This window comes from Candidatus Halocynthiibacter alkanivorans, assembly GCF_003333265.1.
GTDB lineage: Bacteria > Pseudomonadota > Alphaproteobacteria > Rhodobacterales > Rhodobacteraceae > Halocyntiibacter_A > Halocyntiibacter_A alkanivorans.
On record NZ_QOLB01000074.1, the window covers coordinates 1 to 57,671 of the forward strand.

The 57,671-nt window shown below is 58.5% G+C and carries 49 protein-coding genes, 1 tRNA gene, 1 pseudogene and 1 riboswitch (1 of these 52 running past the window's edge); of the genes and pseudogenes, 28 read left to right on the top strand and 23 right to left on the bottom strand.

Going from position 1 to position 57,671, the window contains the following annotated elements:
- Window positions 1–1,001 (bottom strand): alkane 1-monooxygenase (locus DWA01_RS07405; protein WP_136057683.1); only part of this gene is annotated, 1,001 nt, incomplete at its 3' end.
- A gap of 301 nt (window positions 1,002–1,302) precedes the next feature.
- Between DWA01_RS07405 and DWA01_RS07410 the strand changes: the two genes are divergently transcribed.
- The 5 genes from DWA01_RS07410 to DWA01_RS07430 all read left to right on the top strand — a co-directional run bounded on the left by DWA01_RS07410 (window position 1,303) and on the right by DWA01_RS07430 (window position 5,229).
- On the top strand, window positions 1,303–1,938 hold the full coding sequence (locus DWA01_RS07410; protein WP_114285209.1) for a lysoplasmalogenase family protein: 636 nt from the start codon (window positions 1,303–1,305) through the stop codon (window positions 1,936–1,938).
- 72 nt (window positions 1,939–2,010) lie between these two features.
- A complete protein-coding gene (gene ftsY, locus DWA01_RS07415) occupies window positions 2,011–3,285 on the top strand; it encodes a signal recognition particle-docking protein FtsY (protein WP_114285210.1) in 1,275 nt (424 codons plus the stop codon).
- Window positions 3,278–3,685: a hypothetical protein gene (locus DWA01_RS07420; RefSeq protein ID WP_114285211.1), complete on the top strand. Its 408-nt coding sequence runs from the start codon at window positions 3,278–3,280 to the stop codon at window positions 3,683–3,685. Before ftsY ends, DWA01_RS07420 begins: the two co-directional genes overlap by 8 nt.
- Entirely contained in the window at window positions 3,682–4,584 is a 903-nt protein-coding gene (locus DWA01_RS07425) for an EamA family transporter (RefSeq protein ID WP_114285250.1), read from the top strand. The genes DWA01_RS07420 and DWA01_RS07425 overlap by 4 nt, the downstream gene beginning before the upstream one ends.
- Before the next feature lie 30 nt (window positions 4,585–4,614).
- Window positions 4,615–5,229 carry an inner membrane-spanning protein YciB gene (locus DWA01_RS07430; RefSeq protein ID WP_114285212.1) on the top strand — a complete coding sequence of 205 codons (615 nt, stop codon included), beginning with the start codon at window positions 4,615–4,617 and terminating at the stop codon, window positions 5,227–5,229.
- A gap of 312 nt (window positions 5,230–5,541) precedes the next feature.
- On the opposite strand, the gene DWA01_RS07435 is transcribed toward DWA01_RS07430, so the two are convergent.
- Together DWA01_RS07435 and DWA01_RS07440 are read right to left on the bottom strand one after the other, a co-directional pair.
- On the bottom strand, window positions 5,542–6,243 hold the full coding sequence (locus DWA01_RS07435; protein WP_114285213.1) for a glutathione S-transferase N-terminal domain-containing protein: 702 nt from the start codon (window positions 6,241–6,243) through the stop codon (window positions 5,542–5,544).
- Between the two features lie 77 nt (window positions 6,244–6,320).
- On the bottom strand, window positions 6,321–6,536 hold the full coding sequence (locus tag DWA01_RS07440) for a hypothetical protein (protein WP_114285214.1): 216 nt from the start codon (window positions 6,534–6,536) through the stop codon (window positions 6,321–6,323).
- A 193-nt stretch (window positions 6,537–6,729) separates the two neighbouring features.
- A riboswitch (SAM riboswitch) is annotated at window positions 6,730–6,808 on the top strand.
- 56 nt (window positions 6,809–6,864) lie between these two features.
- Here DWA01_RS07440 and metZ point away from each other — a divergent pair.
- Together metZ and folE2 are read left to right on the top strand one after the other, a co-directional pair.
- On the top strand, window positions 6,865–8,046 hold the full coding sequence (metZ, locus tag DWA01_RS07445) for an O-succinylhomoserine sulfhydrylase (RefSeq protein WP_114285215.1): 1,182 nt from the start codon (window positions 6,865–6,867) through the stop codon (window positions 8,044–8,046).
- Window positions 8,047–8,137: 91 nt separating this feature from the next.
- Window positions 8,138–9,304, top strand: coding sequence for a GTP cyclohydrolase FolE2 (gene folE2 / locus DWA01_RS07450; RefSeq protein WP_235008460.1), 1,167 nt, complete (start codon window positions 8,138–8,140; stop codon window positions 9,302–9,304).
- 466 nt (window positions 9,305–9,770) lie between these two features.
- Here the strand turns inward: folE2 and DWA01_RS07455 are convergent, their stop codons facing one another.
- On the bottom strand, window positions 9,771–10,277 hold the full coding sequence (locus tag DWA01_RS07455) for a MarR family winged helix-turn-helix transcriptional regulator (RefSeq protein WP_114285216.1): 507 nt from the start codon (window positions 10,275–10,277) through the stop codon (window positions 9,771–9,773).
- Between the two features lie 81 nt (window positions 10,278–10,358).
- Between DWA01_RS07455 and DWA01_RS07460 the strand changes: the two genes are divergently transcribed.
- The gene (locus DWA01_RS07460; protein WP_136057684.1) at window positions 10,359–11,297 is read left to right on the top strand and encodes a DMT family transporter; all 939 of its coding nucleotides are present in this window, start codon (window positions 10,359–10,361) and stop codon (window positions 11,295–11,297) included.
- 31 nt (window positions 11,298–11,328) lie between these two features.
- Complete coding sequence (locus DWA01_RS07465) at window positions 11,329–12,777, top strand: TrkH family potassium uptake protein (RefSeq protein WP_114285218.1); 1,449 nt, start codon at window positions 11,329–11,331, stop codon at window positions 12,775–12,777.
- 313 nt (window positions 12,778–13,090) lie between these two features.
- On the opposite strand, the gene DWA01_RS07470 is transcribed toward DWA01_RS07465, so the two are convergent.
- Window positions 13,091–14,866, bottom strand: coding sequence for a trypsin-like peptidase domain-containing protein (locus DWA01_RS07470; RefSeq protein ID WP_114285219.1), 1,776 nt, complete (start codon window positions 14,864–14,866; stop codon window positions 13,091–13,093).
- 177 nt (window positions 14,867–15,043) lie between these two features.
- Here DWA01_RS07470 and DWA01_RS07475 point away from each other — a divergent pair, with 177 nt between their 5' ends.
- The 8 genes from DWA01_RS07475 (at window position 15,044) to glmM (ending at window position 25,564) form a co-directional block, all read left to right on the top strand.
- Entirely contained in the window at window positions 15,044–15,976 is a 933-nt protein-coding gene (locus DWA01_RS07475; protein WP_114285252.1) for a glycine--tRNA ligase subunit alpha, read from the top strand.
- Complete coding sequence (locus DWA01_RS07480) at window positions 15,973–16,509, top strand: DUF6446 family protein (RefSeq protein ID WP_200832518.1); 537 nt, start codon at window positions 15,973–15,975, stop codon at window positions 16,507–16,509. Before DWA01_RS07475 ends, DWA01_RS07480 begins: the two co-directional genes overlap by 4 nt.
- Window positions 16,502–18,589, top strand: coding sequence for a glycine--tRNA ligase subunit beta (glyS, locus tag DWA01_RS07485; RefSeq protein ID WP_114285220.1), 2,088 nt, complete (start codon window positions 16,502–16,504; stop codon window positions 18,587–18,589). The genes DWA01_RS07480 and glyS overlap by 8 nt, the downstream gene beginning before the upstream one ends.
- A 61-nt stretch (window positions 18,590–18,650) precedes the next feature.
- Window positions 18,651–21,197, top strand: a complete 2,547-nt coding sequence (locus tag DWA01_RS07490) for a putative PEP-binding protein (protein WP_114285221.1) — start codon at window positions 18,651–18,653, stop codon at window positions 21,195–21,197.
- A 213-nt stretch (window positions 21,198–21,410) separates the two neighbouring features.
- Window positions 21,411–22,085 carry a cell wall hydrolase gene (locus DWA01_RS07495; protein WP_114285222.1) on the top strand — a complete coding sequence of 225 codons (675 nt, stop codon included), beginning with the start codon at window positions 21,411–21,413 and terminating at the stop codon, window positions 22,083–22,085.
- A gap of 130 nt (window positions 22,086–22,215) precedes the next feature.
- Window positions 22,216–23,148 carry a dihydroneopterin aldolase gene (locus DWA01_RS07500; RefSeq protein WP_114285223.1) on the top strand — a complete coding sequence of 311 codons (933 nt, stop codon included), beginning with the start codon at window positions 22,216–22,218 and terminating at the stop codon, window positions 23,146–23,148.
- Window positions 23,149–23,203: 55 nt separating this feature from the next.
- Window positions 23,204–24,214, top strand: a complete 1,011-nt coding sequence (gene folP / locus DWA01_RS07505) for a dihydropteroate synthase (protein WP_114285224.1) — start codon at window positions 23,204–23,206, stop codon at window positions 24,212–24,214.
- A gap of 9 nt (window positions 24,215–24,223) precedes the next feature.
- A complete protein-coding gene (gene glmM, locus DWA01_RS07510) occupies window positions 24,224–25,564 on the top strand; it encodes a phosphoglucosamine mutase (protein WP_114285225.1) in 1,341 nt (446 codons plus the stop codon).
- Between the two features lie 143 nt (window positions 25,565–25,707).
- Here glmM and DWA01_RS07515 read toward each other — a convergent pair whose 3' ends face one another.
- Together DWA01_RS07515 and ilvC are read right to left on the bottom strand one after the other, a co-directional pair.
- Window positions 25,708–26,643, bottom strand: coding sequence for a DMT family transporter (locus DWA01_RS07515; protein ID WP_114285226.1), 936 nt, complete (start codon window positions 26,641–26,643; stop codon window positions 25,708–25,710).
- An 85-nt stretch (window positions 26,644–26,728) separates the two neighbouring features.
- Window positions 26,729–27,751: a ketol-acid reductoisomerase gene (ilvC, locus tag DWA01_RS07520; RefSeq protein WP_114285254.1), complete on the bottom strand. Its 1,023-nt coding sequence runs from the start codon at window positions 27,749–27,751 to the stop codon at window positions 26,729–26,731.
- Window positions 27,752–27,881: 130 nt separating this feature from the next.
- On the opposite strand from ilvC, the gene DWA01_RS07525 reads away from it, so the two are divergent.
- From DWA01_RS07525 to DWA01_RS07535, 3 genes are all read left to right on the top strand, one after another.
- Entirely contained in the window at window positions 27,882–28,337 is a 456-nt protein-coding gene (locus DWA01_RS07525; protein ID WP_114285255.1) for an Lrp/AsnC family transcriptional regulator, read from the top strand.
- On the top strand, window positions 28,334–28,798 hold the full coding sequence (locus tag DWA01_RS07530) for an Lrp/AsnC family transcriptional regulator (protein ID WP_114285227.1): 465 nt from the start codon (window positions 28,334–28,336) through the stop codon (window positions 28,796–28,798). The genes DWA01_RS07525 and DWA01_RS07530 overlap by 4 nt, the downstream gene beginning before the upstream one ends.
- 257 nt (window positions 28,799–29,055) lie before the next feature.
- The gene (locus DWA01_RS07535; RefSeq protein WP_114285256.1) at window positions 29,056–30,180 is read left to right on the top strand and encodes an aminotransferase class V-fold PLP-dependent enzyme; all 1,125 of its coding nucleotides are present in this window, start codon (window positions 29,056–29,058) and stop codon (window positions 30,178–30,180) included.
- Between the two features lie 298 nt (window positions 30,181–30,478).
- Here DWA01_RS07535 and DWA01_RS07540 read toward each other — a convergent pair whose 3' ends face one another.
- The 3 genes from DWA01_RS07540 to DWA01_RS07550 form a co-directional block, all read right to left on the bottom strand.
- Window positions 30,479–30,919 (bottom strand): hypothetical protein, encoded by a 441-nt coding sequence (locus DWA01_RS07540; protein WP_114285228.1) that lies wholly within the window; start codon window positions 30,917–30,919, stop codon window positions 30,479–30,481.
- Between the two features lie 89 nt (window positions 30,920–31,008).
- Window positions 31,009–32,208: an FAD-dependent monooxygenase gene (locus DWA01_RS07545; protein ID WP_114285229.1), complete on the bottom strand. Its 1,200-nt coding sequence runs from the start codon at window positions 32,206–32,208 to the stop codon at window positions 31,009–31,011.
- 92 nt (window positions 32,209–32,300) lie between these two features.
- A complete protein-coding gene (locus DWA01_RS07550) occupies window positions 32,301–32,948 on the bottom strand; it encodes a pyrimidine 5'-nucleotidase (protein ID WP_114285230.1) in 648 nt (215 codons plus the stop codon).
- 115 nt (window positions 32,949–33,063) lie between these two features.
- On the opposite strand from DWA01_RS07550, the gene DWA01_RS07555 reads away from it, so the two are divergent.
- Window positions 33,064–33,711, top strand: a complete 648-nt coding sequence (locus DWA01_RS07555) for a GntR family transcriptional regulator (protein WP_114285231.1) — start codon at window positions 33,064–33,066, stop codon at window positions 33,709–33,711.
- An 11-nt stretch (window positions 33,712–33,722) separates the two neighbouring features.
- Here DWA01_RS07555 and DWA01_RS07560 read toward each other — a convergent pair whose 3' ends face one another.
- Entirely contained in the window at window positions 33,723–35,660 is a 1,938-nt protein-coding gene (locus tag DWA01_RS07560) for a glycosyltransferase (protein ID WP_114285232.1), read from the bottom strand.
- Window positions 35,661–35,745: 85 nt separating this feature from the next.
- Window positions 35,746–36,906, bottom strand: a complete 1,161-nt coding sequence (carA, locus tag DWA01_RS07565; protein ID WP_114285233.1) for a glutamine-hydrolyzing carbamoyl-phosphate synthase small subunit — start codon at window positions 36,904–36,906, stop codon at window positions 35,746–35,748.
- Window positions 36,907–37,088: 182 nt separating this feature from the next.
- Between carA and DWA01_RS07570 the strand changes: the two genes are divergently transcribed.
- The gene (locus DWA01_RS07570; protein ID WP_114285234.1) at window positions 37,089–37,547 is read left to right on the top strand and encodes a GatB/YqeY domain-containing protein; all 459 of its coding nucleotides are present in this window, start codon (window positions 37,089–37,091) and stop codon (window positions 37,545–37,547) included.
- Window positions 37,548–37,611: 64 nt separating this feature from the next.
- Here the strand turns inward: DWA01_RS07570 and DWA01_RS07575 are convergent, their stop codons facing one another.
- The 4 genes from DWA01_RS07575 to lipB all read right to left on the bottom strand — a co-directional run bounded on the left by DWA01_RS07575 (window position 37,612) and on the right by lipB (window position 41,324).
- On the bottom strand, window positions 37,612–38,109 hold the full coding sequence (locus DWA01_RS07575; RefSeq protein ID WP_114285235.1) for a DUF2244 domain-containing protein: 498 nt from the start codon (window positions 38,107–38,109) through the stop codon (window positions 37,612–37,614).
- 79 nt (window positions 38,110–38,188) lie between these two features.
- Window positions 38,189–39,862, bottom strand: coding sequence for a cytochrome c oxidase subunit I (locus tag DWA01_RS07580; protein ID WP_114285236.1), 1,674 nt, complete (start codon window positions 39,860–39,862; stop codon window positions 38,189–38,191).
- A gap of 222 nt (window positions 39,863–40,084) precedes the next feature.
- Window positions 40,085–40,543 (bottom strand): c-type cytochrome, encoded by a 459-nt coding sequence (locus DWA01_RS07585; RefSeq protein ID WP_114285237.1) that lies wholly within the window; start codon window positions 40,541–40,543, stop codon window positions 40,085–40,087.
- A 118-nt stretch (window positions 40,544–40,661) separates the two neighbouring features.
- The gene (lipB, locus tag DWA01_RS07590) at window positions 40,662–41,324 is read right to left on the bottom strand and encodes a lipoyl(octanoyl) transferase LipB (protein WP_114285238.1); all 663 of its coding nucleotides are present in this window, start codon (window positions 41,322–41,324) and stop codon (window positions 40,662–40,664) included.
- Between the two features lie 118 nt (window positions 41,325–41,442).
- On the opposite strand from lipB, the gene DWA01_RS07595 reads away from it, so the two are divergent.
- Together DWA01_RS07595 and DWA01_RS07600 are read left to right on the top strand one after the other, a co-directional pair.
- A complete protein-coding gene (locus DWA01_RS07595; protein ID WP_114285239.1) occupies window positions 41,443–42,711 on the top strand; it encodes a peptidoglycan-binding domain-containing protein in 1,269 nt (422 codons plus the stop codon).
- Between the two features lie 124 nt (window positions 42,712–42,835).
- Window positions 42,836–42,922: transfer RNA gene (locus DWA01_RS07600), tRNA-Leu, on the top strand.
- Between the two features lie 48 nt (window positions 42,923–42,970).
- Here DWA01_RS07600 and DWA01_RS07605 read toward each other — a convergent pair.
- The 7 genes and pseudogenes from DWA01_RS07605 to DWA01_RS23815 all read right to left on the bottom strand — a co-directional run bounded on the left by DWA01_RS07605 (window position 42,971) and on the right by DWA01_RS23815 (window position 51,418).
- Window positions 42,971–43,513, bottom strand: a complete 543-nt coding sequence (locus tag DWA01_RS07605) for an ImmA/IrrE family metallo-endopeptidase (RefSeq protein ID WP_114285240.1) — start codon at window positions 43,511–43,513, stop codon at window positions 42,971–42,973.
- 103 nt (window positions 43,514–43,616) lie between these two features.
- Window positions 43,617–44,060, bottom strand: a pseudogene (locus DWA01_RS07610) (ATP-binding protein); the annotation flags it as partial.
- Between the two features lie 169 nt (window positions 44,061–44,229).
- Complete coding sequence (locus DWA01_RS07615) at window positions 44,230–48,177, bottom strand: hypothetical protein (protein ID WP_114285241.1); 3,948 nt, start codon at window positions 48,175–48,177, stop codon at window positions 44,230–44,232.
- A gap of 13 nt (window positions 48,178–48,190) precedes the next feature.
- Window positions 48,191–48,673 (bottom strand): hypothetical protein, encoded by a 483-nt coding sequence (locus DWA01_RS07620; protein ID WP_114285242.1) that lies wholly within the window; start codon window positions 48,671–48,673, stop codon window positions 48,191–48,193.
- A gap of 275 nt (window positions 48,674–48,948) precedes the next feature.
- Complete coding sequence (locus DWA01_RS07630; protein ID WP_114285244.1) at window positions 48,949–49,560, bottom strand: autoinducer binding domain-containing protein; 612 nt, start codon at window positions 49,558–49,560, stop codon at window positions 48,949–48,951.
- A gap of 1,264 nt (window positions 49,561–50,824) precedes the next feature.
- Window positions 50,825–51,193 (bottom strand): IS3 family transposase, encoded by a 369-nt coding sequence (locus DWA01_RS07635; RefSeq protein WP_136057685.1) that lies wholly within the window; start codon window positions 51,191–51,193, stop codon window positions 50,825–50,827.
- A gap of 99 nt (window positions 51,194–51,292) precedes the next feature.
- Entirely contained in the window at window positions 51,293–51,418 is a 126-nt protein-coding gene (locus DWA01_RS23815) for a hypothetical protein (RefSeq protein WP_268807707.1), read from the bottom strand.
- 2 nt (window positions 51,419–51,420) lie between these two features.
- Between DWA01_RS23815 and DWA01_RS07640 the strand changes: the two genes are divergently transcribed.
- From DWA01_RS07640 to DWA01_RS07655, 4 genes are all read left to right on the top strand, one after another.
- Complete coding sequence (locus DWA01_RS07640; protein ID WP_160115973.1) at window positions 51,421–53,418, top strand: AfsR/SARP family transcriptional regulator; 1,998 nt, start codon at window positions 51,421–51,423, stop codon at window positions 53,416–53,418.
- Between the two features lie 44 nt (window positions 53,419–53,462).
- The gene (locus DWA01_RS07645) at window positions 53,463–54,404 is read left to right on the top strand and encodes a phosphatase PAP2 family protein (protein WP_200832519.1); all 942 of its coding nucleotides are present in this window, start codon (window positions 53,463–53,465) and stop codon (window positions 54,402–54,404) included.
- Window positions 54,405–54,429: 25 nt separating this feature from the next.
- Window positions 54,430–55,989: a S8 family serine peptidase gene (locus tag DWA01_RS07650; RefSeq protein WP_160115974.1), complete on the top strand. Its 1,560-nt coding sequence runs from the start codon at window positions 54,430–54,432 to the stop codon at window positions 55,987–55,989.
- A 301-nt stretch (window positions 55,990–56,290) separates the two neighbouring features.
- A protein-coding gene (locus DWA01_RS07655) for a S8 family peptidase (protein WP_114285248.1) crosses the window boundary here: on the top strand, window positions 56,291–57,671 show its 5' portion. It continues 149 nt past the right edge of the window; only the first 1,381 of its 1,530 coding nucleotides appear in the window; its start codon is at window positions 56,291–56,293; its stop codon lies beyond the right edge, outside the window.

A 57,671-nucleotide genomic window follows, 5' to 3' on the forward strand; every position in this document is an offset into this window, starting at 1 on the left:
AGGCGCCCGTCCATCACCTTGCGCCAGCGGCGGGGAAACAGCGCCAGCGTCGCCATCACCGGCAGCGAACGCGGCAGCAGCGGCGCATCCGCAGGCAGTTGCAACTGCGGGTAGGGGCGTGCCGGGTGGGCGTGGTGATCGGAATGACGTGGCGCGTTCAGCATCATATGGCTGGTAAAGTAATGCGGCGTGTTCCAGCTGTGGGCGCTGCTGACCGGCTCCAGCCGGCCGTTTTCCAGCCGCCGCCTTTGCAGACCGTAATGCTGCACATAATCCGACAGCAGCAGTTGCACGGTGGCATGGGCTGACAGCGCCAGCCAGGCCAGCGTGGTGCCGGTGAGCTGCGCCAGAACCAAAAACGCGAGGCTGCCGGCCAGATAGACCAGATAGGGGTGGCGCATCCAGCCGCGCCCGCCGCGTTTCAGATCAAGGGTTTCCTGCCGCAGCCCGGCGCGAAAAGAGCCCCACCAGGCCCGGGGCAGAAAGTGGTAGAAACTTTCGCCTTTGCGCGCGGAATTGGGATCCAGCTCAGAGGCGACATAACGGTGGTGCACTTTGGGATGGGCGGAGGCGTGGTGGCCGAACAGCAGCGAGATATAGACCCAGGTGCCGAGCCGGCGCAGCCAGGGGTTGGCGCGGTGGATCAGCTCATGGGCATTGGCATTGCTGACCTGACCAAAAAACAATCCGTGGGCCAGGAAGATCAACAGCCGTTCCCAGCCGGACAGCCCGGTGTGGCCGGCAATTGCCGCCAGCGCCAGCGCCATCAGCGCAAAATGCGACAGCGCCAGCAGCACCGACAAGGGGTCGGCGGCGGGGAATTCGGTATCCGGGTGGCCGTTGCGCGTCGCGTGTGCAATCAGCCGGTCGAGCAGGGCAGTGACCCCTGCGATATAAGCAAACGCCGCCACGGCCCAGACACCGCCAGACCAGGAGGCCAGCGCCAGCAGGGGCACCGGGCTCAGAGAACAGAGGGCAAAAAGGCGGACAGATCCGGTCATGGCGCCAGGATAACAGCGCTGCGGGTCTGAACAAGGGGGATGATCCAGCGGCACCAGGGCTTTTCATGTGTTCTGCCACGCGTTTAGGCTGGCCTCAGACGGGCTGGCGTGTTTCGGGGCTGGTTGGGACTGGGCTGGTTGGGACTGGGCTGGTTGGGATAGGGCTGGTTGGGACTGGCATGTCGCACTGAATGCAATATGCGGCAGCTGCAGGCGCTCAGCCCTCAGCGCGCTGCCATCGGTGCAGCGACGACGGCATGGCAGGCAACAGGGCTGCCACTGCCAATGAGGCGGAGGTGATATGGACGCAGCACTCTGGTCACTCGCGGCGGGTTTTGCGCTGTGGTATTTTTTCCAGAGCAACGGGGCTGCGAGCCTGTTGCGCAGCTTGGTGAAAACCGTGCCGCTGCTTGTGCTGGCGCTGATTGCCGCGCAGGGCGGGGCGCCCGCAGGGCTGACACTGGCGTTTTGCGCTTCGGCTGCAGGTGACCTCTGCCTGTCGCGCCCGGGGCAAAGGTTCTTCCTCGCCGGTATGGGTTCTTTCGCCGCGGCCCATGTCGCCTTCATAAGTGTGTTTCTCGCCACGTCTGGGCTGACGCTGTGGGGCAGTGCCGCAGATCAGCCGGTGCTCACAGTGGCGCTGATCGTGCTGCTGCTGTCCACCGAGTTCTGGCTGGCGCCTTTTGCCGGCGATTTAAAGCTGCCGCTGCGGGCCTATGCGCTGGTGATCGGGGCGATGGCGCTGGCAGCAGGCGGGCTGCCTCAGGGGGCTGATCCGGCTCGAATCGGTGTCGCAATGTTCGTGCTGTCAGACCTGCTGATCGCCGTCCAGATGTTTCGTCTGAATCCACCGGGCTGGAGATTCCGCGCCACAGGCTATGCGCTCTGGAGTCTTTATTTTATGGGCCAGGCGCTGATTCTGACGGCGTTTGTGTAAAATCCCTGAGTCCGGAAGGTCTTTTACCGCAGAGCGAATCCCCTTAAACGAGATCGGTCTCCGGAGAGTGAAATGTCCCTGTTCAGCAAGTTGAAATCGAAATTGTTTAAGTCCTCTTCCAGGCTGGAAGCGGGACTGGAAGCCATTGTCGATGACGGTGGTGTGGTGGAGAGCCGTGCGGCTGCAGTCAGCCCGGAAACCGGTGCTGAGACCGCCGGTGTCGCGCCGGCAGCGGAGGCGGCGCCAGACGTCACGACCACAGAGACCACGCAGGACGTGGCGCCTGCAGAGGCGAATACCGCAGCCCCGGCTGTTGCGAGTGAAGCGCCAGAAGCCAAAGACCCGGTGGCCGAAAAACCAGGGACCACGCCGGACCAACCGGTTGCAGAGGCCAGCCCGGCGCCAAAAGCTGCCGCAGATCCGGCTGCAACGACTGAAACGGCAGAGACTAAAGTCTCCCGACCTGGATTTCTGGGCCGTATTCTGGGCCGCAGCACTGGCGCGCCGGAAACCCGCCGGGTGCTTGACGACGCGATGCTGGAAAGCCTCGAAGAATTGCTGATCGCAGCCGATATGGGCGTGGACACCGCGTTGCGCGTGACCGCCAATATGGCCGAGGGCCGGATGGGCAAAAAGCTCTCGGTGACCGAAATCAAACAATTGCTGGCCGCGGAAATCGCCCGCATTATGGAGCCGGTGGCCAAACCACTGCCGCTCTACGGCAAAAAACCGCAGGTGGTGCTGGTGGTCGGCGTCAACGGCTCCGGCAAAACCACCACCATTGGCAAACTGGCCAGCCAGTTCCGTGCCGCCGGCAAAAACGTGGTGATCGCAGCGGGGGATACCTTCCGCGCGGCGGCGGTGGAACAGCTCCAGGTCTGGGGCGAACGCGCCGGGGTGCCGGTGCTGACAGCGCCCGAAGGCTCGGATCCGGCCTCGCTGGCTTTTGATGCCATGACCCAGGCCGAAGCCGATGGGGCTGATCTGCTGCTGATCGACACTGCCGGCCGGTTGCAGAACCGCGCTGATCTGATGGAAGAACTGTCCAAGATCGTGCGGGTGATCCGCAAAAAAGACCCGTCCGCGCCCCATAACACCCTTCTGGTGCTGGACGCGACGACGGGGCAGAACGCCATCAACCAGGCCGATGTGTTTTCCAAACTGGCCGATGTATCCGGCCTGATCATGACCAAACTCGACGGCACCGCCAAAGGTGGGGTGCTTGTTGCACTTGCCGACCGGTTCGGCCTGCCAATCCATGCCATTGGGGTGGGGGAACAGATCGATGATCTGTCGCCATTTGACCCCGAAGAATTTGCCGCTGCGCTGACGGGACTCGATGCTTGAACTTTTGAAAACTACCGACCGTTGGCCCGACTATTACGCGGTGACTGAATTGCTGTCTGAAGCGGCAATGTCACCGGTGTCAGAATCCACCGACTGGCCGGATGACCGGGCGCTCTATGCGGAATACGGGCTGTGGCTTGGCGAAGAGCTTGTCGGTTTTGGTCGTCTGATCTGGGACGGGGCCGGGTTGCCCTGTATCATCGATTTTGCCGTGGCCGCGCCCCATGACACCGGGTTTTGCTGTGACGCGCTGCTCGAAGTGATGCTGAACGATTATGCCGAATGCCCCACCGGCGGCGATGTGGTGCTGGGGCCGCAGGGCTATGAGATTGACCTCTCTGAACGGGTGGCCTTCTTGTCGGGCACCCCCGAAAGGGGCCTGGCCCGCAAATGGGCCTGACCGACTGGCTGATATCACTTGAAGGCACCCCGGAAGGGGCTCGTGTGGCCACTGGTCTGGCCTTGATGGCGGCAATGTTGCATGCGCTGTTCGGGGCGCTGCAAAAGGGCCGTCATGATCCCTGGCTGAGCCGCGGCGCCATTGATATCGCTTATGGGCTGATGTCCATACCGCTGGCGTTGTTTGTGGTGCCCTGGCCGGAACCCTTCATGTGGCCGATCTTTGCCGGCGCCTTTCTGATCCACACCGCCTATAAAATCTCTCAGGCCCAGACCTATTCCAAGGGCGCCTATCTGGTGGTCTATCCGGTGGTGCGTGGCACCGGGCCGCTGTTTGCGGTGCTGGTGGCCGGGGTGGTGTTTAACGAACGTTTTACCGGCGTGCAGTGGGGCGGGGTGGCGATCCTGCTTTCGGGCATCTTTGGTCTGGCGATCTATAATCTGCGCACCATCACCAAAGACCGTGATACCATGGTGCCGGCACTGGCGCTGGCGGTGCTGACCGGTGGTTTTGTCGCCGCCTATACCACCTATGACGCCTGGGGTATCCGCGCCACCGCGGACCCGTTTACCTTTCTGGCGTGGTTTTTTATGTTCGACGGATTCGCCATGCCGCTGATCGCGCTGTGGCGCTATCGCAGAATGGTGAACCGGCCGGACCCGGGTCCTTTGCTGCGAAAGGGTGTAATGGGCGCCTTCATTGCCTATTTGTCTTTTGGATCGATTATGCTGGCGACGCGGATCGGCAATGTCGGCGAAGCGGCGGTGCTGCGGGAAACCTCGACTGTATTTGCGGCGCTGATTGGCTGGCTGATCCTGAAAGAGCCGACCGGGCCGCGCCGGATCACCCTGATGGCGCTGATCGCGCTGGGCGCGGTTGTTGTGGAACTGGGCGGCTGATCGCTGCCCGAATGAATGAGAGATGATGTAATGGCTGAGACCAGCGGCACGAAAAAAATCAATCCGATGCTGAAACTGGCGCTGGAACTGGGGCCGGTGGTGCTGTTCTTTGTCGCTTACAGTAAATTGAAAGACCAGGTCTTTACCATTGCCGGTCAGGACTATTCCGGATTTATCCTTGTCACTGCCGGGTTTATCCCGCTGATGGTGCTGAGCACGCTGGTGCTGTGGAAACTTACCGGACATCTGTCAAAAATGCAGATCATGACGCTGTTGCTGGTGGTGGTGTTTGGCGGCTTGTCAGTCTGGTTCAATGACGAACGCTTCTTCAAAATGAAACCGACGATGATTTACCTGCTGTTTGCCGGCTTGCTGGGCTTTGGCTTGCTGCGCGGGCAAAGCTATCTGCGTTCGGTGATGGAAGATATGATGCCGCTGCAGCACGAGGGCTGGATGATCCTGACCAAACGTTTTGCGCTGTTTTTCCTCAGCCTCGCCATCGCCAATGAGCTGATCTGGCGCAATATGTCGACCGATGCCTGGGTGAATTTCAAAACCTTCGGCCTGACGCTGGCGATGTTTGCCTTCTTTATGAGTCAGAGCAAACTGCTGTCGACCTATGCGCTGGAAAAAGACACCGAATAACGGGTCGCCAAAGGAGTGGCCTGGCGGCCACGCTGGATTTTTCAGACTGGGGTCGCGGCGGCGTGACGCGTCCCCGGCACGCCAGGCGGGGTGCGGGGGCGGGTCAAAAGATTTGCTCCGGGACCCACCAAAACGGAACTCCGTTTATGAGCCGCCCTTCACCGGACCTGCATCACAGAATCTGGCGCCTGTTCAAGACAAATGGACCGTATCCCCACCGCGGTGCGGTGCGGAGCCTCGGCAATTTATCCTGAGCAGGCTTTCGATCCTGTGTTTGGGTCGCTGTGACGGGCGGCTCCGGAACGGAACTCCTCAGCCCCGCTGTTTGAACAGGATGTCCTGCGCCTTGCGGTCGGTTTTCAGGTCGCCCTTGCTGTCCGCCGCCAGCGCGCGGCCACGTACCACTGCAGGGCGGGCAGCGACCAGATCCAGCCAGCGTCGCATATTTGGCCTGTCGCTCAGATCCTGTTGCTGGCCCTCCCAGCCTGCGGCCCAGGACCAGATCGCCATATCGGCAATGGAATAGGACGCGCCGGCGACATATTCATTTTTCGCCAGCTGCTGGTCCAGCACCCGATAGAGCCGGCCCACCTCATTGCGGTAGCGGTCCTGGGCGTAGGGCAGTTCATGGGGCGGATCCATCGAGGGTGCGTAATTGAGGAAATGATGCGCCTGGCCGGCCATCGGCCCCAGCCCGCCCATCTGCCACATCAGCCACTCAGAAACGGCGATCTTTTCGCGTGCGGATTCCCCGCCGAAAAGGCCGGTTTTTTGCGTAAGATACTGCAGAATGGCGCCGCTTTCAAAAATGCTGACCGGCGCGCCGCCGGGCCCGTCATGGTCCACAATCGCCGGCATCCGGTTGTTGGGCGCAATGGCGAGGAAGTCGGGTTCAAACTGATCCCCGGCGCCGATATTCACCAGCTTCAGCGTGTAGTCCAGCGCCATTTCTTCCAGCGCAATGGAGATTTTCCAGCCGTTCGGTGTCGGCCAGTAATAGAGATCAATGCTCATGCGGTATTCCTTTTGTGCTTCTTCCCAAAATGGGAAGCCTGGCGCAGAAGACAAGAGCGAATACAGGTTTGCTTAGTTCATTGTTTTTTGTTCTTCATATTTTTCTTGAAATCCACCCATTCCCAAACGAATCCGGCAGGCAGTCCGACAATTAAAAAAAGGTCGCCCAAGCCGGAAAAACGTGAATTGCCGTAAAATTCAGGACCTGCAAGTTTTAGGGTGAGCAAGATACCCCAGACAATAATTTGCTGCATCAGACTTTTGCCTTTTGCGCGCAAAAACCTCATCAACATAGCAGACACTCCAACATTTCGTTTGTCACTGAACCGGCACTGGCTGCGCGGCTTTGCTGCCTCGAGACAGAATGGCCAGCCTGACACGGAAGGCAAGCGCTTAAACACCCGGGAAGCTGTGCAATTTTGCTAGCCTGGACCGCGACCACAGCCCGCGGCCGTTGACAAGCCAGCAGCAGCGGGCTATCGGAAGACTATATGCCGTGGCGATTTGTCACCCGATTGCGGGCCACGTAAAATATTTCCGCTAAAGAGGTCGAGGACGCATCCGCACCCCGGCTCTTGATTAGAGGTGGGGTTTTTTGTTGCGCAAAAAGGAGCACGCGGCATGTCAGAGAATTGGAATATACGCACAAAACTGGTGCATAAAGGATCCCGCCGCAGCCAGTATGGCGAGCTGAGCGAAGCGATCTTTCTGACCCAGGGTTTTGTCTATGACAGTGCCGAACAGGCGGAAAAACGTTTTCAGGATCTGGGCGAAGACGAATATATCTACGCCCGCTACGGCAATCCCACCACCCGCATGTTTGAAGACCGCATTGCCGCGCTGGAAGGCGCCGAAGATGCGTTTGCCACCGCCTCGGGCATGGCTGCGGTCAATGGCGCGCTGATGGCGCTGCTTAAAGCCGGCGATCACGTGGTGTCTTCGCGGGCGCTGTTTGGCTCCTGCCTCTATGTTCTCGAAGACGTGCTGGCCCGGTTCGGCGTTGAAATCACCCTGGTGGACGGCCGCGATCTTGCCGCCTGGGAGGCCGCAATCCGGCCTGATACTGCGGCAGTCTTCCTGGAAAGCGTCTCCAATCCGACGCTGGAAGTCATCGATCTGAAAGCGGTGTGTGACCTGGCTCATGCTCAGGGCGCGCTGGTGGTGGTAGACAATGTCTTTGCCACGCCGATCTATTCCTACGCGCTGAAATGTGGCGCCGATCTGGTGGTTTATTCCACCACCAAACATGTGGACGGCCAGGGCCGGTGTCTTGGCGGTGTGGTGCTGGGCAAACGCGAGCTGATCCGCGGCCCGGTGGAAGCCTATCTGAAACACACCGGCGGCGCGATGAGCCCGTTCAACGCCTGGGTGATGCTGAAGTCGATGGAGACCATGGATCTGCGGGTGCGGGCCCAGTCGGCCACTGCGCTGGCGATGGCTGAGGCGCTGGAAGGCCACCCGGCGCTCAACACGGTGGCCTATCCGCAATTGCCCTCCCATCCCCAGCATGACCTGGCGATGCAGCAGATGGGCATCGGTGGCACCGTGCTGACCATCGACGTCAAAGGCGGCAAAGACGCGGCGTTCAAATTCCTGAACGCGCTGGAGATCTTCACCATTTCCAACAACTTCGCCGACGCCAAATCCATCGTCACCCACCCCGCCACCACCACCCATCAACGTCTGCCCGATGCGCAAAAAGCCGAAATTGGCATCACCCCGGGTTTGATTCGGGTGTCCTGCGGTCTGGAGGACAGCACTGACCTGATTGCTGACCTTCTGGCGGGATTGGACAGTATCTGACGGTTTTTGATACTCTGGCATCAGGGATTCGTGCTAAAAGCGCCAAATCGCTCCCACGTCTCCCTGATCCGCACTCCCCGGAGGACCAGCCATGAATATGCCCAAGTCTGTCGCAACCGCTGTTGAAGCGGTTGGCGCAGTGTCTGACCGCAGCCCTACCGATAGCTCCCAAACCGACCGCGCCCAGCCGGGCCGCGAAGAGGCCGAGCGTGCGCTGGAACTGCTCAAGACTTGGGCGTCGACCGCCTCTGCAACTGAGGTGGCCGAGCTGAATCCGTCAATTTCCCGCCTGTTGCCCAATGCACCGCTGGGCAATTACCCGGCGCTGGCGCGGGCCTATCCGGAAGAATTTCAGGTGGATGCGCTCTATCGCGCCACCCTGCCGGATCTGCAAAACGGTCCCGAAAGCCTGATCAAGGGTGCCAAACGGATGATCCAGCATGTGGGCATTTCCAATTTCCGCCTGCCGATCTCGTTTCACACCCGCGACAATGGCGATCTGACACTGGAAACCTCGGTGACCGGCACTGTCAGCCTTGAAGCCGGCAAAAAAGGCATCAACATGAGCCGCATCATGCGCTCGTTCTATGCCCATGCCGACAAGACCTTCAGCTTTGAAGTGATTGATGCGGCGCTGGAAGACTACAAGTCTGACCTGGAAAGCTTTGATGCCCGCATTCAGATGCGGTTTTCCTTCCCAATGCGGGTGAAATCACTGCGCTCGGGCCTGTCGGGCTTTCAATATTACGACATTGCGCTGGAACTGGTGGAGCAGGGCGGCGTGCGTAAAAAGATCCTGCATCTCGACTATGTCTATTCGTCGACCTGCCCCTGTTCGCTTGAGCTCAGTGAGCATGCGCGCCAGCAGCGCGGGCAGTTGGCGACGCCGCATTCGCAGCGTTCGGTGGCGCGGGTCTCGGTCGAACTGAATGAGGATCACGGCTGTCTGTGGTTTGAAGACCTGGTCGAGCTGTGCCGCAGCGCGGTGCCGACTGAAACCCAGGTGATGGTGAAACGCGAAGACGAACAGGCCTTTGCCGAACTGAACGCCGCCAACCCGATTTTTGTCGAAGACGCGGCGCGGCTGTTCAGTGAAGCGCTGCAGAATGATGCGCGTATCGGTGATTTCCGTGTCATCGCCAGCCATCAGGAAAGCCTGCATTCCCATGACGCGGTGTCGGTGCTGACCGAAGGGCGCACGTTCGCCTCTGAAAGTCTCGACCCCAAACTGTTCTCCACATTGTTCCATGTGGGGTGAGAACCGGTAAAGAAATGATCCGGGGGATCATTTCAGGTTCGAACGGGCGGAGCCCCGGGTGCCGGTAAAGACAGGCCGTGGGGCGGCGTTTCAGCTCCGAACGGGCGGAGCCCCGGGTGCCGGTAATGACAGGCTGTGGGCGACGTTTCTGTTTCGGACGGGCGGAGCCCCGGGCCACTATAGAGAAATGATCCGGGGGACCCTTTCCGGCGTTCACAGACGGAGCCCCGGCTGTCTCAACACCAGTGCCGTGGGGCGGTGTGGCCACGCCAAATATATCCGCACCAGACTGTGTCTGCTCCACACCGACACGCTTCAGCCCGATTGTTCCCTGTGATGCTGCGCGACGGGTCCGCTGATGAGCCGTGCTGATCTGGTGCTGAGCAGGCCCGGTAGCCTGGTCAATCCTTATGGTCCGGCGCTGCAGGACACTTGCACAAATCCCGCAAATCCGCCTGATGCCGCTTCACAACCCTTTGATCAGCTTTGCCAGCAGTGCGCTCAGCTGTTTCTGCTCGTCTTCATTCAGGCTCGCGGCGATCCGCTCCAGATTAACCACATGATCCGCCAGTGCCGCTTCCAGCAGGTCTTTGCCGTCCGCGGTCAGGCTGACAATGGTGCCGCGCCGGTCATTGGGGTTGGGGGCGCGACTCAACAGCCCGCGTTTTTCCAGCCGGTCCAGCCGCGCGGTCATACCGCCTGAGGTGATCATGGTGCTTTCAAACAGTTCCGTCGGGGTAAGCGCATAGGGCGCGCCGGCGCGGCGCAGGGTTGAAAGCACGTCAAATTCGCCCGACACCAGCCCGTGGGATTTGAACACCGGTTCAAGATTGTCTCGCATAATCAACATGCTGGCCTGGTTTAGCCGGCCCAGCATCGCCATCGGGCGCAGGTCCAGATCGGGCAGTTGCCGATGCCATTGCCGGGTGACCAATTCTGCGCGGTCCAGCGTGGGTGAATTTTTTTCTGTCATTTACCTTGCCATTAAGATACTTAGTACCAAGATACTTTCCAGAGAGTATCTTACCTGACTGATAAAACCGGAATGCACACCATGTCAAACACTGCTGCCTCCAAACGCACGGACTCCAACCCCGCCAACCCCAAAGCGACGGGTTCAAAATCATCTGGCCCCGCCACTCTGTCCCTGATCCTGCTGCTGGCCGTGGGCAGCAGCCTTGCGTTGCAGACCACCATCGCCAAAGTGGCGGCCGGGGTGGGCACGCCGCTGCTGTCTTTCCTGTCGCTGGCCATTCTGGGCGCCGGGGCACTGCTGCTGATCCGGGCACCCAAACCGCGCCTCAGCCCGGGCCTCCTCGCTTATACCGCCGTATCGGGTGCCTTGTTCGCGCTGCCCAATGCGCTGGGATTTCTCGCTGTGGCCGAACTTGGTGCCGGGTTTGTCGCCATCATTTTTGCCTTTGTACCGCTTCTGACCTGGGCGCTGGCGGTGCTGATCGGCATGGAGCGTGCACTGAAACAACGGGCCTTTGGGGTGCTGCTGGCGCTCAGCGGTGCCATTGCGCTGTCGCTCTCAAAACTGCAGGGCGACGGCGCTGGTGGCACCTGGGTGCTGATCACGCTCAGCTTCCCGCTGATGCTGGCCACCGGCAATCTGTTTCGCAGCCGCTTCTGGCCGCAGGACGTGTCGCCGGTTTTCCTTGCCGGCTCCATGCTGTTTGCCGGCGGGCTCTATGTGGCGCCCTTTGCACTGATGATTGAGGGCGTCTCCCTGGTGCAGATCCCCGCAACCCTGCCGCTGCTTGGCGCAGAAACGCTGATCTTTGCGCTGTCTTTCTTCCTGTATTTTCAACTGCAGAGCCGGGCCGGCGCGGTGTACCTGTCCCAGATCGGCCCAGTGATCGCGCTGATGGGGGCGGTGATTGCAGTGCTGGCGCTGGGCGAAACCCTGCCACAAATGGTCTGGCCCGCCGGCGCGCTGATTGCGATCGGAACGCTGACCTTTCACCGGGCGCGCGTGCCTTCTGCTTGACAGGATCAACCGTGCGGGCCAATCGTGCGTGATGTTTGATTTACGCCCGATAGGATATGTCATCGGCCTGCTGGTCGCCGCACTTGGTGCCACCATGCTGTTCCCGATGCTGGTGGATCTGAACGACGGCAACGGCAACTGGGCGGCCTTTTTTGAGGCCGGGGTGCTGACCTTCGCGACCGGCGGGCTGATGGCGTTCAGCTGTTCCAACAGCGTCGGCTCGCGTCTCTCCATCCAGCAGATGTTCCTGCTCACCACCGGCGTCTGGCTGGCGCTGCCGATCTTTGCGGCGCTGCCCTTTGCGCTTGGTGAGACCGAGGCCCGCACGGTGGACGCGTTTTTTGAAGCGATGTCGGGGCTGACCACCACCGGATCCACGGTGTTTTCCGGGCTGGATGACATGGCGCGCGGGCTGTTGTTGTGGCGCTCCATGCTGCAGTGGTTTGGCGGCGTGGGCATCATTGTGGTCGCGATGGTGTTCCTGCCCGAGCTGCGCGTCGGCGGCATGCAGATATTCCGCTCCGAAGGTTTTGATACCGGCGGCAAAGTGCTGCCGCGCGCAGTGCAGATTTCAAGCCGGATTTCGGTGATCTATGTCGGGCTGACGCTGGCGGCCTTCCTGTCTTATTTGCTGGTCGGCATGGGCGGGTTTGACGCGTTCAACCATGCGCTGACCACGGTTGCCACCGGCGGCTATTCCACCAGGGACGCGTCTTTCGGAGCCTTCAAAGGCAATGCGGAATATGTCGCCACCGTCTTTATGGTGCTCGCCAGCCTGCCGTTTGTGCGCTACGTGCAGCTGGTCGGGGGCACCGCGCAACCTTTGTTCCGCGACAGCCAGATCCGCGCCTATCTGAAGCTGAACGTTGCGGTGATTGTGGTGCTGAGCGCCTATCAGATTGTGGTGAACGGAGACGCCAGCGCCGGGACCCTGCGCGAAGTGGTGTTCAACGTCACTTCAGTTCTGACCGGCACCGGCTTTGCCTCGGTGGATTACCAGCTCTGGGGCGCCTTCCCGGTGGTGCTGTTCTTCTTTCTCGGCCTGATTGGCGGCTGTGCGGGCTCGACCTGTTGTTCGGTGAAAGTCTTTCGCTATCAGCTTTTGTTTGCCTCAGTGCGCACCCAGATCAGCAAGATCCATTCGCCCAACGGCGTGTTTACCCCGCGCTTTGAAGGCCGTGCAGTGACCGAAGACGTGCTTTATTCGGTGATGGCGTTTTTTGTGGCCTTTGTGGTATCGCTCGGCATTCTGGCGATGTTGCTGTCCGCGACCGGGCTGGATTTCACCACCTCGCTCTCGGGCGCGGCGGCGGCGCTGGCCAATATCGGCCCCGGGCTTGGCGACATCATCGGCCCGGCGGGCAATTTCGCGCCGCTGAACGACACCGCCAAATGGCTGCTGGCGGCCGGCATGCTGGCGGGGCGGCTGGAGCTGATGGTGGTCTTTGCCATATTCACCACCAAGTTCTGGCGCGGCTGAGCGCGGGTCCGGTCGGGGCAGGGCATCCCGGCGCCTCTCCGCCAGTCCCGCAATGACAGAGCCGGTGTGACAGGGCCGCTGTGCCAAATCCGGTGTGACAGGCCCACTGTCAACGACCCGCGGTGACAAATCCGCTTTGCGATGCGCACAGGCCGGACTGCCGCACCAACTGCATCGACCTGCGCCGCCGCAATCCCCACCGCCCGAAGCGCCACAGACTGGTCCCGTCGCCGGGGCCCGTCATTTGTAGCGACCGCTGACACTTGCGTGAACACCGACCACCGACACCGACCACCGACACGTGTCGCCGGGCTCAGTTCCAGCAGCTGACCAGCACCGTGATCTCCGCCGCTTTCGCCGTCAGTTCTTGCGGTGCCAGCGCGCCGTCTCTGTCGGCGGCACTGGCAGCGATACCCTGATCGGACAGGAACGAGGTCACCGTCTCCATGTCGCTGGCAAATGCGGTACCGTCGGGCAGGGCGCGTGCGCCCATCGTTTCAGGCAACAACATGCCAAGAACCGCACCGGACCGGTCATAGACCGGACCACCCGCATCTCCGGGCAGCGCTGCAAGCGCCAGCCGCATCACGTCCTGTTCGCCGCCCAGCCCCTGCAATTCGGCGAGGCTGCCCCAGGTCAGGCTCGGCGCCAGCAGACGGCCGCCAAAACTATAGCCCGCCACCGCGATCTCGGATTTCAACCTTGCGATGCCGGGCTGAAACCGCGCTACCGCTTGCGGCGCCAGCACCTGTTCGGGCCGCAGCAGCGCCAGGCTGCCCTGCACCGCCACGACCTGCGCCGGCAGCGCGTCAATCGTCACGCTTTGGCAGGAAGCGACCACATCGGACGTGGTCAGCACCGCGCCGGCCGGGTCGACATAAAAACCGCTGCGGCTGTTGTCCGGGCGGCGGATCTCCAGCCCTGAAAGCAGATCGATATCCTGCACCGCCTGAGCGCCATAGCTGTCGGGCAGCACCGCAGCCCCGCCGGGCGCAAAGCTTGCTTTCATCGCCTCCACCACCTGTTTGCGGCGTCTCTCTTCCCCGGCAGGCCAGACCAGGATAAACCCTTTGATCTGACCATTGCTCAGCGCGGCCTGGCTGTAGCTGACGATCTTCTCGCTGCGCCCTTCAAGACTAAAGCTGCGTCCGCGCAGGCGGCGTGGCCCGTCCGGGGGCACAATCTCCAGCGTTTGCAAAATGTTATAAAGCGCGTTCAGGCTGCTGCCGTCGCCGGATTGGGAGATCAGCAATACCCGCACGCCGGATCCGTCCCGCGCCGCGTAATGTACAAACGGCGGCTCGTAGCGCGCGAACTCCACCAGCCCCAGTGGCAGTTCAACGGCGATGCCTGCGACGGCATCCGCGACCGGTTCCATGCCAAGCCGGTCCAGCGCCGCAATATAAGACGCGATCAGCGCCCCCCGCTGCGCGGAGGTCAGCACCCCGCTGGGCACATACCCGTTGGCCTGTTGCCAGTCGCGCATGGAGGCGCGAGTGCCGCGGCCAAAGGAGCCGTCAATCGCAGCTGCATAAAAGCCTTCCCATTTCAGCGCCCGCTGCAGATCCATCTTTTCCGACCGGCTCAGCAGCGCTTCTGAGGCCCGCGCCTGTCGTGGGGTTTCGTCCACCAGCACCGGAGCACCGACACTGGGCTGCGGGTGTGCCGCCACGTCTGCGACAGGATCCGGATTGGTGATTTCTGGCGTTGCCGGTGCCACCGGCACAAGTGCCGTCGCGCCCACCGGCCAGATCCGGCGGCCAAATGTTGCGCCCGTGCCGAGAAAACTGTCGCCCGGGATAAGCCCGCGCCGGGTCAGGTTCAGGCGGATCTGCTCGGCCTGCTCTTCGCCATACGGGCCAAGCGCGATGGCGTACCAGCTGCTGCTGGTGGCAAAGCCGGCGACATCAGGCAGCCGTGCCGCATAGCCGCGGGCGCGCGCTTCCGCGTCGCGCAGGCTGGGCTGTGATTCAATCTGGATCCAGGTGTTGCCCTGTGCGGCGCTCTGCGCCTGGGCGCTGCCGACGCCGGTGATTTGCGCGATTCCCCACAGGGTTGCGAATATCACGGCTGCAAGAATGTGTTTCATCTGCCTCTACCACTTAAGCTCACAATGATTTGATGCTACCCGAAACAAAGCCTGGCGGCTATAAATCTGACCCGCCTCCCGTTCAATTTGCCGGCAGGGGGTATTTCTGCCGATGGTGCAATTGACCCTGCGCGCGCGCATGTTATTGAAAGGCGCGCTTTGACCAAAGGGTTTGACATGTTGGATACCGCGAACACCACTCCGCGCAGCTTTCAGGAAATTATCCTGCGGTTGCAGAACTACTGGGCTACCCAAGGCTGCGCTGTGATGCAGCCCTATGATATGGAAGTGGGCGCCGGCACGTTTCACCCTGCCACCACCCTGCGCTCGCTGGGCCCCAAACACTGGGCCGCGGCCTATGTGCAGCCCTCGCGCCGTCCCACTGACGGGCGCTATGGCGAAAACCCCAACCGGTTGCAGCATTATTATCAATATCAGGTGCTGATCAAACCCAGCCCCGCCAATCTCCAGGAGCTCTATCTCGGCTCCCTGCGCGCCATCGGCGTCAATATGGACCTGCACGACATCCGTTTTGTTGAGGATGACTGGGAAAGCCCGACGCTGGGTGCCTGGGGGCTGGGCTGGGAAGTCTGGTGCGACGGCATGGAAGTCAGCCAGTTCACCTATTTCCAGCAGGTCGGTGGCCATGACTGCCACCCGGTCTCGGGCGAGCTGACCTACGGTCTGGAACGGCTGGCGATGTATATTCTCGGTGTCGACCACGTGATGGACATGCCGTTTAACGATCCGGACGCTTTGATCCCGCTGAGCTATGGCGATGTGTTCAAACAGACCGAAGAAGAATACGCCCGCTGGAACTTTGACGTCGCCAATACCGACGTGCTGCTGAAGCAGTTTGAAGAAGCCGAAGCGGAATGCGTGAAAATTCTCAGCCTTGAGCCGATCGACCCCAAGACCGGCAAACGTATCATCATGGTGCACCCGGCCTATGACCAGTGCATCAAGGCCAGCCACTTGTTCAACCTGCTCGATGCCCGCGGCGTGATTTCCGTGACCGAGCGCCAGGCCTATATCGGCCGCGTGCGTGCGCTTGCCAAACAATGCGCCGACGCTTTTATTCTAACTGACGCCGGAGGGCATAACGCATGATTGGTAAATATGTTGTGGGGCTGCTCATTGCCCCGGCGATGGTTGTGGGTTCGGCGATCTACTATCTGCAGGTCTACGCCTTTTACGAAGAACTGCCCGCTTCTGCTGCCGCTGACCTGCGCCTGACCACGCTGGACGGCGCGGTTGAGCCGCTGCCGGTCACAGACTTCAAAGGCATCGACTCCACCAGTTCGCCGATCCGCTACCGCGTCTGCGCCACCGCCGAAACACCAGTGGCAGAAATTGCGGCGACCTATGTCCCCTACGCGGCGGCAGAACCACTGCGCGCGCCGGACTGGTTTGACTGTTTTGACGCCAAATCGCTGGAGCTCGATATCGAAGCCGGCAACGCTGTGGCCTATCTCGGCGAAGAAAATAAGCTATACGGCATCGATCAGGTGGTCGCCGTCTACCCGGACGGGCGCACCTATGTCTGGAACCAGATTAACAGCTGCGGCGAAGTGGTGTTTGAGGGCAATGCAGCCCCCGCTGACTGCCCCGAGCCTCCTGAAGGATTGATGACCGATGGCTGATCTGCTGATTGAACTGTTCTCTGAGGAAATCCCGGCCCGTATGCAGGGGCGTGCGGCGGCGGACCTGAAAAAACTGGTGACCAATGGTCTGGTTGAAGCGGGGCTGACCTATGCTTCTGCCGGGGCGTTTTCGACACCCCGCCGGCTCACGCTGTCGGTTGAGGGCCTGCTGGACGCCAGCCCGGACACCCGCGTTGAACGCAAAGGCCCCAAAGTGGGCGCGCCGGAAAAGGCGCTGCAGGGCTTTCTGCGCGGCGCCGGTCTGAGCATGGATGATCTGGAAATCCGCGACGACAAAAAGGGTCAGGTCTATTTTGCTTCGATCGCAAAACCCGGCCGTCCGGCGGCAGATATCATTGCGGGAGTGATGGACAGCACCATCCGCAATTTCCCCTGGCCAAAATCCATGCGCTGGGGCACGGGTTCCCTGCGCTGGGTGCGGCCACTGCACTCGATCCTCTGCATCCTGTCGCGCGAAGAGGGTGCTGAAATCGTGCCCTTTGACATCGACGGCATCAAATCGGGCAACGTGACCCAGGGCCACCGGTTCATGGCGCCAGGCGACATCACTGTCAGCAGCTTTGACGATTATGCGCAAAAGCTGAAATCCGCCTTCGTGATGCTGGAAGCGCAGGAACGCGCCGACCACATCTGGAATGACGCGACAAACCAGGCGTTTGCCCAGGGGTTGGAGCTGGTGGACGACAAAGCGCTTCTGGCGGAAGTTGCCGGCCTGGTGGAATGGCCGGTGGTGCTGATGGGCGCCATTGCGGAAGACTTCTTTGACCTGCCGGGCGAGGTGTTGCAGACTTCGATGCGTGAGCACCAGAAATTCTTCTCGGTCAAAAATCCGAAAACCGGCCGCATTGAAAAATTTGTCACTGTCGCCAACCGCGAAACTGCCGACAACGGCGCCACCATCCTGGCCGGCAACCAGAAGGTGCTGTTCGCGCGGCTGTCAGACGCGAAATTCTTCTGGGAAAACGATCTGCGCATCGCCTCTGCCGGTGCCGCGCCCTGGATTGAATCGCTCGACCACGTCACATTCCACAACAAACTGGGCTCCCAGGCCGCACGCATTGACCGTATCGCGGCGCTGGCGCGCGACATCGCGCCCACTGTTGGCGCTGACGCGGATCTTTCTGAGGCCGCCGCGCGTTTTGCCAAAGCGGACCTGTCATCAGAGATGGTCTATGAATTCCCCGAGTTGCAGGGGCTGATGGGCAAGTATTATGCCAATCACGCCGGCCATCCGGTGGAGGTCGCCAATGCGGCCACAGAACATTATTCTCCACTCGGCCCGGGCGACGATGTGCCCACCGCGCCGGTCTCGGTCGCGGTTGCTCTGGCCGACAAACTCGACACGCTCACCGGTTTTTGGGCGATTGACGAAAAACCCACCGGCTCCAAAGACCCCTTCGCGCTCCGCCGCGCTGCGCTCGGCGTCATCCGGCTGTTGTTGGAAAATGAGGTGCGGGTGCCGCTCAGTGATCTGATTGGCAAAGGGTTGACCCAGCTTGAGGATAAGGCTGCGACGGAACACTCTGCCGCATCGGGCAACCTGCTTGCCTTCTTCCACGACCGGCTCAAAGTCTATCTTAAAGACGCCGGTATCCGCCATGATGTGATCGACGCCTGTCTGGCGATGGCTGGCAATGACGATCTCACCCTGGTGGTGAAACGGGCGCGCGCGCTGTCAGACCTGCTGGGCACGGAAGACGGCACCAACCTGTTGCAGGGCTTTAAACGCGCCAACAACATTTTGTCCCAGGCTGAAGACAAAGACGGGGTGGAATATTCCTTTGGCGCAGACGTGAAATGGGCCCGGGATGACACCGAGATCGCCCTGTTCAATGCATTGAAAACGCAGGGGAAAGCGATCTCCACGGCCATCGAGGCCGAGGATTTCGCCGCCGCCATGGGCGGCATGGCCGCGCTGCGGGCGCCGATTGATGCGTTTTTTGAAGCGGTGCAGGTCAATGCGGAGAGCGACATCGTGCGCCGCAACCGGCTGAACCTGCTGGGGCAGATCCGCAAGATCTGTTCGGAAGTGGCTGATCTGACAAAGGTTGAAGGCTGAACCATTGCTTGCCGGGCGGGGGGCGTCCGGTCTATGCTGCAATGGAAAAAGGAGTGCGGCAGTGCGGCAAGAGGTTGATATAAAAGGGTTTACCCCGGTTACCAAGAGCGCCCCCATTGCCACTGACAGCCATGGCGGCCGGGCGAAATGCCTGCAACGTCTGGTGCGGCTTGACCTGCCGGTGCCACAAACCATCGCGCTGTCCTTTGATGCGGTGCATCATATCGCCGCCGGGCAACGTCCCGATATTGACGCTATGCTGGCGGTGTTCGGTCCGGCGCCGCTGCTTTCCGTGCGCCCCAGTTCTGAAGATCCCGATTGGGGTGGCCCGGGCGCGATGCTGAACATTGGCATCAATGCCACCCGCCACACCCAGCTTTGTGACAGTCATGGCAAACGCGCGGCGGATGCGCTCTATCTTCGATTTGTCCAGGCCTACGCCATTCACGTGGCCCGTCTTGACCCGGATATGTTCGAATCGGACGTGTCTGAGCCGGACGCCCTGGCGGCTGCGCTTGACGCCTACGCGGATGAGACCGACGAAGAATTCCCCCAGGATCCGGCAGTGCAGCTTGGCGAAGTGCTGCGCTCAATGGCCCGGGCCTGGGAGGGCACCACCGCGCGGCTGCTGCGTCAGGCCAAGGGCGCCCCGGCGGATGCCGGGCTCGGGCTGATCGTGCAGCAGATGGCGCTTGGAGTCGGGCCGCAGGAAAGCGGTTCCGGGGTGATCCAGTTCGTCGATTCCGTCTCCGGCAAATCCCAGCTGACCGGGCGCTATCTGAGCCAGAGCCAGGGCCGTGCAGCGCTGCGCGCCGGCGAGGGCGCGCTCTATCTGACGCGCGACAGCCGGGGGCAGTCACTGCAGGATCTGTGCCCGGATGTGTTTGATGCGCTGGTCACCGCCGGAGATCTGCTGCGGCGCAAGCTGCGGGAAGAAATGCAGATCGAATTCACCATCGAAGGTGGCCGCATGTCGATCATTGATTCGGTGCGGGTGACACGTTCTGCCAGTGCCAATGTGCGGGTCGCAGTGGCGCTGGCGCAGGACGGTATCATCAGGCGCAGCGAGGCGATCCTGCGCATCCCGCCCCGCTCGCTGTCGGAACTGTTGCACCCCCAGGTCGATCCGCGGGGCGCGCGCGACCCGTTTGTCAGTGGCATCGCGGCGAGCCCGGGCGGTGCCTGTGGCCGCATCTGTTTCACCTCCGCCGCCGCCCAGGCGAGCCAGTCGCGGGGCGAAGCCGCGATCCTCGTGCGCCGTGAAACCACACCCGAGGACATTCGCGGCATGCATTCCTCCGTGGGTGTTTTGACCCAGCGCGGCGGCATGACCAGCCACGCGGCGGTGATTGCGCGCGGGCTCGGGCTGCCCTGCGTTGTCGGCGCCTCTGCGTTGCGGCTGGACCACAAAGACAAGCAGCTGATTTCGGTGGACGGGCGCATTTTCCGCGAAGGCGATATCATCACCATCGACGGCTCTACCGGCGAAGCGCTGGTGGGGGCGGCGGAAATGCTGGCGCCGACGCTGGACGCGCCCTTCCGCACTCTGATGTCCTGGGCGGATGAGGTGCGTGACATCGGCGTGCGCGCCAATGCCGACACCCCGGCCGACGCCGCCACTGCGCGTAATTTTGATGCCGAGGGCATCGGCCTCTGCCGCACCGAACATATGTTTTTCGAACATGACCGGCTGACAGCGATGCGGGAGATGATTTTTGCCGATGCGGCCAAAGACCGGGCCGAAGCGCTGGCGCGCCTGCTGCCGATGCAGCGCGGCGATTTTACCGAACTGTTCCAGATCATGGGCGGTCAGCCGGTGTGCATTCGTCTGTTTGACCCGCCGCTGCATGAATTCCTGCCCCACACCCGGGGCGGCATGCGCGAGTTGGCCGAGGCGCTGGACCGGCCGCTTTCGGACGTCACCCGCCGCATTGACGCGCTGTCGGAGTTCAATCCGATGCTGGGCATGCGCGGGGTCCGGCTTGGCATCACCATGCCCGAGATCTATGAAATGCAGGCGCGCGCCATCTTTGAGGCCACCATTGAGGCCAGCCGCTCCGGCGACCCGGTGGAACCCGAAATCATGATCCCGCTGGTGTCAGCCATGCGTGAAGTTGAGCTGGTGAAATCGCGCGTCGACGCGGTGGCGGCGGCGGTGCGGGTCGAAACCCAAAGCGATTTTTCCTACAAGCTGGGGGTTATGGTGGAAACACCCCGCGCTGCACTGCGCGCCCATGAGATCGCGCAACATGCGACCTTTCTGTCGTTTGGCACCAATGATCTGACCCAGATGACCTATGGCCTGTCCCGCGATGATGCCGGGCGCTTTATGAACTCCTACGTGCAACAGGGTGTCTATGCAGAAGATCCGTTCCAGATCCTGGATACCGAAGGCGTCGGCGAGCTGCTGACCATCGGGGCGGAACGGGGGCGGGACGCGCGGCCGGATATCACCATTTCGATTTGTGGCGAACATGGCGGAAACCCGGAATCGATTGCCTTCTGCCGCCAGGCAGGTTTTGACTATGTCTCCTGTTCGCCCTACCGGGTGCCGGTCGCCCGGCTGGCTGCGGCGCACCTGGCGCTGCTTGACAAACGCGGCAGCTGATTCGCCTGAACTGGCGCTGTCAGTGGGGCGCTCCCAGGGTGAATTGGCTAAAATTGGTTACTTTTTCGAGCCAAAACCGGGGAAAATGGCGGTATCGCCGCCGCTGACTGGCGGCTATGCGTTTGCGCCACTGGACGGATGGCGAAATTTCGCCTATTCGGGCCGGGTTCTACGCAGGCAACTGCATTCTGGAACGGCTTCGAAAGAGATCTTATGGCTTTTGTTCGTAAATTTGGTTTGGCCCTGGCGCTTGTTCTTGCACTGCCTGTGGGCGCCGGTGCGGATATTTCGACCGCCCCCACTGACAAGTCAAACCTGGTTTTCGATCAGCAACTCAGCTCTCTTCTGGGCCAGGACCGCGCGGCGCTGAATGCGGTGTCGCCATCGACGATCAGGGACCTGTACAGCAACCGCACAGGACGCCGCTCCAAATCCGCCTTAAGCGAGGTGGTCTACACGCGCGACTGGATCGACAGCCAGGACGTGGTCGAGGGTGACAACGATTGGCAGTGCCTGACCCAGGCGCTGTATTTCGAAGCCCGCGGTGAATCGGTCAAGGGCCAGTTCGCAGTGGCTGAGGTGATCCTGAACCGGGTCGACAGCGCCAAATTTCCCGGCACGATCTGCAAGGTTGTGAACCAGGGCACCGGCAAACGCTACAAATGTCAGTTCTCCTATACCTGTGACGGGCGCCGCGAGATTGTGAACGATAAAACCTCCTGGAAACGCGCCGGCAAGATCGCCCGCATTATGCAGCAGGGCGGGGAGCGGGTGTTGACCTCTGGCGCCACCTATTACCACACCAAAGCGGTCAACCCCCGCTGGGCGCGCAAATTCACCCGCACCACCTCTATCGGGGTGCACCTGTTTTACCGCGCCCCGGCCTGATCACCGGAATTTCGGCACCCCCGTGGTAAACCGCTGCAAAGGGCGTCTGTTGGCGCCCTTTTTTGATGGCCGCATGGTGAACTGCGGCAAACCAGGTTAGACCGGAGCTGAAACCAACACCGGAATAGCCATGTCTGACAGCACCGAGACCACCGCCGCCGAAATTTCCAGCGCCTTTGCGCATCCGGTTGAACGCTCCGAGGCTACGGCGCCCGGTCCGCTGGACCGGATCTCCTTGTCCGATTACGATGTTGGGGTCGAAATCGGCGCCTTTCAGGTGGAACGCGATCTGATCCAGAAACTGCGCTTTAATGTGGTGGTGGAAGTGGCGGATGCGACGGCGCCGCTGGGCGATGATGTTGATAATATCCTGTCTTATGACACCATCCGCGAAGCGATCGACTATGAGCTGGCCGCCGAGCGGCTGAACCTGCTGGAAACCCTGGCTGACCGCATCGCCGACCGCATCCTGAGCGAACCCCAGGCAGCACGGGTGTTTCTGCGCATCGAAAAACTGGACCGGGGCCCGTTTAAACTTGGCGTCGAGATCGTGCGCAGTGGCACGGCGGCCCCGGCGGAGACCCCTGGCGCCACGATATCCACTGGGCCCCGCCCGCATGTGGTGCACCTGTGCAATCAGGCGATCGCCTCGGAGCGGCTGAGCGGCTGGCTGGCGCAGCTCGCCGGAACCGGAGACGCCGACAAAAACGGCCAGGGCGCGGTGGTGCTTACCGTCGGTGTTCCGGATTGTGCCCGGCCCGAACCCGGTGGCACGGCGCAACGTCATATCGACCTGCTGGCGATTGAGCAAAACGCCTGGACCCTGGCGGCGCTTGCGCCTGCGTGCGTGGTGGCGGGCACCCGCACAGAACTGGACTGGGCGATGAAAAACGGCCAGATGGTGATCTGGGCCCCGGGTAAATTCGTGCTTGATACTGTGGGCGATCCGGCGCCGGACGCGCGGGACGCCCTGGCGCTGACACACTGGTTCGCCGCCGAAATGAATGCGGTGAAAACCACGGTGATTGACTCCGACACTGCCGGCAACAAAAACCCGTTCTGATCCTTTCTGCCCCTTAGGGCCCCAGTTCTGCCCCCAGCCAAAGGTTGATTTGCCTATGAAACAGTATTTCCGCCCGCTGACCCAGGTTGGCCCGTCCCGTCCCGCATCAGCTGTCACGCTTGCTGCCGGTTGGTCCTGGTTCACCCATGCCGAAGTGCTGTGCCGCGGTGCCGCGCCGGCCATCATTGCAGCGGCCGATCTGCCCGCCGATGTACTTGAACGGTTGAGCGCGCCGCGCGCCGCCATCGCCGGTGTTTCTTTGGAAGCTCCGAGGCTGATGGGGATCCTCAATGTGACACCGGACAGTTTTTCCGACGGAGGTCTGTTTGACGCCCCCCAGGCGGCGCTGAGCTATGCGCGCACCATGGCGGGCACCGGCGCCGACATTCTGGATATCGGCGGTGAAAGCACCCGCCCCGGCGCCACGCTGGTGCCGGCAAGTGAGGAAATCGCCCGCACCGCGCCGGTGATCCGGGCGGTGGCGGGCGGCGTGGCCGTGCCGGTGTCGATTGATACCCGCAAGGCCGAGGTGGCACGTGCGGCGCTGGCGGCCGGTGCCGCAATCGTCAATGACGTCTCCGCTTTCACCTATGATCCCGACCTGGGGGCAGCCGTGGCGGCCAGCACGGCGCCGGTCTGTCTGATGCATGCCCAGGGTGATCCCACCACCATGCAACAGGCACCCCAGTACGAAGACGTGCTGCTGGATGTGTATGATTTCCTTGAAGAGCGTATCTCACATGCCGAAAGCCTTGGCATAGATCGCGCCCGTATCATCATCGACCCCGGCATTGGCTTTGGCAAAACGCTGGAGCATAACCTGGCGCTTCTGGCGCGGCTCAGCCTGTTTCACAGTCTGGGCTGTCCGCTGCTGCTCGGGGTGTCGCGCAAACGCTTTATCGGCGAACTTGGCCAGGCCGCCGAAGCACGCGCCCGTATGCCCGGCTCGCTGGCGGTGGCGCTCGCCGGAATTGCGCAGGGCGCACAGATCACCCGGGTGCATGATGTCGCCGAAACCCGCCAGGCGCTGACGCTCTGGCTTGCCGCCAACGGCCTGGAAGGGTAATTCTGAATTATGACACGTAAATTATTTGGCACCGACGGGGTGCGCGGCACCGCAAATCTTGACCCGATGACCGCTGAAATGGTGCTGCGCCTGGGCGCGGCGGCCGGGCGTTATTTCCGCCGCGACGGCGGCACTGAACACCGGGTGGTGATTGGCAAGGACACCAGGCTGTCCGGCTATATGTTTGAAAACGCGCTGACCGCCGGTTTTACCTCCACGGGGATGAATGTGCTGCTGCTGGGGCCGGTGCCGACGCCCGCTGTGGGCATGCTGACCACCTCGATGCGCGCCGATGTCGGGGTGATGATCTCTGCCTCGCACAATCCGCACCAGGACAATGGCATTAAATTCTTCGGCCCCGACGGGTTTAAACTGTCCGATGAGGCCGAGGCCGAGATTGAGGCGCTGGTATTCAGCACCATTGAGCCGGCCCAGGCCGAAAATATCGGCCGCGCCAAACGCATTGATGACGGTCGTTTCCGCTATAACGAGCGGGTGAAATCTACGCTGCCTGACATTTCGCTGGAGGGGCTGAAAGTGGTGGTGGATTGTGCCAATGGCGCCGCCCACCGCACCGCGCCGGAAGTGCTCTGGGAACTGGGTGCCGAAGTGATCCCGGTCGGGGTCAGCCCGGACGGGGTGAATATCAACAAAGGCTGTGGCTCGACCCATCCGCAAATGGCGGCGGAGACGGTGGTGGCGCATGGCGCGGATGTGGGTATTTGCCTCGATGGTGATGCCGACCGGGTGATGATCATTGATCAGCACGGCTATGTCGCCGACGGCGATCAGCTGATGGCGCTGCTGGCAACCCGCTGGGCAGAAACCGGCCGGCTGAAGGGCGGCGCGCTGGTGGCGACAGTGATGTCCAATCTCGGGCTGGAACGCCACCTGGAGGCCCAGGGGCTGCGGCTGGAACGCACGGCGGTCGGCGACCGCTATGTGGTGGAACGTATGCGCCAGGGCGGCTTTAACCTGGGCGGCGAGCAGTCCGGCCATATCGTGATGACCGATTACGCCACCACCGGCGACGGGCTGCTGGCCGGGGTGCAGCTGCTGGCGGCGATGGTTGAGACCGGCAAAACCGCGTCCGCGCTGACGCGGGTGTTTGAAACCGTACCGCAGATGCTGAAGAATGTGCGCTACCAGCTGGGCCAGACCCCGCTTGAGATGGCGCCGGTGCAGGCGGCGATCAAAGAGGGCGAAGCGCTGCTGCGTGGCAAGGGCCGGCTGTTGATCCGCAAATCCGGCACCGAGCCGCTGATCCGGGTGATGGCGGAATGCGAGGACGATCAACTGTTGGGGCAGGTGGTGAATGCCATCGTTGCCGAGGTCGAAGCTGCCGTCTGATCCTGCGGTCTGAGGTTGCAGGCGCCGTCCGCTGTTGCAAATGCCCCGCCGAGACCGGCGAGGCTTTTGCCTGTTCGCAGATGTTGCTGGTTTTGCACAACCCGGGGCCCGGAATGTGCAAATTGCACATTTGGCCGCGGCGGTTACTCTGGAGTTAAAGCGGTTTTGCGGCGGCTGGCCACCATCCGGCGCAGGGCGCCGAGCTGGCTGAGCACCATGCCGCTCAGGATCAGCGTGAGGGCGAGGAACAGGGTAGACTGCGCTGGCTCGGCCAGAAAAATAATGCCAAAAACCATCGCCCACACCGGCACCATATAACTGACCAGGGTGGCAAAGGTCGGACCTGCATCCCGGATCACCTGCACTTGCAGCAATTGCGCCAGGCCGGTCGGCAGCAGGCCCAGATAAATCAGCGACAGCAGCGGCACCAGGCTTATGTTTTCCGGCAGGCCTTCAAAGTAGAGCGCCAGTGGTAGCGAGATCACCGCGCCTGCCAGCAGGACGGCTGCGGAAAGGGAAATCCGGTCCACGTCAGGGCACAGGCGGATGATGATCATACCCAGGGCATAACAGCCGGCCGCAGCGATAAAGGCGAGCCGTCCCCAAAGCTCCATCTCGCCACCGGCGCTTTGCAGTGCCGCCGGGCCAACCAATACGACAACTCCCAGAAAACCCACGATAAATCCGATGGACCTGCGCAGGGACATGCGTTCTCCCGGCACCAGAAAATGTGCCAGCGGCAGCACCAGAAGCGGCACCGTCGCCATGCTGACGCCGGCAAAACCAGACGCCACGTAATTCTGCCCCCAGTTCAAAAGAGAAAACGGCAGCGCATTGCTGAGAATGCCCAGGGACACAGCGACAGCCCAGATGGTTACGCCGTTTTCAGCGCGCAGTTTTGGCAGCGATTTGCCCATCATTCTGGCTGCAATCAGCAGCGCGAGGGCACCCAGAGAAATCCGCAAGGCGGCAATGGTCATCGGGCCAAAATCACGCAGGGCAATATCAGCAAACATGAAGGAGGCGCCCCAGATGAGACCAAGAGTGAGTAATTTCAGCCAGTTAGCGCGCTGATCCATGGGATTCTCCGATGTTGGTGGATCAAACGAAAAGACCCCGGCGCGGGGCCGGGGTCAATCGCAAAATCAGGGTCTGGAAAAAGACTTAGTTTTTTTCCTGATCCACCAGTTTGCCAGCGGAAATCCATGGCATCATGCCACGCAGTTTTTTGCCAACTTCTTCGATCTGGTGCTCATCATTCAGGCGGCGTGTGGCTTTGAATGAGGGCTGGCCAACGGCGTTTTCCAGCATGAAGTCACGCACAAACTTGCCGGTCTGGATGTCGGTGAGAACATCTTTCATTGCCGCTTTGGTTTCGGCGTAAGGCAGGATCCGTGGGCCAGAAACATACTCGCCATATTCCGCAGTGTTGGAGATCGAGTAGTTCATGTTGGCGATGCCGCCTTCATAGATCAGATCCACGATCAGCTTGGTTTCGTGCAGGCATTCAAAGTATGCCATTTCAGGGGCATAGCCGGCTTCAACCAGGGTTTCAAAACCCATGCGGATCAGTTCAACGATACCACCACAGAGCACAGCCTGCTCGCCGAACAGGTCGGTTTCACATTCTTCGCGGAAGTTGGTTTCGATGATGCCAGAGCGACCGCCACCGATGGCAGAGCAATAGCTTTTGCCGATTTCCAGCGCGTTGCCGGAGGCGTCTTTGTCCACAGCAACGAGGCAGGGAACGCCGCCGCCTTTGACATATTCGCCGCGCACAGTGTGACCGGGGCCTTTGGGCGCCATCATGATCACGTCGACGCCTTCTTTGGCATCAATCAGGCCAAAGTGAATATTCAGACCATGGGCAAAGGCGATTGCCGCGCCGGGTTTGATGTTGTCATGTACGTATTTTTTGTAGGTCTCGGCCTGAAGCTCATCGGGCATGGTGAACATGATGAGGTCACACCAGGCAGCCGCTTCGGCGATGCCCATAACCGTCAGACCTTCGCCTTCAGCTTTTTTCGCGGAAGCAGAGCCTTCACGCAGAGCTACAACGAGGTTTTTCGCGCCTGAATCCCGCAGGTTAAGGGCGTGAGCGTGGCCTTGCGAGCCATAGCCCAGGATGGCCACTTTTTTGTCTTTGATCAGGTTGATATCGCAATCGCGATCGTAATAAACGCGCATGTCAGCGGTCCTTTCGTAAATGTCTGAGGCGATCATAGTGGTCTGCGGGGCAATTGCGAGATCGATCCTGGTGTTTTTTCAGGAAAATTTGCACTGTTCATTCGTCATTTTGCAAATTATGGTAGTTTTCATGCTTGATGATCTCGACAGGCGCATACTCCGCCATCTGCAACAGGATCCCGCCCTCTCGATTCCCGATCTGGCGGATCGTCTGGGGGTGACCGGCTCCCGGCTGTCGCGGCGTCTCGACAAGCTGCAGGCAAACGGTATTCTGCGCGGTCAGCGCGCGGTGATTGACTGGCGCGCGCTTGGGTATGCAGTCGAAGTGTCCCTGCGTGTCACGCTGGACAAAACCCAGAACCGCGCCTTTGATGATTTTATCGAAGCGGCCCGCGGTATTCCAGAAGTGATTGAAATACAAACATTTTTGGGGCGTGTTGATGTGCGCCTGTCAGTCATCGCCCGCGACATGCAGCATTATCAGAATATCTACCGCAGCCAGGTGCTCGCGCTGCCACATATCAGCGATATTGAAGCGTTGATGCATGTGGCCCGCATCAAATCCGAAGAGATTCTGCCGCTGTGATTGATCTGGATAACATTGACCTCCGGTTGCTGAAGGCGCTTGCCCGGGACGCCACCCAATCTGCTGGTGCGCTCGGGCGCGCGTTTGGTCTGTCGCAACCGGCCACCTGGCGGCGGATCAGGCGCCTTGAAACCGCCGGTATCCTTGCCGGGCGCAGACTTGATCTGGATGCCGAAAAGCTCGGCTTTGGTGTCACGGTTTTCCTGGGGGTTAAACTGGCGACCAAGGGGCGGGTCTCGCTGGAAGATTTTGAGCGCGCCGTCACCGCCATTCCGGAGGTGCAGACGGTCGAGCACGTGCTTGGCATGTATGATTACCGCCTGCGGGTTACCGCGCGGGACATTTCCGATTTTGAGCGTGTGCTGCGCCGCCGGATCATGACGCTGCCGGGCATCGGCGATGTCGAAGCCAACGTGCTGCTCTCAGAAGAGCGCCTGGAAGGGCCGCTGGGGTCGCAGTAGCGGTTGGTTCCCGGGGGACCGGCGCAAAAATCTGCGTTGGGACAAAGATTTCGCGCCGCGGTGGCTCTGACGGACGTCGCTGGCTGGCATTATTGAGCGGCAGTTGATGCTGTTGAAATTTTTCTGTCGTTTCAATGGCGTTCCGGATGGCTGAAAACATACGCAGGAACAATAGTTTGCCGGAAAGTGAAAGAAGACTTTTCCAATTGCAGGAAGAGCCGCTAATCTTGCCGGGAAATGAATTCAAGGAGCTTGTCATGGCGCTTTTGCAGGATATCGACCCCACGGGTCTCGACGAATTTTCAGTGGTCTTTACGGATCGTTCCCTTAATCACATGAGCCAGACGTTCCAGCAGGTTATGCGCGACATCTCAGCCATGTTGAAAGACGTCTACAATGCCGAGGCTGTGGCGCTGATACCCGGTGGTGGCACTTACGGGATGGAGGCGGTGGCGCGTCAGTTTGCCAGAGGGGCAAAAACGCTGGTGGTGCGCAATGGCTGGTTCTCCTACCGCTGGAGCCAGATTTTTGAAGCCGGCGCCTTTGCTGCTGAATCTACCGTGCTCAAAGCGCGCCAGTCGGGCAACAGCATCACAGCCCCTTTTGCACCGGCGTCGATTGAGGACGTCGTTGCTGCCATCCGCAAAGAAAAACCAGGGGTGGTTTTTGCCCCGCATGTGGAGACCTCTGCCGGGGTGATCCTGCCGGACGACTATATCGCGGCCATGGCCGCAGCTGCGCATGAGGTCGGTGCGCTGATGGTGCTGGACTGTATCGCGTCGGGCTGCGCGTGGGTGGATATGAAGGCCAGCGGTGTGGACGTGCTGATCTCGGCGCCACAAAAGGGCTGGTCCGCTTCGCCCTCGGCCGGCATTGTGATGATGAGCAGCGCCGCCCTGGCGCGGATGGAAAATACCAGCTCCGACAGTTTCGCCATCGATCTGAAGAAATGGCACTCAATCATGATGGCCTATGAAAATGGCGGCCATGCTTACCACGCCACGCTGCCCACGGACGCGCTGCGTGCGTTCCGGGACACAATGCTGGAAACCAGAGACTACGGGTTTGACAAGCTGCGCGACGCGCAATGGGCTCTGGGCAACGGCGTACGCGATTTGCTGGCTGAAAAAGGCATCACTTCGGTTGCTGTCGAAGGCTTTGGTGCGCCGGGTGTGGTGGTCAGCTACACCTCGGACGTGGCGGTGCAGAACGGGTCTAAATTCGCCGCTGAAGGCATGCAGATCGCAGCCGGTGTGCCTCTGGCCTGTGACGAGCCTGACGGGTTTATGACCTTCCGTCTGGGGTTGTTTGGTCTGGACAAGCTTTACGATGTTGAGGGGACCATAGCGCGTCTGAAAGTGGTTCTGGACAAGGTGCTCTGATCAGAAGGAGCGCCTGCGGCGCGCAGGATGTCTCGGGGTTTTCCCGTTGGAAAACGCCTCGTTGAGCTGACTGGCGTGCGATGCTGAGAGATAAGCTGGTCCGTGTGTTCCGTCATACGGGCCAGTTTGGCTGTGTACAGGGGGCAGGGGCAGGTGACTGGTCCCCGCGCGCGAAAGCGATTTGCGCAATTGCGGTCCGGCACCTGAAACCGCCGCCGTGATGAATCTCCAACGGCGATGCGGATTACATTAACAGGGCGTGGCGCAGAACGCCTGGCGGGGTGTCGCGCAGGTGTGCTCAGGCGCGAGCTTGTTCTTCTGCAAACAAGGGCATCGGCGCCAGCGCAGAGCGGCCCAGTTTAACGCCGGTCGCCACCACCATGCGGCCCAGTTTGGGGGCCTCCGGGTCGGGGCAGGAGAAAGACGAAGCGTCAAACTCAAAATAGGGATAGCCGCGGCCGCGGCCGATCCGGGTGACACCGGCGGAATCCCATTTGCTGTGCGGCGCATAGCGCAGGGCAGCGCGGTTCAATACATAGTCCTGAGGCGAGTTGTAAATCTCAATGGCGATAACCATCGAGGAGGGCGAGACCTCGTCATTGTCACGCGCCCCGACCACATGCAGGCTGATCACCGCGTCATGGGCAAAATGCAACTCACGCGCCGGAAACGACGGCGGCTCAAAGGGGTTCTTTTCGGCAAAACTGAACCCGTTCAACAGTAAAGTTGTATAGGACATGGGACCACTCGAATTTTAGATAAATGCGCTGTATTGCACTCAGAAAACACGAGCGGGCTTAAAATATGGTTAAGAGGCGTTCATCAATTTCAGATCGGTCCCAGACCTGCGCGCATCACACCGCGCCTGATCGGTTTGATGTCATGGACCGCCTTCAGCCCTGCCATGCGGACCGCTTGCAAAACGGTATCTTCTGAACGGGTTACACGGTTGAACAGATCGATCACCCGGGCGCGGGCGGCGATGTCGCCATGGCGGGCCTTGGCGTATTTGTCCAGCATCGCAGCACTGCCAAGCGCGTCAGGTGCCTCCAGCGCAAGTCTTAACAGCACATCGAGGTCATTCAGCGATGTATTCAGCCCCTGGGCGCCGATCGGAGGCAGGACATGGGCCGCTTCCGCCACCAGCGCGACTCGTTCTGCGCTTAACTGGGTGGCGCGCTGGGTGATAATCGGCCAGATCGCCCGGCCTGAGGCCAGCGTCAGCCGGCCATAAAGACCGCAGGAGCGTTCATTCATTGCATCGGTGAAGGACGCGATATCCATGTCATAGAGTTCCTGGGCCCGGGCGGCGCGGTTCATCCAGACGATGGCAGAGGCATGCGCGCCGTCAATGTCAGGCAGCGGCACCATCGTAAACGGGCCGCCATCGCGGTAAATTTCAGTTGAGACCTGGTTGTGGGGCTCGGAATGGGTCACGCTGAAGGCCAGAGTTTTCTGGCCATAACGGGTGATTTTTGTGCCGATGCCAGCGGCCTCGCGCACCGCAGAATGACGTCCGTCGGCGCCGATCACCAGGCGCGCCTGGATGAATGTCCCGTCCGACAGCGTCACCAAAGCGCCGGTGGTGCGTGTCAACATGGATTTGAAGCCGGTGCCGTAACGCAGGGAAACGCCGTCCATATTCGCGACAGCAGCGAGCAATTCCCGCCGGATCAGCCAGTTCATGAAATTCCAGCCGAACGGTTCGTCGCCGACCTCGTCTCCCCGGAAGATGCGCTCTGCACGCAGTTCAGGCGGGTGGCCAAGACTGTCAACAATGCGCAGTGCGTCGAGCGGCATTGCGTGCGGGGCAAGAATGTCCCAGATGCCGATCTGACGAAACAGGTCGCGCGCCGGGCGTAAAAATGCGGTGGAGCGCAGATCGCTGCCCTGGCTGTCACCGTCGGTGACCGGGGGCGTCGGGTCGACCAGTAATGTGGAAAACCCCGAGGCGCCAAAGGCGGCCGCGCTGACAAGGCCGGCAATGCCGCCGCCACATACCAGCACATCTACTTTCGTTCGTTCCATCCGGGCTCCCTGAGGTCGCAGAGACCTTCTGTCCGCTATAAGTCTGTTCCATCACGCCTGCCATGCGGCAAAGGCGCCGGGTGGTGCTTTGATTATTGGGTTAACCGTGTCAGAAACGCGGTCAGGTCATTGGTATGGTGGTGAATATGGGGGGCTGGCACCGCGTCCGGGGCCACATGAACGGTTTGCATACCCATGTCATGGGGCGCTGCCAGGTTGCGCGGATCGTCTTCAAACATCGCAGCACTTTCCGGCGGCAACGAATCCCTGGCAAAAATGCGTTCAAAGGCCGCCCGCTCAGGTTTTGGCATAAAACCAGCATTTTCAACGCCATAGATCGCATCAAACCGGCCCAACAGCCCGCGCGCTTCCAGCACACGTTCGGCATAGGGGGCGGATCCGTTGGTATAGACAATCTTGCGGCCCGGCAGGGCGCTGATCTGTGCCGCCAGCTCTGCGTCGGCCTCCAGATGGCTGAGGTCGATATCATGCACATCGGTCAGATAGGGCGCAGGATCGATGTCGTGCTCCCTCATCAGTCCCGCCAGCGTGGTGCCATAGGTTGCCCAGTATTCACGCCGCATCCGGTCGGCCTGGCTGCGGTCAACTTTGAGCGTTTTCATCACCCAGTTGCTCATGCGCAGCTCAATCTGATCAAACAGGCGCGCGCTTGGGTGATACAGGGTGTTGTCGAGGTCAAAGACCCAGTGATTTATATGCGAAAAGCGAGATTTAATCATGGCGCCAGGGTACTGCCAGGGCGGGGCGGGCGCAATCGGGATTTCTGCAGCCTGTGCTTGATTGCCTGGATTTACGCGCGTAACCTGGCGCGGAGCAGGGATCAGAGGGCCAGCAATGAACGATGAAAAGATAATTCAGAGAGACGCGTATTCTTTGATCCTGGAAGCGATTGATACCGGGGCCTATGGCCCGGGAAACCGGCTGGTGGAAAGCGAGTTGGCCGATCGGTTCGGTGTCTCGCGCACGCCAATCCGCGAAGCGTTGCAACGTCTTGAAACCCAGGGGCTTCTGACCCGGGACGGGCGGTCGTTAATTGTCGCGTCTCTGGATCACAATCAACTGGCGGAACTCTATGTGGTGCGGGCCGAACTGGAAGGGCTTGCGGCGCGGCTGGCGGCGCGCCATGCCACGCCGGAGGAGGTCAAAGTGCTGCGCGACATGGTTGAAGAAGACCAGGCGTTTCTGAATGACCCGGCCGCGCTGTCGCGGGCCAATCGCCGCTTTCACAAGCAGGTGCATCTGGCCTCACACAATCGCTATCTGGTGCAGCAACTGGATCTGGTGCACCGCTCGATGGCTCTGCTGGCGACAACTTCTCTTGCGGTAGAGGGGCGCAGTGAAACCGCGCTTTCCGAGCATGACCGCATCGTCACCGCGATTGGAAAAAGCGATGGGGAGGAAGCCTATACTGCGTTGAAATCCCATATTTCCAAAGCCTTTGTGACCCGCCTGAAAATCGAAGCGGAGCAAAACGGCGACTGATGGCATGGCCGCTAGTGGTGCCGACTCGCGGCGGGCTCTTCGGGCATCGCCACACCATGGGCGGTTTTGTCCCAGTAATAGGGTCTGAAAATCATTGATATCAGGCCCCGCAGCACCGCAAGAACACCCAGAGGGTAGTAAAAATGCATGGTGGGCACCCATTTCCACAGCCCTTGATGTTGCCTGCGCCGCAACGCCAGCACCTGACAACCCAGATTCAGCGCTTCTGCCGTCAGGAATATCCCGGCGAGCCATGCGAAGGCCGTGGGCGAGAGCTGTGCCTGGAGCGGGTGCGGCAGTCCCAAAGGGATTGCCCAGAAACTCCACATCAGCGGGGTTAGCAGCAGTTGCAGCGGTGTGCCGATCAACAACACCTGCACGCCCAAAAAGCGCCAGGGTCCAAGATCACGCATCAGTTTTCGCGGATTGCGCATATGTACGGCCCAGGTCATTGCATAGCCTTTGAGCCAGCGGGACCGCTGCCGGATCCAGGGACCGGCGGCGCAGTTTGCTTCTTCATGGGTGACGGTATTGACGAATTCGGTGTGAAATCCATGGCGTGCCAGCCGGATGCCCAGGTCAGCGTCTTCAGTCACATTATGCGCATCCCAGCACCCGGCGCGTTCCAGCGCCTCGCGGCGGAAAAAAACCGTGGTACCACCAAGCGGAACCACCAGCCCCAGCCGCTGCATTCCGGGCAGAATGAGGCGAAACCAGGCGGCGTATTCGATGGTAAAACAGCGTGACAGCCAATTGGTCCGGCTGTTGTAAAAGTCCAGCACCCCCTGCAGGCAGCCAACTTCGGGCCCGCGGCTGCGGAAACGCCGCACGATTTTGTGGATCTGATCGGGGGCAGGCGCGTCTTCCGCGTCGTAGATGCCAATAATGGAGCCCCGACAGAAATCCAGTGCGTAATTCAGAGCCCGTGGTTTGGTTTTCAACTTTCCGCGCGGCACAATAATCTGGCGCATCCAGTAAGGCAGGGTGGCCCCGGACAGGGTGGCGCGGGTGAGCGTATCGTCTTCTTCAATCACCAGACAAATATCGAGCAATTCCTTCGGGTAGCTCAGATCTAAAAGCCGTGCGAGCAGGTGGTCGGTTATATTCTCTTCACGCAGCAGCGGGATCAGCACAGATACCGTGGGCAACCGGCCAAGCGGCGGCGGCGGCCAGCGTTGCAGGTCCTGATCCTCCAGGCTTTTGCGGACCAGCAACTGGCTGACGGCCGCGGCGATTTTTAAACCCGAGTTCAGGATCAGAACCAAAATTGCGAAGATCGTCAGGGCACTGAATACGGTGGATGCGCTGGTGAGACTGTACACACCGTAAAGCAAGGTCGCGGCTGTCAGGAAAGCGATAAGCGGTACAAGCGCTCTGTCGCGACAGCTTTCATGCGCCGGGATCCGGGTTTCAGCGCGCTGCACAAGCGAGTATGGTCGCAGCCGGATCAGCTCCTGGTGTAATCCGGTCGTGCTGGTGACGGCCATGATGCAGGCGCCGAAACATTGTCGCAGCCGGGGCTGAATTTCGCGGAACATACCGGGGTCGCAGCAGGCGATGACCGTAACCGAGCCAACACGCCGCCAGGGCAGTACATTGTCGCGCAGACAGCGGGCGGCGCCATAGCGCTCTATCAGCGCGCCTTCTGCGGGAAACAAGTTGAAATCGGCGATTTCTGCACTGTATTTGAGCGACAGAGCACAGTCGAGTGCGACCTGGGTCACCATGTCATGGGCCAGAAGAATATCAGCAAAGCTGGTATCCTCGCGCCGGCGCAAGGCCGCTGCAGTGATCATGTCATGGGGGCTGAGCGCGCCGATATCCATCAGGATCTGGCCCAGAGGTTTTCGGTAATTGTCCAGTGCAGAGCCTGGGTGGTCGCGTCGCCGGAGACGGCGCGGAACGATAATTTTATCCGGTCTGCGTGGCAGCGAAGACTGAATAATCATGGTCAGGCGATGACATCAATCATACCTGACCATGGAATTTCGAGGTTAACATCGGGTTAAATTAACCCGGCATTAACCAGACAGCTCAGCTGGCGCGGTCCTCAATGGCCTGAACAAAACGTTCAAACAAGTAATAGCTGTCCTGTGGGCCCGGCGAGGCTTCCGGGTGGTACTGCACTGAAAAGACCGGACGGTCTTCAATCGCGATGCCGCAGTTGGACCCGTCAAACAGCGACACATGGGTTTCTTTCACGCCCTCCGGCAGGGTCTGCGCATCAACCGCAAATCCATGGTTCATCGAGGTGATTTCCACCTTATTGGTGTCTTTGTCTTTGACCGGGTGGTTGGCACCGTGGTGGCCGTGATTCATTTTGATCGTTTTGGCCCCCAGGGCCAGAGCCAGCATCTGGTGGCCAAGGCAGATGCCAAACACCGGCAATTCCGTTTCGAGGATGCCCTTGATCATTGGCACGGCGTAAGCGCCGGTCGCTTCGGGATCGCCCGGGCCGTTGGACAGAAACACACCGGCCGGATTGTGCGACAACACTTCTTCGGCCGTCGCGGTCGCCGGCAGTACGGTCACATCGCAGCCCGCCGAGGCGAGGCAGCGCAGAATGTTGCGTTTGGCACCAAAATCAACGGCAACCACCTTGTGGCCTTTGCCCGCGCGTTTCTTGAAACCGTCAGGCCATGCCCACCGCATTTCGTCCCATTGATAGGATTGTGCGCAGGTGACTTCTTTGGCCAGGTCCAGCCCCACCAGACCGGAGAAACCACGGGCTTTGGCCACCAGGGCCTCAATATCAAAATTGCCGTCAGGGTCATGGGCCAGCGCCACGTGGGGCGCGCCTTGCTGACGGATGGAACGGGCAAGGCGGCGGGTATCAAGACCTCCGATGCCAATACGACCACGTTTTTCAAGCCAGGCGCCCAGTTCATCAGTGGCGCGCCAGTTGGAAGGTTCGGTGGGATCCCATTTCACCACCATGCCACAGGCGACCGGATCAGACGTTTCATCATCTTCGGGCGTAACACCGGTATTGCCAATATGGGGAAAGGTAAACGTCACCACCTGACCCGCGTAGGACGGGTCAGTCATGATTTCCTGATAGCCGGTCATTGCCGTATTGAAACACAGCTCGGCAATGGTTTCGCCGCGGGCACCAAAGCCGATACCGTAAAAGATTGTGCCGTCAGCAAGTGCCAGACAGGCCGTTGGTTTTTCCGATGTATTGGCTGCAGACATTGCGTGACTCCCCAGGGTCCAAAATTGTCGGGAACCTAAGGAAATGGGGCGCTGGGGTCAAGGCATAGGGCCAAAATGACTATCGTGTAATTTCAGCGACTTGACGGTTTTCTACCAGGTTGTGGCTTTGGGCTGGGCGCTGTATGGTCGGTACTTCGGGAAACTCTGGGGGCAGGCTGCCGATGGAAATGCGAACCCGCGTCATGGACGCGTTAAAACAAGCCATGAAAAACAAAGACGCCAGACGTCTTGGAACGCTGCGTCTGATCAATGCTGCCATTAAGGATCGCGAAATTGCGATGCGCGGCGATGGTCGGGACGAGGGGGTGTCGGATGATGATATCCTTGGAATCCTTGGCAAAATGGTCAAGCAACGGTTGGAAAGTGCACGGCTCTATGAAGAGGCGGCCCGTCTGGAACTGGCGGAACAGGAACACTTCGAGATCACCGTGATTGAGGATTTCCTGCCACGTCAGCTTGATGCGGAAGAAACCCGCCAGGCGGTGGAGGATGCCATTGCACAAACCGGTGCCGAATCTATCCGCGACATGGGTAAAGTCATGGGCGCGCTGAAATCGAAGTATACCGGGCAGATGGATTTTGGCTCCGTCGGCGCGATGGTGAAAGCTAAGATCGGCTGATTGCTGCCGATATCAAGCATCAAAAGGCCAGGTTTCGACCTGGCCTTTTTTATTGCCCTGCAGGTCAGCGGGGCAGCCGGCGGAACACGTCCTGCAGCTCTGCATAGAGCGCGACCCGTTCATCCGGCCCCAGAAAGGCGCCGATTTCGACTTCGCGCCCGTCTCCCTTCAGAGTCAGGTATTGTTCTACCGGCCCCTGGTCAGCGTAGAGTTTGACCTGAACCCAATAGGGGTTTGCGCGCCAGATCTTGTCGGGGTGTCCCGGTGCGCGGTGGATCAGTTCTGCGGTGTCGTGGTGGAGCGTGAGCACTTCTTCCAGACCCTCGCGATAGCTGCGTTTTAAAGCAATCCAAAACCCGGCAAGCGTCGCGAGACCAAAAGGCAGCATCACCCACAGTAACGGGGTTCCCAGCAGGGCCAGCAGGGGAAGTGCGGCAAAGATGGCCGTCACGCCGACGGCTTTGGCAAACCCGGGGGGCGTGAGCGGGCGGTGTGGCCAGATCCGCAGTGTCAGCGGCGCAGCCGGGTCCCCCTCCGGGGCAGGTGTCCAGCGGTATGGCATGATTTGTTACCCGGTCTGTCGGAACGAAAACGGGGCGCCAACATGGTTGGCACCCCGTAAATCTTATCACAGTCTGAGCTTAGTGAGAGCGGGAGTGGTCCCAGTCTTCCTGCTTAGGCAGGGTTTCAAACGTGTGCTCTGGTGGTGGGCAAGGCAATGTCCATTCCAGAGTGTCTGCATATTCGTTCCAGTAGTTGTTCTGGGTTACTTTTTTACCCCATTTCAGGGAGTAAATCATGATGCCGAAGAACAGGATGAAGGATGCAAAGGACAGGAACGCGCCATAGGACGAGATCTTGTTCCAGTAGGCAAAGGCTTCGGGATAGTCGATGTAGCGACGTGGCATGCCCTGACGACCCAGGAAGTGCTGTGGGAAGAAGGTCAGGTTGGCGCCGATGAACATCATCCAGAAGTGCAGATGTGCAGCCCATTCAGGATAGTGACGACCGGTCATTTTACCGAAGTAGAAGTAGATGCCTGCAAAGATCGCAAACACCGCACCCAGCGACATCACATAGTGGAAGTGAGCAACCACGTAGTACGTGTCATGGTAGGCGCGGTCGACGCCGGCCTGGGACAGCACGATGCCGGTTACACCACCAACGGTGAACAGGAACAGGAACCCAAAGGCCCAGACCATCGGTGCTTTGAACTCAATCGAGCCGCCCCACATGGTGGCAATCCACGAGAAGATCTTGACGCCGGTCGGCACCGCAATCACCATCGTGGCCATCATGAAGTAGGACTGCTGACTAAGCGACATGCCCACGGTGTACATGTGGTGTGCCCAGACAACAAAACCCAGAGCCCCGATCGCGATCAGCGCCCAGACCATTGGCAGGTAGCCAAACACTGGTTTGCGCGAGAAGGTCGCGATGACGTGGCTGATGATGCCAAAGCCGGGAAGGATGATGATGTAGACTTCCGGGTGGCCAAAGAACCACAGGATGTTCTGATATAGTATCGGATCACCGCCGCCGGCAGGGTCAAAGAACGTGGTGCCAAAGTTGCGGTCCATCAGCAACATGGTGATGGCGCCGGCCAGAACAGGCAGCGACAGAAGAATCAGCCATGCGGTGATGAAGATCGACCATGCAAACAGCGGCACTTTGAACATGGTCATACCAGGGGTACGCATGTTCAGGAATGTGGTGATGATGTTGATTGCACCCAGGATCGAGGAGGCACCGGAAAGGTGCACCGCGAAGATCGCCAGATCCATCGAAAAACCACCTTCACGGGTGGACAGAGGCGGGTACAGAACCCAGCCAACACCGGAACCCAGCTGACCGTTGCCGCCAGGAGCAAGCAGCGAGGCCACACCAAGAGCGGCGCCGGCAACATACATCCAGTAGGACAGGTTGTTCATCCGCGGGAACGCCATATCCGGCGCGCCGATCTGCAACGGCATGAAGTAGTTGCCAAAACCACCGAACAGGGCCGGGATCACAACAAAGAACATCATCAGAACACCGTGATAGGTGATCAGAACATTCCAGAGATGGCCGTTCGGGGTACATGTTGAAGAAGGATCTGCGAAGAATCGCGCGCCTTCCATGCACATGTACTGCACGCCGGGATCCATAAGCTCCATGCGCATGTAAACTGTGAAAAGAACCGAAACGAACCCGACAGCGGCCGCTGTCAGCAGGTACAGAATGCCGATATCTTTGTGGTTGGTGGACATGAACCAGCGGGTAAAGAAGCCCCGGTTGTCCTCGTGTGCGTGGCCGTGGATGGCTGCGTCTGCCATGCTGTGCCTCCTGAAAGTGCGTTAATCCAACCGCGGCGATCCCCAGGGGATATCCGCGAAATTGGAGTTGTTCTAAAGCGCTTGCGCGCGCGGGGCAATGCGCCTGTGTGCTATTGCCGTAAAAAAAGCTGCGCAGGGGAGAAATTGCCCGGCGCAGCCTTGAATTGCGTTCTGTCACATCGCGGAAGCGGTTTGCAACACGCTTCACGGGCGCTGTGGATGTTACTGAGTTGCTGAAGATTCTTCGGCTGCGGCCTCGTCCATCACCGGACCTACGGACGCAAGATAGGCTGCGAGGTCTTCGCCACCTTTTTTCAGTTTGTAGGACATTTTGGACTTGGCTTTGGAATCGCCGTTGTATTCTTTCAGGAACTCTTTCGGGTTGCTGATGAATGTCGCCAGGCTTTCTTCATCCCAGATCAGACCCGCTTCGCCAGCCGCGGCAAGAGAGGGGCCGTATTTGTAGCCGTCGAATGAGCCGGCCTGACGACCAATGACGCCATACAGGTTGGGACCGGTTCTGCCGCCTTTGAAGATCACTTCGTCGCCGTTAGAGATGGTGTGGCAGGCTTTGCATTTTTTAAATGTCTTTTCGCCAAGAGCGATATCGGCATGGCCGTCGGCAAAAGCGCCGGTGCCTGCAATTATGCCCGCAGCCGCTATTACAAAAATCTTTTTCATTTGGATCTCCGATGAGTCTGAATTGGTACCGTGATAATACTGTGTGTAGCGCCAGATGCGACAACAGTTTTGTCGCAGGGGGGGGCCAGAAGGCCGGATCCGCCGATTCTGCCTGGGGCTAAAGCTCCGGAAGGTCGGCAAACACGTCTTTGAAGGTGCGTTTCAGCGCCAGGTCGACGTCATCCATCGTCACCGGCAGGCCAAGATCTACCAGGCTGGTGACGCCGTGTTCGGTGATGCCGCAGGGCACAATGCCGTCAAAGTGGCTCAGGTCCGGTTCCACATTGATCGCCAGGCCATGAAAACTGACCCAGCGGCGGATGCGCAGCCCGATTGCGGCGATCTTGTCTTCCACCGGCTTGCCATCCGGCCCCAGTGGTTTGTCATGGCGCACCACCCAGACGCCCACACGCCCCTCACGCTTTTCGCCTTTGACGTTGAACTCAGCCAGCGTGCGGATCACCCAGTCTTCCATTTTGGCAACAAAGTCGCGTACGTCGCGACCGCGCGCACCCACATCCAGCATCGCATAGGCCACCCGCTGCCCTGGTCCGTGATAGGTGTACTGACCGCCGCGTCTGGTGTCATAGACCGGAAAACGGTCCGGGTCTTTCAGGTCCTCAATACGGGCCGACGTGCCGGCGGTGTAGAGCGGCGGATGTTCCACCAGCCAGATCAGTTCCTCTGCCCGCCCGGCAGAAATGTCAGCGACACGCGCTTCCATCGTTTGCAGCGCGAATTCATAGGGGGTGATCCCTTCAGCCCTCAGCCATTCTACCATGTGATATCCGGTTCATACTTTGTTCGTTGTCCTGCTTGGCCACGGGCCAGCCCAGCGCGCCACAGACGGGTAAATGTGCTATACTATGCTGGTCGTGATTGTGAAGGGGAGAGTGTAAATGTTTTCAAAGCAAATTATAACGGGCGTACTGTCAGCGGCCCTTCTGATTGCACCCGTTGCCCGTGTAACTGCCGATTCAGGGGATCTGGTTGGCGGTATTGTTGGTGGCATCATTGGCGGTGTGATCGTCAATGAAGCGGCGAAAAACCGCGAAAGAAAACAAAGCCAGACGGTCACCCGCACCATCGTGGTTGCCCCCTCAGTCAGCCGCGCCGAAAACCGGGAAGTGCAGACCGCGCTGAATTACTTTGGGTTCGCCGCTGGTGCAGCAGATGGTGTTCTGGGGCGCCGGTCCCGCGGCGCTATATCGCAGTATCAGCAGTCGATGGGATATCGTGTGACCGGGCTGCTGACACCCTATGAGCAGGATTTCCTTGTCACCTCCTACTACCGGGCAGTGTCCGGTGGTGTCGCGACCAGTCAGAGGATCGCAGCTGATCCCCAGGGCACACGCGGGCTGTTGCTTGCCTATCAGGAGGAAATCGCAAACCCAGGTGGCGGGGCTGCGAGCACCACCAGCGTTGTGGACGACCAGGTTGTCGCCGCCGCGCCGGTTCTGCCAAACTTCATGGGGGCTGCAGTGGTGCCGTCTCTGGCCTCTCATTGCAATGCGGTCAGCCTGATGACCAACAGCAACGGCGGCTTTACAACGGTATCAACCATGGTGGACGCCAATGCGGCGCTGAACGAACAATTCTGTCTGGCGCGGACCTATGCCATTGCCAGGGGCGAAGACCTGGTCTCCAGAGTTCAGGGATTCACCCCCCGCCAGATCGCTGAACAATGCGAAGCGTTTGGCCCGGCGATGCGGGAACATATCGCGGCACTGTCGGTGAAATCGGTGTCTGACGTTGTGTCCGGTGTGTCAGGTTTTGTTCTGGCCAGCGGCATTTCCCCGGCGCAAATGAGCGGCACCGCCCGGATCTGCCTGTCGGTTGGCTATCGCACCGACAATATGAACGTCGCTATCGGCTCGGCTCTGATGCTCTACGCGCTGGGCGAAAAACCCTATGGCGAGTTGCTGGGACATCACCTGTTGCAGGGGTTTGGCGCCAGCCGCCGCAGTGACCTCGCGTTCAACTGGTACAGCGCTTCACTGGATGCGCTGGCGGCCGGAGCCCCGGCGGTGTTCGCACCGGGACAACCTGAGCGCAACAACCTGATCCGCCAGGCATCGTTCCGGATTGGTGGTGGAACGTCATCATCCAGGACAGGAACAGGCGCCTCAGTTTCCACCTCTCTGCCCAGCTTTATGGTGGCGCAATAATCACCTGTCGCGAACCGGCGCGGGGGCGGTTCGCGAATATTCAGAGAAATTCAGTTCCGGGTGATTTTCCGCTTCACTTCCCCGAAACGAGTCGTTATGTAGCCCCTCACCAAGCCTGGACAGTGCGGTCGTGGCGGAATTGGTAGACGCGCAGCGTTGAGGTCGCTGTGGGGTAACACCCGTGGAAGTTCGAGTCTTCTCGACCGCACCACTCACTTAGTAAAAGCATTGTTTTTTCAATGACTTAGATTTGTGGGTGTTAGTTATTCCCCTGATATTCCCCGTTTTTAATTTGGTGGGCATTATGGGCGGCAGCTATACGTATCCTTGGGGCGACTGGATCATTTCCGTGTCCCTTTTTGGTCCATAGTTCATGCGCAGATATCCCCATAACCGGTTCAATGGAGTTGGCGGCACGCATAACCGCGTATAAGTCGATATCTGAGATGTTGCCTTTGAAACTCGATAGGTAACTTTCACTACGCGGTTTCACCTCTTTACGCGTTGCTAAGAGATAGGCGGCCATCTCTGCCTCGAGCTCACATATGGCATGCGGTTGACCCCGTTCCCGAACACGCCATCCCTTGTTATCGCCAAGGTGCCCCAAAAACATATGCGCCAATTCATGGGCGAGTGTAGTAAACTGTGTCGTTATGTGGTGGCTGCCGTTGTAGGCGACACGGTATTTGTTTTTGCTGGCCTTTGAAGAGTTTTTCCACTTGAGTTGGATCCAGCCTGCGATGGCACCTCCTGCGTTAAGTCGAACCAACTCGAAGCCAGTTTTCCCTATCCTTTGAAGCACTGCGCATTCCGGCGTATCCGCCCGCCCATTCCGCCAGCATCCGCCAACTCGTACCGGGCTGTCCGCCCACCTGTGGCGTGCTGCGTTGAGGCGTAGGTTTTAGCTATCTGTTGTTCTCAGTTTCGTCACCTGTTTTGAATTTTGCTTTGCGTATGGATTGCCCGTCGAGCCCGATGCGGCAGGCGTTATGGACGAGCCTGTCGAGGATGGCATCTGCAAAGGTGGGTTCACCGATCACATCGTGCCAGGCGCCCATGGGCGCCTGGCTGGTGATGAGAGTTGACCCAGCCTCATACCTATCCTCAACGATTTCCATCAGATCCCTGCGCTGAGCAGCATTTAGCCGGTCCAGCCCCCAGTCATCGAGGATCAGCGGGTTGGTTTTTGTCAGGCTTCGGAACAGGCGAGGAAAGCGACCGTCGCCGTGGGCCAGTTCCAGTTCGTCAAACAACCGCAGCAGGCGTTTGTAGAGTACGGTTGTTCCCGACCGGCAGGCGGATTTTGCCAGCGCACAGGCCAGCCATGTTTTGCCCACACCACAGGGGCCGGCTCTTCTCGGCGACCCCGCGTAAATCAAAGCCACCGCATGCGAACAAGCCTTGGCCCACTGGTTTGAACTCGTGCTCGACTGTCTGACGTCAGCGCCTATGGGTCCAAATAGCGGTAATTGATAAGAGAGTGTTGTTGGCTCAAGACAGCTCGTCTGGAACAGCAGTCTAATTCAATCTGCGTCGTTCCAGATAGCGCTGAACCACCTCGGCCTTTCTAACTTGAGGCTCGCGATGCATGCCCTCACCGCCAAAGAGAACGTGCAGGACCTCCTCCACATATCGGTCGGGCAAGCGATCGAAGATTGCCGCAACCACCTGATCAGCAAGTCCTGCGGCAGGCTCCACGATATCGGCCTCTTCATCGAGGTCGCCATCTGCCTCTGCCCCTGCGGGCGCAAAAAACGTATCTGGCAGGGAAACGATGACTGCGGTGGCCGCTCCTTCTGGGTAAGGCATCAGCGAACAGGCGCGCCTGAGCACGTCCAGCACATCGCTCGGGTTTTCGTGTTCTCCGATCAAACCGACACGGCGCGTCAGCAGCGCTTGTTTCGTCTCGTTGCTAATGCCGTCCATGCCGATATCCATTAACGCGTCCGTAGTTACCCGTGCCATTTCTGCATTGGCGGCGTCTTTGAAAACCGCCTCGGAAAGAAGCGCACAAGAGGCCACGATATTAGGTAAAAAAGCCACTTCTACAGGTGCATCATCGGCCAGAGGCAGCCGTGTACCACCTGTGTCCCAAGCACGCTGTACTTTGCCATGCATGATATTAGGATCATCGCCCGCGCGGTCTTCGTCGCTGAGGATTACAGTCGTCGCGGCGTTGTAGAGGGCCAATTGGCGGCGTAGAAGGTCTGCGGGCGAAAGAGGTATTTCGCGTTCCTCTCCTTTCTCTGCGGGATCAACGTCCAGTTTCAATTCTTTATAGAGCTCCAGCAAATCATCGAGAGTTGGCACCGTAATGACTTTGTGAACAGTGTTTTCTCCCCCCTTTCCTGACGTTAATATGAAATCTTCGCGTTCGATCGTGGCCTCTGGCAACACGCCAGCCTTGGCCAAGATCCGCGCCAGAAAATTCGAAGCCTTAGACCGCGCCCGCATGGCTGCAAGCCCTCCATCATCGTCGGGCGGTCCTTCTGACAGTGGCAAAAGAGCCAAAAGCTGGCCGTCCACCGCATCAAGTGATCTTGGCATCGCTTCTGCAGCGGCGCTGGTGGCAACGGCTTCAACTTCTTTCACAGTCACGCCATGGCGCATATCCTCATCTAGCGCGATGATGCCCGCTTTGACACAGTCGTAGCAGAGCGCTTCGATAGAACTGAAAAATCTTGGCTGCCCTTTGGGATGGTCAGTATACTTGGGGAATTTTTTGGGGAATTTCCCAACAATCGCCGCGGCCACTGACCCTTCGGTTTCTTCCCAAGAAAACCCAGGCCCCCGCAAGTCGGGATTCCCGTCTACGAAACGCTCTACCTGTTCCAGAGCCTTTTGTTTCACTAATTCCCGCCAAAGCGCAGCATCATTAAGCTTTGCTAAATCACCTTCGAACTCATCGACCAATGCGTCGCCCACAAACACTTGTTCCTGTTTCAAATCGGCGACCAAAGTTATCGGCAGAGTGTGCGTATTGAATTCCGGGAGTTCTTTGGTCAACCTGCCCACAGCGTAAAGCAGTTCTACCAAATCTCCTTTGCCTTCCTGACCTAGCGCGATGCGTGTTCCACCGGGCATCGGTAGCGCGGAAGTTGTGTGAAAACCAAAGCTCATTTTCTGCTCAACGCCGACTTCCCACATAATGTGCATCGGGGCCGGTTTGCTGGACGGCTTCGTTTCATTGCCCCAGATGCGTGGTTCTACTTCAAATGTCTTTTCTTTCGCGCCAATGACCAGATAGGGCAGCCCCTCACCAAAGTAGTTTGCTGCGGGCTTGCTCGCTTCATCGTCTTGCATCATGCCAATTTGGGGAAACTCAAAAAAATCTTTCACGAAAGCAGCGTTTTCGGCGGCGGTGGCCAGCAGTGACCGCTCCAGATCGGCTGTTTGGGTCAGGAAATGGCACGCAAGTTGGGTTTCGTCCTTCTCATGGCAGCCGCCCGCAGTCTCATCCGCCCTCAAACCATCACACATGGCATCCATGAAGGGTCCGGTGCCCATAACGGTGGCACCGCCAGAGAGGATTTTGCCCGACCCCATTGAGGGGTATTTCTGATAACTCTTGTTAACAGTCAGGATCAGACTGCCGTCTTTCAAGAATTCTGCTATCGAGCTAAACAGAATTTCCAGTTCTTCGTCTTCCCCACCCGAAGGTGCTTTTTCTACGGTGATGTCGAGGATGGCAATGACAGGGCTTTCCAGGGTGCCCGGCGCGTCGGCAAAGCGTTGCTGGATCTTCCCGATCACATTTGCGACGTCCCAGTTCGGTGGGCCATCCATTTCATCCGTGGTCACAGGCGTTGAAGGGTTGAGCGTTAGAACCATGACATTGCCCTGAGCATTGAACAGCTCAGTGTTTTTCAACAAGCCTCCCTCCACCTCAAAGTAGTCTGCTGTCAGTTTGCGTTTATCATCGTCGTCAAGTTTTTTATCGCCGAGAGTGAGGTGCTTGTCTTCGGGAAAACTGGCCAAGGCGTACACAACCGCGCTCGACATGGCGTCCATGCCACTGGCCAGCAAAAAGCTCTCTGCTTGGCAGGACTTGTCGTTGAGCATACCGTCCAATGTTGCAGATTTTCGCGTCAAACCATCAACGGCTGCAATCTTCACATCCTCTTTGGAATATGGTTTCACAATGGAAAGCAGAAGAAAGACCTCGTCCACAAGAAGGTCATACAGACGTGCGTAACGGGGGGCATCATCAAGGTGCGCCTGCATCAATTCGCTGAGTGTGCCAATTTGGCCGATGGCATTTGCGACAATCGGGTTGCGTTCGACCAGCGAAGCTTTATCGCCTTCCAGCTTGCCCAGAACATCCTTCAAGCCATGGATCATCTGCAAACTGGCGTCTGCGACATTACGCAGCGGGTGGTCGGAATCCGCGGCGCGGGAGAACGTCATGATTGCATCGCTCGCAAGAACGTCGGCGATCAATGCTGCGTTCGAGTGTTCTTCTCCGAGAGGTTCGGGCCCGCTCAACGGATCAACAGTGTTTTCAGTCGTGGATGCGACAATATCATAGGCTGACGGAAAGCCCCCAACCGAATAGAGCTGGTGTTCCATTTCCTTGTGTTTCTCCAGGCGGATTTCTTTGGCAGCGTTCTCCTCATGGTCGGGTGCCACATCGGCCAGAGGTGGATCGAAGACGATGGCCACTATGCCGGTGGCAATTTCATGGAACGTCCATTCATGCCCGCCGATTCCTTTCACACCCAATTCATCACCATAGAGCGCTTGCATTTTTGCCAGCACTGTCCGGTCGGAAACGTAATAGGCTTCTCCCTGACGCGGGGCATGATCGATTTCAGACTCTAACTTTGAATCAAGCGTTGTTTTGTGGATCTCTGCGGGTTCGTCGCGATGGTAGGGAGAGCTGAAAGGGTTCTCAATGCGCATGCCTGCACGCAGATCGGCGTCGCGTTTGGTTTGAATAGTGCGCAGACCATATGCCAGTACAAGCCGGTGATCCGCTCCAAGCAGATTTGCCAGCTCGGCTTGTCGGACCTCGGTCACGGCGACGCTGGTGGCCTGATCCCTGAACGCCATACGATTAGTCTCAATCCGCGCCTCAACGCGGGAATTGAGCGCCTTACCAAAGGCTTCATCCGGGCGGGTCCGGGGCTTAGGTTCAACCGGGTCGTCATCGGGCAGCGGTGAACTCAACGCGGCTTCGGGGATATTGGGCGGTTCACCTTCCTGAAGCAGTGCCTCCGGAAGAAGCGCCAAAGACGCCGCCTCGACCCGCTCTGCGGCGGCGATAAAACGATTCCGCAAGTCTTCTGGTAGTGTTTCAAGCCAGGCCGCCTCCGTCATAGCGTCGATTTCCGCCTGCCTGCGCTCGAGGTGTGTATCGTCGCGGAATTCGGTTTTGGCAAAAATATTCGGCGCAACCTTTCCGCCGGGCCGCCGCCCGCGCCCAAGCCCCCACGAGTTCACCCACGGCTCGTATTCATTGCCCATGCTGTCGGTCTCCTTACTGAGAATGCAGCGCACTAAGCGTGCGTTCGACTTGCTCCAGCGCAATGGAAACTGATGCGCGGATGTTCAATGTGACCCCAAGAGGATTGTCTTCACAGCGCTCAAGAGCGGCATCATTATCCACCAGATATTTGCGCGTTGCACTTATCCCTCCCACTGTCGGTACTTTGCCGTCGAGTCCCGCTGCATTGGCCACGATCTTGTCAAGCTCGCCTATCAGTCCGGTCGGCATCTGACTGGCGATTTTTCCAACAATAAGTGCGATTTCTGCAAGGCCGGGATGGTCTTTGGAGAGAAGGTTGTCGATCAAGCTGGACAAGCCTCGGGATGCTGAATCTGTCGCCGACTGGAAGGCGTCTCGCGCCACTAAGATATCCGACACGTCAGGCGGAAAATCTTCTTGGTCGCCGGAACCATCTTGCAAAGACCGCTCTAAAATGAAGGTTTCCACAAACATTTTCTGTTTTTCTGTAAGCATGCTCAACCACCTCTCACAAGTGGCCAAATCATGGTCGAGACCCGACAACACATCAAGGTTTTTGAACAGTTGTTCTCAAAGGAGACTTTGTTCCAAAGTGAGCCTAGGCCCGTTGGGATACTGTCAGGCAAAGATGCTGTCAGATCGATTGGAGCGCGCCTCAATTTGCCTATGGAGAACCTGATGCTAGAGACCCGCTCAGCCGGCTCAAATTAGTATCTTCTGACAACATCTGAATGGCCGCTTTCGGAAAGCTGCACTGCAGTGACCATATTTTACAACATTCGGTATTCCCGCGCTTTTTTTATCGCTTCCGCAGTGGTTCTGGCTTCTAAATGCTTTCGGGCAGAGCTCAGACGGACTTTTAACGCACTTACTGAAATTTCGAGTTTTTTGGCCGCGGAAGCGTGTCTGAACCCTTCGTCTAAAAGAACTAAAGCTTCGATCTGGCAGATTGTCAGCACAGAAGGGGGCTCGCAAACCTTATGTAGAGCATGGGTCAGAACTTTTAGCTTTTCAATTTCCTCGTCGGTAAATTCCTGGTCTTCCCGTGCAACGACGATAATGCTGCGTGACGTGATAGGTCCACAGGATACAGCTGCTCCAAAGCACATACCGTGCTCTCTCGCCAGCTTGAGGATGTGAAAGGGGTCCGGAAATTTTATTTCGCTCCAGCGGGTTACACCACATATACTCAGCCCCCAGAAAATTCTCGGGTCTCGCATAGCAAATGCATTCTCATCGTATTTGGTTGTCCAGAGCCTACTTTGGGTTGATCTGAATAAAAGCGGCGCTGCAAAGCGAATGTGCAGCCGTGCTGAATAGCCAAATGGTGAAATCAGCTGCAATTCGCTGAAAAGGCTTTCTACTTCATGCTTCCGGGACATGGAAATCAACCTCGCACTCTTCAGAATTGAACCAGAAAACTCAACATACGCTCAATATTGCCCGGCAGATCCACCACACAACGCGGACTGATTTTGCTCCGCCACATTGGCAGGTTTTTGCTCCGCCGTTGACACCACGCTGGTCAGCCGATTTTAGTCACTAAAACAAGGAAATCATCCGATTTAGGCACAAGCTGTGTCCCTTTCTCAAGGCAATCTTGTCTATGGTATACGCCGCCCTAAAACGGTCGTTTTGGCCGCCGGCGGGTATCTGCGCGGTGTCCACTTCTTAGTTCGTCTGGAAAGCAACCGAACCACGCGCCACGCTTGCCACATCATCACGACAGCATTGTATGTTCCTTCCGGGCGAGGTGTCTGTACCGAACTTGCGCTAGGGCAGGAACTGCAACGAGAAGATGTCGGGGGAGGGGGCCGGTCTCATCATGGGCGTGGTCACGGTTTAATCTGCAGGTCAGGTTGGTCCTCAAAGTTCTCGATCCGGCTCCTGAAGCCCGTATAGGTGCGATTGGGTCCTGTGCGCGGCCATTCCAGGCCCCTTTTCCAATATGCTAGTCAAGTAAACTCCGCCGGCACCGCGATGCAGCAGCAAGGGTGGGAGGAAAATATCAATACCAAAGGGTAGCGCAAGCTATGGTGGAATTCAATCTTCCTTCGGTACCGCGTGAAGGGACCGGAGATGCTCCCCAATCGTTGGACAGTATCCGGCGTAATTTAAGCTACTCGCAGCACCTGCTGATCGGGAATGGTTGTTTCATTGCTTCGCCAATAGACTAGGGCAGGCGGTTGGCTGCTAAGGGCGGAACGAGGGTGCTTTCCGTTGTAGAATCCGATCCATGTTCTGTTTCCAGTTCAGGCCTCTGATCCGCTTTTCCGGGCATGCAGGTAGACACATTCGTATTTCATAGAACCCAAAGACACTCAAACATCACCGTTAGGGAAGATGTTGTCGAGGAACCAGCCCTTGCCGTCCATCGAAATCCGTACGGCTGACTGCCTCAGCCGATCCGTCCAGACAAAGGATGTAAATTGGGAACCTTGGTCTGTGTTCATCATCTCGGATGGACCGAACTTGTGGACTGCTTCGTTCTAAGCTTCGATGCAAAATCCGGCTTCAAGGGTATTCAATATGCGCCACGCCAGAAATTTAGGCGTGTGCCCATCCATGATTGCTACCAAATACAGGAACCCACGCCGCATCGGGATAAAGGTGGTGCCCGAGCACCCGTTGCCCGACATGGCATGTTTATATGTCCGAGAGGAGGGCCTGATTGGGACACGTCACCCGCAAACCATGCAGTATATAAGGGTAAATCTTATGACCTTTTTCTGCCTTGTGGCTTTTGGGCTTCTGGTAAATAGGTCTCAATCCCACGAGCCGCATCAAGCGTCGGACGCGCTTCTCGTTCACCAGATGGTCTTTCTTGCGCAAATGGCAGGTCATTTGTCGCACACCATAGATCGGTGTCTCTAGGAACTGTTTGTCGATCAGGCACATCAGAGCGAGATTCAGGTTGGTCACGCCGCTGGCCACATAGTAAAACGACGACCGCGAGAGCGACAGAAGCTTGCACCGCTTGCCCACAGACAAATCAGGGTGATCACGTTCAATCAAACCGCGCCTCACCTTCCGGTCCACGGTTTGAGCTTTCTTTCCAAAAAATCGTCGGCGACAGCGCTCACCCGCTCGCTCGAACACATGGCGTTCGCGGGTTCACCCCACGATCTTTGCATGCAGTTCTTTGATTTGTTTTTCATCAACTTCAGGCCCCTTCCGTCCGCCGCGCTCAAACACGGCGGACGTGCCTTCAAAGGCAGCGAAGTGCATTCTGAGGGTCACAATTGCCCGCCTTTCACACAAAATTCACGCTGTACTTACGTGACGCACGCAATGTGCGTTCACTTACAACAGATTCCCCAACTGCCTGGTCCCTGATGTTCACACACCCAATTTTGCACAAAACCCGATTTTCCGATATTATTGCGGATCTTCCAGTTTCTGGAAGCACGCAATATACACAAGGTATCCAGATGGACCCCGGGCAAGCGCGTGAATTTGGTTTAAACATATTTCTCTTCGGCCCTATTTGCGTGCTGGATGGAGCGGGAACTCGCCTCACACCAAAAAACCAAAAATCCAAGGCAGCGCTTGCCATGCTGGCACTGGCACCGCGTGGATCACGGTCACGTGTCTGGTTGCGGGACAAGCTCTGGAGCGATCGTGGTGAAGATCAGGCCTCAGCCAGCTTGCGTCAGGCCTTGTTGGATATCCGCAAGTCCCTTGGACCTGATCACAAAGACATCCTGCACTCCGATAAATATGCTGTCACACTAAATCTGTCACGCGTCACAGTCGATGCAATCGAATTTTTAGAGCAAGTCGAACACAAAAGTTGTTCTGTCTCTTTTAGTATGGACACGGTTTCCGAGCATTTTCTGGAAGGGTTTGATATCTGTGATCCGGAATTTGAAAGCTGGTTGATGCTCGAGCGTCAAATCTGGGGACGGCGTTTCTCGGATCTGCTGACAAAGAACTCTGGTTCGCAGCAAAGCGGATCCCCCGAAGATGTTCTTGGTCTCTCACGCGCACCTGATCCGGTACAGGAACAAAACCTGCAAGTTAGGTCAGGACTTTCTGAAGCCAATAAATTGGGCGCAGGGCAGAACAATTGGGCGATTGGCCTGCAAGCGATGGATATCGCAAATCCCAGTTGTGCCAGCAGTGCGCGCGCCGCACTTCTGGCTGATAAACTGACCCGTAATCTGTATGAAATGGGCCGTATCAACGTTGTCAGGACAATTGAAAACCATCCGGTCCCGCATTCGGGACTTGGCGGCTCCCGTGTCGAAATACCTCTGTTGGTACGTATCTCTGAAATCCGACACGCAGCCGGTGTGAGGCTGACAATCGAAATCGCGACTGGTTCTGATGGTGTAATAATCTGGTCGGCGGGTCATTCGTTCGAGGATCAGGTCTTTTCCGATCCGGCCTGCCCATTATTGAACGGGTTGGCGTCGCGCACCGTTAATCAGATTGGCGAGCATCTGAAACGTTTTGCAACCAACTTGCAGATGGCCGGTGCCGGCCAGCTGATCGGGTGTATCAATCAGATATTCAGACTTTCAGCCAGTGACCTGAATACTGCTGAGGAAACACTCGCAACGTTGTTGAAGCAACAGCCGAGTGCCCAGATTTATGCCTGGATGGCATTTGCCAAATCCTTTCAGGTGGGCCAACGGTTCACGCCCGACGCAGCCGCGCAGATTTCCGAGGCGCAGTACTATGCAACCCGGGCGCTCGAAGAAGACGAGTTTGATCCTTTGGTTCTGTCGCTTGCCGCACATATCCATTCTTATCTCTTCTGCGAATACGACATGGCAGCTTCGCTGTTTGAGCGCGCCCTGAAAGCAGATCCGGAACAAACCATCGGATGGGATCTGTATGCCATGCTGCACGCCTATACCGGACAGGAGAAAAAATCTCTTGCGATGGCCTCATGGGCACAGCATTTGGGAGCGAATACACCGTTTAGCTATTATTTTGACACAACCAAATGCATAGCCGCAGCGCTTGCAGGAGATCATAAAGGTTCTATTGCAGCGGGTGAACGCGCGATGGTTCAGCGCCCCAAATTCAATTCGATCCTGCGTTATCTGATCTCTTGCCACGCACATCTTGGCAACGTTCAGATGGTCGAGTCGCTCCGACAGCGCCTGATTGATGTTGAGCCGGATTTTTCAACCGATGTTTTGCGCGGCTCGGGTTATCCGGGTCTGACAACCGAAGGTGGACGACGGTTCTTGCTGGGTCTTCGTAAGGCAGGTTTCGGCCGACACTGATTACCTGATTTGCGCCAAGTCATTTTCAACTGGAGGATAATCTCATGAAAGACAGGACAACCACACCGCATTTGTGCAAGAATATTGCCGAATTTTTGAGTAATGGTCAGATCTTTGTTGACAGGGATGGTCTGCAATTTGACAGCGCAACCTATGAGATCGCAGAAGTTCCGGTCGAACATCGCACGGGAACCGGCGGAAGCGGCGGCGTAAGCGCAGTTCGGATGGTGCTGAACAAAAACACGTTCAACAAATCCGTTCTCAACAAAAATAAGAACAAGAACAAAAATAAAAACAAGGTGCAGTCACCAGGTGTCCAGGGCACGAGTGGCGCCCTGATGCCGACAGAAGCGCTGCTCCGGCTTCACCGGGCCGGGACAGGGGACATACAAAAGAAATTGCCGGGCGAATGGACAAATATCGTGATTCCGCCGCCGCCCGGACCGGATCACGGCAGGTTCGAGACCAGCCTTCTCCTGGCAATGCAGCAAAATAGAAAAGAGCGGCGGCTGCGCACGCCGGATATCATACGCGAGGCGACGCTGGATCTGAGTAATTTCACCAGACCGCTCGGCATTGACGGGTTGGCGGGGTTCGTCATCACCGAAGCCTTGTTTCTAGAGTTGCTGACCGTCACCGAATATATCGGTCTGTATTACAAGAACATGTTTGGCCGGCTGCGACCCAATCAGTTCGAGCCGCGCCTGCTGCCGCTATTGCCCAACCCTGCGCATGAGGCCTATCCCAGCAACCACTCCTTTCAGTGTCACACCATTGCTTATGCTTTTAACACCATCCTGCCTGAACACCCGGCGACACAAGTCTTGTCTGAGGCCGCACTCAATGTTGCCCAGAACCGGGAATGGGCGGGTCTTCACTACCCCAGCGATACGGCTGCCGGGAAGACGCTCGCCCGACGCTTTGCGCCGCTTTTAGCCGAAGCATTCTCGGACCGTTATCAGGCGGTTCAGCAAGAATGGATTTGATTTAATGACACAGGAGATGAGTAGGATGAAAATCGTCGACGAAATGCCCGAACAATCAAAATACTATTATCTCTGGCATTTGGTTTCACTTGGGGTGATCTCTTGTGACAGCCAGGGAATAAATGTCTCTGACACTCTTTGGGACCGGATAAACGAGAAGGGCAAGCAACTACCTTCTACCGTTGTGTTAATCGATGTTGGATGCAGCTTTTCTCATCCGAACCTGATCGGTCGCGTTGATGCGGACCGTTCAATTGATTTTACCGGCACACCTTTTGGCGCCCGGCTGGTGCGGGGTGATCAGGAACGGGTATCAGATAAAGCGCAATATTTCGCGGATCTCGACATCAGCGGTATCAGCCTTGAAGAGCTTTCTGCCAGGGACAATGCCCTATTTCAGGAAATTGTCCGGTATCTCATCGCTTCTCGGGGGGAGGCGCGCGGGCACGGTGATGTAGAGGGGCTCTTTGCATCGCACGGGACGGCAGTCAGCGGCCTGATCGTCGGTGGCCCTGAAATATGTAACGACTCAGAAAAACAACCCACTCCCGGAGTGCTCCCTTATTTTGGAGTTGACCCTTTCTCGCGTCTAGTCTCAGTACGTACCGGTTTTGACAATGACCCTCTGCAGTTTGTCGCAGCGCTGCTATACGCTTGGGCTCAGTCGCCAGACGTAATCGTGTTGCCGCGCGGGCTGCCTGATCCTGATGCATCTGCAATCAGTCCCAAAGAAGATTTTAAGGCTGAACTCGAAAGCTGGAGCAATCACGAAGCCGCCGATCTCCTGCACCGTATAGATGTTCTCAGCGAGAACACTTCGGAAATCGATACCGCATCGGCGCAGCACTCCATTACTGGGCAAAGGCTTTGGCGCGTGGTCAGGTCGCTGTTTATTGCGATCAGCAAACACATTCCTATCGTTTGTGCGGCCGGCAATGACGGGGAAAGTCAGCTAAACTATCCGGCCAGCCTGGCGAACCGCGAAAACGGTATTATCGCCGTCGGCGCACTTAGCGCAAATGGGTATCGTGCGGGTTATTCGAACTATGGCGAAGGTCTGACGCTGGTCGCACCATCTGATGATATGGAAGTTTTTAACCGGCACCAGCTTCGCGGCACCAAGTCTCAGCTAAAAAAATCGGACTATCTTATGCCGGTTGACGCGCAGCAGATCAGCTACAGTCAAAAAGCACTTTTGAGCACAGATATTGCGGGTGCTTTTGGATATGATACCGGCGGATTGAGTGCTGATGATCACTGGAACGGCGCCGACAAAACAGAAAAAGTTGGTTTGTATACGCAGTTTGGAGGCACGTCCGGTGCGTGTGCTCTGGTGGGGGGAGTGATTGCGCTAATCCGTCGTGCTGAACGAAGCTCTGCAACCCATGGAACTCTGCGTGATAGCTGTGATATTAAGGGATTGCTGGCGAGCACAGCGCGACGGACAATGCCAACCATGCAGGGTGATATTTCGCTTAAGACCGACAGCATGAATTCAGACGGAGAAGAAGCCGAAACGTTTGAGAATTTCTTCGGCAGCGGGCTTGTCGATGCCGAGGCAGCGATAAGCCAAATTCTGGGCTGATGCGCCAATAGGGACAAAACACCGCCGCACCGCGGGTGCGGCGGTGTTTTGTTGCCGGATTTCGCTCGGTTTTGGCCTCGAAATGAGTGCGCCTGCAAAACTCACGCAACATTCACGCTGCCTTTTCGCACCATTGATGAACCCAGGTCATATTCCTCCTGCGTTCTGAGTTGCCCGGCACGGCAAAGACATTTTCAGCAACAGGTTATTTCAACTCCCAGCGGGTGACTTGGAACGCACCTCCCGGGCGCTCGGTTTTCTCGAGCCCCTGTTTCTTTAAAGTTATGAATAGGAGACCGTCATGGCGTCCAAAAGAACCCCTCGTATTGTTGTCCTTGATGAAGATCTTTCTGCCGCTGAGGCGGGAATGGAGCAGGTCACAAGTGTGCGGAGCGACGTCTCAGCGCATGAATCTGTTTCGACCCTGATGGGAACCGGCGATATCGATGAAACCGCTGCACTGACCACCGAAGAAATTGGCACGGTCACCGTTGACTTGACGGATAAAGAGGCAAGCGATCTAAGCAAACGCAAAGGCGTGGCCGCTGTTGAAGAGGACGTATGGGCACATGTGTCGGAAACCGGCGATGAGGAATCCCACCCCGACGATGTTGCCGATGAAGACCCGGAAGCATCCGAAGAGGTTGATGCTGCGCAGATGGACATCGAAAACGGTGAGATCGCGACGGATGAACAGTTGCTGGTTGCAGCAGACCGTGCCAGTCAGGTGATTCCGGAATTTGACGACGAAATTGATTTCGACGAGGCTGGGCAGGTTTTCGCTCTCTCTGCTGTCAGTGATCCTATCGTCGCATCAACCGGAGACGCGGCCGGAATTCCCAAAGAAAAGCTCGCGGCTCTGATCCGCTGCATAATCAAGTGCGCACTGACAGAATTAACCGACAATCAGGCGACTGATGTCAGTGAAGAGATGATCAATAAGCTGCTTGTGAGGAACGGCGTAGCGCTGGACAGCGAAGCGGCGCGTGCGATCCGCGACTATATCACCTGCGGCCTGCGGATCATTTATGTACCTTATGCCTGGCGCTATTCTACTGGTGCAGGTGCGAGGGTCGCGGTCGTCGACACAGGCATTGCTCCGCGCCATCCTGACCTGCGTGTCTATGGGGGAGCCAGTTTTGTACCTGGCGTGAGGTCCTGGGCTGACGATCACGGCCACGGCACCCATGTCGCGGGTACTATTGCCGCGTTGCGTAACAACCGCGGCGTCGTCGGCGTTGCCCCGCATGCCCGACTCTATGGGGTGAAGGTTTTGAACCGCCAGGGGTCAGGTCGCTCAAGCTGGATTCTCGGCGGCTTGGTCTGGTGCTATCGCGCGCGGATGCATATTGCCAATCTGAGCCTTGGAAGCCGATCAAATACTCATGATCCGCGTCAATACAGCCGCGCTTATGAGCGAGCCGGGCGTTTGATGCGCAGTCGCGGAATTCTTGCAGTTGCAGCGGCTGGAAACAACAATGGCCCGGTTGGTAATCCGGCTCGTTGTCCGTCCTTTATGGCGGTCTCGGCAGTAGATTGTAACCGGCGGCGTGCACCTTTTTCGTGTTTTGGCCCCCAAGTGGAAGTTACCGCACCTGGCGTCAATGTCTGGTCCACTTATCCGCCCAACACTTATCGCCGACTGAGCGGCACCTCGATGGCGTCGCCACATGTGGCAGGCG

Coding starts and splice junctions, on each gene's coding strand:
- DWA01_RS07410 (WP_114285209.1), top strand. CDS start 1,303: ATGGACGCAGCACTCTGGTCACTCGCGGCGGGTTTTGCGCTGTGGTAT.
- ftsY (WP_114285210.1), top strand. CDS start 2,011: ATGTCCCTGTTCAGCAAGTTGAAATCGAAATTGTTTAAGTCCTCTTCC.
- DWA01_RS07420 (WP_114285211.1), top strand. CDS start 3,278: ATGCTTGAACTTTTGAAAACTACCGACCGTTGGCCCGACTATTACGCG.
- DWA01_RS07430 (WP_114285212.1), top strand. CDS start 4,615: ATGGCTGAGACCAGCGGCACGAAAAAAATCAATCCGATGCTGAAACTG.
- DWA01_RS07435 (WP_114285213.1), bottom strand. CDS start 6,243: ATGAGCATTGATCTCTATTACTGGCCGACACCGAACGGCTGGAAAATC.
- DWA01_RS07440 (WP_114285214.1), bottom strand. CDS start 6,536: ATGTTGATGAGGTTTTTGCGCGCAAAAGGCAAAAGTCTGATGCAGCAA.
- metZ (WP_114285215.1), top strand. CDS start 6,865: ATGTCAGAGAATTGGAATATACGCACAAAACTGGTGCATAAAGGATCC.
- folE2 (WP_235008460.1), top strand. CDS start 8,138: ATGAATATGCCCAAGTCTGTCGCAACCGCTGTTGAAGCGGTTGGCGCA.
- DWA01_RS07455 (WP_114285216.1), bottom strand. CDS start 10,277: ATGACAGAAAAAAATTCACCCACGCTGGACCGCGCAGAATTGGTCACC.
- DWA01_RS07460 (WP_136057684.1), top strand. CDS start 10,359: ATGTCAAACACTGCTGCCTCCAAACGCACGGACTCCAACCCCGCCAAC.
- DWA01_RS07465 (WP_114285218.1), top strand. CDS start 11,329: ATGTTTGATTTACGCCCGATAGGATATGTCATCGGCCTGCTGGTCGCC.
- DWA01_RS07470 (WP_114285219.1), bottom strand. CDS start 14,866: ATGAAACACATTCTTGCAGCCGTGATATTCGCAACCCTGTGGGGAATC.
- DWA01_RS07475 (WP_114285252.1), top strand. CDS start 15,044: ATGTTGGATACCGCGAACACCACTCCGCGCAGCTTTCAGGAAATTATC.
- DWA01_RS07480 (WP_200832518.1), top strand. CDS start 15,973: ATGATTGGTAAATATGTTGTGGGGCTGCTCATTGCCCCGGCGATGGTT.
- glyS (WP_114285220.1), top strand. CDS start 16,502: ATGGCTGATCTGCTGATTGAACTGTTCTCTGAGGAAATCCCGGCCCGT.
- DWA01_RS07495 (WP_114285222.1), top strand. CDS start 21,411: ATGGCTTTTGTTCGTAAATTTGGTTTGGCCCTGGCGCTTGTTCTTGCA.
- DWA01_RS07500 (WP_114285223.1), top strand. CDS start 22,216: ATGTCTGACAGCACCGAGACCACCGCCGCCGAAATTTCCAGCGCCTTT.
- folP (WP_114285224.1), top strand. CDS start 23,204: ATGAAACAGTATTTCCGCCCGCTGACCCAGGTTGGCCCGTCCCGTCCC.
- glmM (WP_114285225.1), top strand. CDS start 24,224: ATGACACGTAAATTATTTGGCACCGACGGGGTGCGCGGCACCGCAAAT.
- DWA01_RS07515 (WP_114285226.1), bottom strand. CDS start 26,643: ATGGATCAGCGCGCTAACTGGCTGAAATTACTCACTCTTGGTCTCATC.
- ilvC (WP_114285254.1), bottom strand. CDS start 27,751: ATGCGCGTTTATTACGATCGCGATTGCGATATCAACCTGATCAAAGAC.
- DWA01_RS07525 (WP_114285255.1), top strand. CDS start 27,882: ATGCTTGATGATCTCGACAGGCGCATACTCCGCCATCTGCAACAGGAT.
- DWA01_RS07535 (WP_114285256.1), top strand. CDS start 29,056: ATGGCGCTTTTGCAGGATATCGACCCCACGGGTCTCGACGAATTTTCA.
- DWA01_RS07540 (WP_114285228.1), bottom strand. CDS start 30,919: ATGTCCTATACAACTTTACTGTTGAACGGGTTCAGTTTTGCCGAAAAG.
- DWA01_RS07545 (WP_114285229.1), bottom strand. CDS start 32,208: ATGGAACGAACGAAAGTAGATGTGCTGGTATGTGGCGGCGGCATTGCC.
- DWA01_RS07550 (WP_114285230.1), bottom strand. CDS start 32,948: ATGATTAAATCTCGCTTTTCGCATATAAATCACTGGGTCTTTGACCTC.
- DWA01_RS07555 (WP_114285231.1), top strand. CDS start 33,064: ATGAACGATGAAAAGATAATTCAGAGAGACGCGTATTCTTTGATCCTG.
- DWA01_RS07560 (WP_114285232.1), bottom strand. CDS start 35,660: ATGATTATTCAGTCTTCGCTGCCACGCAGACCGGATAAAATTATCGTT.
- carA (WP_114285233.1), bottom strand. CDS start 36,906: ATGTCTGCAGCCAATACATCGGAAAAACCAACGGCCTGTCTGGCACTT.
- DWA01_RS07570 (WP_114285234.1), top strand. CDS start 37,089: ATGGAAATGCGAACCCGCGTCATGGACGCGTTAAAACAAGCCATGAAA.
- DWA01_RS07575 (WP_114285235.1), bottom strand. CDS start 38,109: ATGCCATACCGCTGGACACCTGCCCCGGAGGGGGACCCGGCTGCGCCG.
- DWA01_RS07580 (WP_114285236.1), bottom strand. CDS start 39,862: ATGGCAGACGCAGCCATCCACGGCCACGCACACGAGGACAACCGGGGC.
- DWA01_RS07585 (WP_114285237.1), bottom strand. CDS start 40,543: ATGAAAAAGATTTTTGTAATAGCGGCTGCGGGCATAATTGCAGGCACC.
- lipB (WP_114285238.1), bottom strand. CDS start 41,324: ATGGTAGAATGGCTGAGGGCTGAAGGGATCACCCCCTATGAATTCGCG.
- DWA01_RS07595 (WP_114285239.1), top strand. CDS start 41,443: ATGTTTTCAAAGCAAATTATAACGGGCGTACTGTCAGCGGCCCTTCTG.
- DWA01_RS07615 (WP_114285241.1), bottom strand. CDS start 48,177: ATGGGCAATGAATACGAGCCGTGGGTGAACTCGTGGGGGCTTGGGCGC.
- DWA01_RS07620 (WP_114285242.1), bottom strand. CDS start 48,673: ATGCTTACAGAAAAACAGAAAATGTTTGTGGAAACCTTCATTTTAGAG.
- DWA01_RS07630 (WP_114285244.1), bottom strand. CDS start 49,560: ATGTCCCGGAAGCATGAAGTAGAAAGCCTTTTCAGCGAATTGCAGCTG.
- DWA01_RS07645 (WP_200832519.1), top strand. CDS start 53,463: ATGAAAGACAGGACAACCACACCGCATTTGTGCAAGAATATTGCCGAA.
- DWA01_RS07650 (WP_160115974.1), top strand. CDS start 54,430: ATGAAAATCGTCGACGAAATGCCCGAACAATCAAAATACTATTATCTC.